This is a genomic window from Oscillatoria sp. HE19RPO (genome assembly GCF_024220515.1).
Lineage (GTDB): Bacteria > Cyanobacteriota > Cyanobacteriia > Cyanobacteriales > Laspinemataceae > Laspinema.
In genome coordinates, this window is record NZ_JAMXOT010000008.1 from 1 (window position 1) to 44,815 (window position 44,815).

The following is a 44,815-nucleotide window of genomic DNA, read 5'->3' on the forward strand; positions in this document are numbered from 1 at the left end:
GGCGTATTGCATACGCCCAAAAGAGGGCGTATGCAATACGCCCCTACAATCTACACACCTTGACAGGGCTAGGCAAAGAGACCTAACCCCCCAGCCCCCTTCCCTCCGAGGGAAGGGGGAGCAAGAGGTATAAATTCCCCTTTTAGGCAAAATTGAGATGCTCCCATAGTAACAACTTCAGTCGTTCTCTTCAGGGAACTCCAAAAAATAAAATCCCCAAAAAACCCGCAGGCTGTTCGCGTAGCGTTCCGCTTAGAAAGCCTGGGGCTACACGGACAAAGCGGTGCCTGCGCGGGCTAATACAGTCTTGTTAGGTGCTTAACCATCGGGATTTGGATGATTTATTTGTTGGAACACCCTCAATGGTTCATAGTAACAACTTCAGTCGTTCTCTTCAATTGTTCATAGTAACAACTTCAGTCGTTCTCTTCAATTGTTCGTAGTAGCGTGAGCAAGAGGTTGAAGATTTAACTCTGCCTGCCATTGCCTCAAAGGCTTTTCCCAACCCTCTTCCCACTTCTGGGCAAAGAGGGGCTTAACCGTTTTACCCATTTGAAATCCCTGGCCGATCGCTGCAAGCAACTGGGGCAACATTTCCGGTGCTTTTAATGTAGTAGATATCAAACTATTCGCGACCAACAGGGTTGCCAGGGGATAGGGAAACTGCGGTAAATGGAATGCTTGTAAACCCAGTTCGCCGATTTCATCGGTATCAAATCCGGTCACAACGTGCCAGAGATCATGGGTTTGACTCAGCCGGAGTTCAACATATTCAGCATCGGATTTGGCGGTCATTCCAGCATGGAGGTTGGGGTCGAATCCCGTTTTCTTTATATGGGCTGCATAGATGTATCCCAGGGAATTGTGGGGCAAGGTGAGTAAGGTATCTATGTCGTGGGCGGGCGGAATGTAACGATCGCGAATCAGGGTAGCGCAAGCTGGATCTTGATTGAGATACTGCGCGACTAAATCGTAGGCAGGGGTTTCTAACAATCCATAAGTCAGTTCCCCGACTGTATCCAGGCTATAGTCTCCAAACAGCATTGAGATAAATGACTTAACGATCAGCAGCTTGGAACCCACGGATTTAACCCCCCGGAGGATTGGATTTTGCGTCTGTTTCTGCCCATGAATGTTCACAGATGCGTTGGTTGTAGCTAAATTGAACGGTTGCATAAGACATCACTCCAAAAAAGTAAGTGGTGATCAATTGTGGACCCGTACACCCCTTAGATTCTCAAGACATAACGGGATTCTCTGGCAGCCCACCGAGTTAAGATATGAGCAAGACTCATATTTCTATAATATGAGTACCCCTCATGTTTTGTCAAGTAAAATATGAGGGGTACTCATTTATTGTTCAAAGCCAAGGAGAATGCTCATGTCTGAACGCCCACTAACTGCCGGTGGAATGCGCCGCAAGCCGCGACAAGCCCGCAGCCAGGTGCGGGTCAATCGCATTCTGGATGTAGCAGAAGAATTGTTTGCCAGCCAGGGTTACACCGCTACGACAACCAATGCGATCGCCGCTCAAGCCCAGGTTTCGATCGGGTCACTCTACCAGTTTTTCCCAGATAAAACCGCCATTCTAAAAGCCTTGGCCCTGCGTTATGCAGAAATGTTGCATCAACAGTTGACTGTCATTGATCAGACTGAGCCCACGACCCTCTCCTTATCGGATTACGTGGATCAGTTAATTGATACCACCGATCGCTTCTTTACCGAGCACCCCAGCTACCATGCCATTTTTATGGAAGTGCAGGGAACAATCGGCGAATTGGAAGAAATCGATGAGGCAACCGATGCTGAGTTAATTCAGGATTTAGCCTCTTCCCTAGCCAAACGGGATGCAAAATTAGAACGAGCGGATTGTGAGGCGATCGCCTTTGTCCTAGTCAAAGCGATCGGCACACTACTATGGCTCTCCCTCAACCAGGAGAAAACATTTCGACAGCGCCTAGTGACAGAAACTAAACGGCTCACTCTCAACTATTTGCAAAGCTACTTAGGGAACTCCAAAAAATAAAATACCCACAAACCTCACACCCTGTTCGCGTAGCATTCCGTAAGGAAAGGGTCTGTCTCCAAGGACAGAGCCTCTCCTGCGCGGGATCAAGAGTAAAACGACTTTTAAACTCCGGATTTGGTATAATACAGTCTTGTTAGGTGCTTAACCATCGGGATTTGGATGATTTATTTGTTGGAACACCCTAGGGAGGATTGACAAAAGGGGGGGTTTACTCAGACTTCGGAATCAAAGACAACTCATTAGTGGGAGCATTCGTTTCGGCGTTAGCTTGTTTTTTGGGGTTTTCCGATTTCTTCAAAATATCTGTAGAGGGGGGGAGGCTTTAAGGAAGTTTGACGGTCCTCTCTACAGATGTTTTGAGATCTGTAACTTCTTCTATCAACCCCTCTATGACTTTGGCCTGTGTCAATCCCATATCTACCCGTTGTGTCTGGGGCAACTGTTCAAGAGGAGAATGAAATAGCCTTGCTATAACTTAACCCGCTGATTAATTTGCTGGCGCATTTCCGGCGTAATAATATCCGGTCCAATCCCTAGCTTATTCAGGGGAACTTTGATAAAACTGATATCATCTTCTCCCGTAAACTTGCGGTCATTATTAGAATCTTGAACCACCTTGAGTAACAGAACTCCTAACGGTTTATCAATTTGCCAGAACACCAGTTGAGTATTATCCGGCGTCACCTGTTTGAGATTTTTCCCGGAAGCATCAGCAATATAGCCAATTACTGCATCCTGGCGATCGCGATTTCCATCTTGATTCGTATCTTCAGGAATCACCTCTAAAAACATAAACTGATTTTTAATCGGTTCCCCGGCTTCATTTTCCTCATTAATCAGGTGAAATGAAGAAATTAAGGTATTTTCGCTGAGGAGTAAATGCGATTCTCCCGTGCGCCGATTATGAAAAATTAAATTATAAATCGTCATCAGACTCATGCGATCGTAGGCAGAATCTCGATACATATCCTTAGAAAATACACTTTTCGAGCTTTTTCCATCACCCTCCAATCCAACCGGAATAATAAAATAGTCAGATTGTTGGGGAAAAACTAACTCCCCATAGGAAATATTCGGTTCGGTATCACTGGCGTTGGCAGTTGTAAGAGTGCTTTGCCGATTCACAGTTCCAGTACAAGCTAAAGATAGGGCGCATAGCAGGGAGGCGATCGCGTAGCGTTTCCAAGGGAGAATCGCTGCGGTTTTGGCGAATTGATGACCTTTCATTTATCCCTCGACATCAAATTAAGGTGTGTTTGGGCGTCGGTATCGGATTAGATTCCGGGGACAAGAAACCGGGTTTCTTTCCGAACTTCCTGTTCATTCCCATGATTTTGGGCCAGAAACCCGGTTTCTCACCTGGATTGTACCGACGTTCTAGGATGATGCTACAACAAGAGCTATGGGTTTTCCGGTTCGCACCAGAAGATGCCTGGGGGGGATGCTTTATCAACCCACGGATTTTGCCATATAAATATCCGGTTTCCCTATCCCATTGGCATCGGGCATGACGCCGACGATTTCAAACCCACACTTTTGATAAAATTCATAGGGATGGCCTCGCAAATTTTGAATATCCCGAATTTTTTCCCACAAATTGGAGTAAAGATTTACCCCGGAAAGACTGGTCATATTCATTTCATCATCACTTCCCAACCAGAGGGTTAATGCACCTCGTTGTCTGACTTGTTCTTCTAAATCCTTCACGAGAGCTCTGCCAATCCCTTGGCGGCGATAATCCGCCGCCACCACAAGGGGATGAACCTCCCAAACATGGCCGTTATATTGGGAAATTCCGCCAACCCATCCTAATACTTCACCTGCCTCATTGATAGCAATTCGGTTAATTCTATCCTCTGCCCAGGAATCTAAAACCTCCTGTCTTGCCGCCTCGATTGTGGGCCATGCTTCCGGCCAGTTTTCACGAAACCCTTTCAGGAGTAATTCACGCAGGGGTTCAAGGAAGGTATCCCGGCAATCCGGTAAGTCAATGATATTAAACATTAGCTCATTTCCGTTGCTCAGTAATTAATTTAGCCAAAATTTTAGCAATATTCCAGGCATCATCATGACCTCGGTGGTGGGTTCCCTCTAAGGGCAAATTGAGCTGTTCTAATGCCCCGGCCATTCCTACTTCTTTTTCTAAGGCATACATAACTGAAAACAAGGTTTTTACGTTAATGTGCCGATTACTAAAGGGATATCGAATCCCTTTTTTCTCGCACTCTACTTGAAATTGCCGTTTATCAAATTCGCCATAACTGGCCCAAATTCTTTGATGGGCAATATATTTATTTCTGAGCATGGAACAAGCTTGGCCCAAGGATACTCCTTGGTTCACTTGGGCTTGAGTTAAGGTGGTGAGTTGGGTGCAGAATTCACTCACTTGGGACTGTTTGGGTTTGACTAAGATGCTCTTTTTTTCTAGTAGTTCCCCAGAGGTGATATCCAGGGGACAGATGCCTATTTCGATGATTTCTCGTTCTTGATTGGGTGGGGGTTCTTTTTCCCAGCAGGTTGCTTCAATGTCAATGACTATAATCTGATCTAGTCTGATTGCCATGTTTTGAATAGTTTTAAGGAAGGGATAGGAGGTGGGTACAGGAGAGGGAAGAAAAACCGGGTTTCTTGACAAGATTTGTGGCAGTTTGTAGCCACTTTGGGATGGAAACCCGGTTTTTGGAGTTGGAATTTTAAAATGGGACCGGGGGGCTAACGACTGAAGTCGGGACGTTGAACTTAAGAAACGACTGAAGTCGGGACGTTGAACATGAAGAAGAGAACGACTGAAGTCGGGACGTTGAACATGAAGAAGAGAACGACTGAAGTCGGGACGTTGAACTTAAGAAACGACTGAAGTCGGGACGTTGAACATGAAGAAGAGAACGACTGAAGTCGGGACGTTGAACAATTAAGAACGACTGGCTGGGTTTTTACTTACCTGGAATTTACGCGGCTCGAAATTTTTCGACTACGCGATCGAGTTGGACGGAATGAGAGGCTTTAAAGAGAATGCGATCGCCACTTTTTACCCAGTCTTTGACTCGCTGGCAGAGGTAATCATGGGCGTTTTGTTGTTCGATATCGATAATTTCTACAAGGGGTAACCCTGTTGCACCTTTGGCCATTGCTGCGGCTTCTGCGGGGTCGGCAAAGATGAATAATCCATCGAGATTTAAGGATTGGGCAACGCTGCCGATGCGCTGATGAAATTCTAGCGATCGCTCTCCCAATTCTTTCATGGTTCCGAGGACGGCTATATGCCGTTTTCCTGGGGTTTTTGCCAGCATTTGGAGTGCAGCAGTCATGGATTCTAACCCGGCATTGTAGGTTTCATCTAAAATGACAATATCATTGGCTAATTCATACCGTCTGGCCCTGCCATCGGGTAATTCCACGGCTAAACCGGATTTGAGCGGTTCCCAACTCACATTGAGGAGTTTGGCGACGGCTAATGCAGCTAAATAGTTTAAAGCATTATGTTCCCCGGGAAGCGGGACGGGAAAAGTCGTGCCTTCGACTTCTAGGACATCTCCCGCTTTTAAGGTTCCCTGCAAGTCTCCCCCGGTTAACCCATAGGTGAGGGTTTTTCCGGACCAGACTTTTGCTGCGGTTTCTATTAATCGGGAATTGTCGTAATTGAGGACGGCGATTCCTTCTGGGGACATTTTTTCTAAGAGTTCACATTTGGCTTTGGCGATCGCCTCTTCGGAACCCAAGCGTTCAATATGCGCTGTACCGACATTAGTAATGACGCCAATGGTCGGGGCGGCAATTTCTGCGAGGAGGGCAATTTCTCCGGTGCCGCGCATGGCCATTTCAATCACAGCATAATGATGGTCTGCGGTCAAATTTAAGAGGGTTTTGGGAACGCCAATTTCGTTATTATAATTCTTCTCAGTTTTGAGAACAGGTCCCTGGGTGTTCAAAACCGCTGAGATTAATTCTTTGGTGGTGGTTTTGCCGACGGATCCGGTGACGCCAATCACGGGGATGTCAAACTGGGTGCGCCACCAATGGGCGATCGCCTGATAAGCGGCTAAGGTATCCGGGACTACCAATAGGGGCCAGTCTGGGTTGGGACTCACATAGTTGCGATCGACAATGGCGGCGATCGCCCCTTTGTCAAATGCGGACCCAATAAACTGATGCCCATCAAACTGTGTCCCTCTTAGGGCCACAAAGACCTCACCAGCCCGTAAACTGCGCGTATCCGTGATCATACCGAGAGCCTGTTTTGCGCCCAGTTCCTCTGATAGGGGGTGAAGGGCTTGGGCATTCAAGAGGGAAAGCAGTTGAGCAAGGGTCACAACACAAGACATGATGGCAGGACTTGAATTTAATAAAAATTAATGATACCATCCCCGAAAGCTGGCACGAACACCAGCGATCGCCTCAATCGGAGCAATCTCAGCCGTGGACATACCATAAAGGTGTTTCCAAGGTCAATCGTGATAAATCTTCATTAAAATTCCGTGAATCCCCCCTGGCATCTTTATCAACTTTTTACGATACTGGATGGTTGAGGAGATCTGCCTAGGCTATTCTAATAGATAGAGGTCCTATGCGTCCGGGAAAGCTCAGACCCGTTCCCAAATCGCAAAAGCTCACCCACTCTTTTAGAAGAGTTTCATGTAACATTATGTGAATCCCAGCGGCCCGAGACTGATCTGAATCGGTTTGATAGCCATTATCCAAGCGGATTAACAATTAATTATCCATTAAGGTCTGACAATCTTCCACCGGGGGAAATTGTGTCCTATTGAAAACGCTCGCTCTGGGAAATTGAATCAAATTAAACATCTGGGCAGGGGGAAAGTCAAGTGAATCATCGAACGGATCCTTACAACCGAAAAACAAGCCAGGAGGAGCAGTTACTATACGATCACCTCCTCGAATTGGTGAAAGCGGAGCCACCGTCCGAACTGATCTCGCGCTTTCAAAGCCTCTTTATTGAAGGCAGGGACTACCCCGAAGCTGAGATTTCAGGGGCGTTAGGTCGGATGCTCACCTATAAGGGCATGGACCAAGACTTTAAGTTTATTCTAAATAGATGTTGCCACATTTTAGTGAATCGCTGGCAAATGCACAGCCAAACGCAAGAGGCGATTCCCGAGTTGGTGGCCCTGTTTGAGCGGCCTGGGGGCTATAATCCTTATGGACGCTCTCGAACGGGCCGACAGTTGCAAGAATTAGTCAAAGACTTCACCGCAACGGATCAGTACCTAACCCTGAGACGGTTATCGAAGGTGGTGCAACATAGTTCGGAAATCAGCCCGCCTAAAGAGCATCGGCCCCTGGGGACCTTTATCGATCGCTATCCCTACCTGTACTCTCATTGCTTGCTGAGTGAAGATAGCAGCTATGAGCATCAGCAAACCGTGCGAAAAATTCAAGCGCAACGGCAACGGCAATTTGAAATTAACTTATCCCAGTATGTCACCTATCAAGTCCGACGATCGCAGGTCCGGCGGATGGGGAATGTGAATGCAGTCCGAAACCTGTCGCCGGTTAACAATCCCACCTTACTGAGCGATCGCGAACTGTATTATTCCCTGAAAGATTATGTCGGGAAAGCAGAAGGGGGCCACACTTACCGGGACTTAGCGCAGAGTTTTATCACCCACACCAGTCAAGCTCCGAACTACCGAGAATTTAAAGCCGATTTATACGACTACCTGATTGGGTCCGTTGACCCGGAATATGGCAAACGCCAATTTAACGACAAATTATGTAAGCATTTAAAAGCCACCTTACCCCAGAGTGATTCCCAGAAACTCAGTGATTTTCTGGTGGTGAGAACTTGCAGCCAACTCCTGAACTTTTTAGTCGTGGAAAGCTCTCAAAAGCCCACTCACTTTATCTTTCTGGATGTGGTTTCTAATATTGGACCTACCCGGACAACGGGGATGCTGCTGAAAATTGTTCTGCTTTGTCGGAAAGTGAAACCCTATTTAGAAAAACGGCTATCCATCTTATTTAACCACTATGAAAATTCTAACAATGATAGCATTATCTGGCTCATCAAAATGTTAGAAAATGTCAATGTAGCCTTAAGTACCAATTTTGGGGCGCTTGACCTATCTTTCATGAGCCAAATTGCCTAAAACCCCGCGATTAAATAGTTTTAATCCTGGAGTTTGAGGCATTCCCCCTCAATTTCATCTCCCCGTCTCGGGCTAGTCTGGACTACGATTGGTAGTGTAGATCGCTGAAGGATAGCCCACCTCTTATGACTCACGGAGGTTCCCACGAGTACGAGGAACAAATCCCCAACTCCCATGATTCCCCCTTACCCTCAGCCGGTTCCTCCAATTTAGATGGAGAACTGGATGAGGCAATTTTGTCGTTTGCAGATATTCAGGCGGACCTGAACTACAAACAAGCCAAAGATGCCCTAAGAGAGTTAGTTGCGAATCTGGACCTGACCCAGGAAGAACGAGCGGGCTTGGATCCAGAGATTGAAGGACTCAGCACCATGCTGGATAAACTAGAACGGACGGTGGTGCAAATCGCCGTGTTTGGCATGGTGGGACGGGGAAAATCGTCGATTTTGAATGCCTTATTGGGGCAGAATGTCTTTGAAACCGGGCCGATTCACGGGGTAACCCGGACCTCTCAGGGGGTGAATTGGCGAGTTGAGCGATCGCCCCTAGATGGCGGAGAGGGCAACATTACCCAACTCACCCTCTCGGGAATTGGACAGTCTCAAATCGAACTGATTGACACCCCGGGAATTGATGAAGTCGATGGTCAAACCCGGGAAGTTTTGGCCCAGCAGGTAGCTTCTCGGGCGGACTTAATTTTATTTGCCGTCGCTGGGGATATGACCCAGGTGGAATATGAAGCCCTTTCCCAGTTGCGGGATGCGGGGAAACCCATGCTGCTGATTTTTAACAAAATTGACCAATATCCCGAAGCCGATCGCGAAGCAGTCTATCGCAAAATCCGCGATGATCGGGTCAAAGAACTGCTGTCTTCTGATGAAATCGTCATGGCAGCAGCAGCCCCTTTAGTGGCCCAAGCAACCCCTCGAAGCGATGGCACAATGGCGGTGCAGATGAAGCGGGGTTTACCGCAAGTCGAGGATTTAAAATTAAAAATTCTAGAAATTTTAGACCGGGAGGGAAAATCCCTGGTGGCGTTGAATACCCTGCTTTATGCCGGGGATGTGAATGAACAATTGGTTGAGCGCAAGATGGAGATTCGGGACAAGAGTGCCAACCGATTGATTTGGAATGCGGTGATGACCAAAGCGGTGGCGATCGCCCTGAATCCGATTACGGCAGTCGATATCCTCAGTGGCGCAGTGATTGATGTTGCCACGATTTTAACCTTATCAAAGCTCTATGGCATTCCCATGACCCAAGCCGGGGCCATCAATCTGCTCAAAAAAATAGCCCTGAGTATGGGCGGAATTAGTGCCAGCGAACTCCTGGCAAATCTGGGGTTATCATCCCTGAAAGGGTTATTAGGATTGGCGGCACCGGCTACGGGGGGGGCCTCGTTAGTACCCTATCTTTCCGTTGCCATTACCCAAGCCGGTGTCGCCGGGTTTTCTTCCTACGCCATTGGTCAGGTGACCAAAACCTACTTGGCTAATGGGGCGTCCTGGGGACCGGATGGGCCAAAAGCCGTGGTCACCCGGATTATTGAGTCCCTCGATGAAACCACCATTATGGGTCGGATTAAGGAGGAACTCCAAGAAAAACTCGTAAAAGTGAGAGAAAGAAAAAAGATAAAAAACTCAAGTGAGTTGGGGTAATCTTTTTTCATCAAGGCTTTACCCTGAAAAAGCCTAGGTTTTCTCACTTAAAGAGAATGACTTAAGTTGGGACTGGTGACCCCTCTGGTTATTTTTCTTGTCGTTGTTTGAAATCATTGCGCCATTCTCGCAATTGTTCGGAAGCCACATCGCGGCCCCCTAAGCCAAAGGCTAGGGCAATAGCGACGGCAACAGCCCCAAAGAGCAACCCAAAGGCCAAGTTGACAATATGAGGAGCAATCCCCATTTGTTGGAGTGCCATCGCACCAGCCAGAGCAATAATCGCAATTCGAGCCGCTTGAGCCAGAAGTTGGGATTGGGACCCTCGGGAACCGGAGATGACATGATAGGCCAGATTGGCCAGGTAAAGGCCAATGCCAAAGACGATCAACCCAATCAGAACCTGACCGGCGATCACCAGTAGGCCCTGCATAATGATGGTGAGGGCTGGCAATTGCAGAACTTCTGTGGCTGCCACGGCCCCAAAGAGCATAATGCCCACCCAGGTGACAATTCCGACAATTTCAGCCGGAGTTCTCGTGGAAGACGAGGAGGGTTGGACAACGGTTTGTTGACCCGATCGCATATCCGGGGAGTCTGCCGGTGGGGGTTGGGGAGGGTTGCCACTGCCGGTCGTCGGCAGACCTAGCCAGGAGAAGATATTGTTGAAGCCGATGCTGCGAAGAATGCGGATGACCAGATCCGAGGTGAACTTGGCGATCGCATAAAACAACGCCAAAATTAGCCCTGCGGTCAAAATCAGGGGAATGGCGAACAGAATTTGTGACAGCATGGCGATCGCCGGAACGGAGATCGCTGCGATTTCCAACGCATTCAACGCCGCGATCGCTGTCGGAATCAGAATCAAGACATAGACAATCGTCCCAATCAGTTGAGACAGGGACATTCCATCTTGAGTCCGAGACAGACCCAACTGAGCACCGAGGCGATCGGTCCCCGTCGCCGCCAGCAGGTTCGTGACAATGCCGCGTACAATCCGCGCCATAAACCAACCGACAGCCCCAATAATCACCGCCATCAGAATCTTAGGCACTGCCGACAGAAAGTCATTGACCAAGTTCTGGACCGGCAGGACATTTAATTCTAAGGCATTCAGAATTAGGGGCAGAAAGAACAGAAAGATAAACCAGTAGAGAGCATTGCCTAGGGTTTCATTGAGTAAAAACCGGCTTTCCCCAGCAGTTTGTGGGTCTGTCGTCTCTCCCGTTTGTTCGGCCAGCCGTTCATCTAAGCGGAACTGCGCTAATCCCCGCGTTAGTAACATTTTGGCGAGGGTTGCCAAGATCCAGGCCACACCCAACAGGACTGCGGCACCCCCAATCTTCGGCAGGTACGTGAAAATCTGTTCTAAGAACCGATTCAGGGGTTGGGAAACCACCTCCAGATTTAGGGCCTGGAGAAAGGCGACCAAGACAAAAATCATGATCAGCCAGTAGACCGCATTCGAGATCCACTTTTCCGTGGGAGGCATCTCCTGGCCCGGTGCTCGTCCCATGACGGCACTGGCAATCCGGTTATCCAGATTTGTGCTGTGGAGGACCTTTCTAATAATTCCGGCCACAATGGTGGCAACGAGCCAGCCACCGATTAAAATCGCCAGGGCTCCTAATAAACTGGGCAGGAACATCCCCAACTGTACCAACAGGGCTTGAAGAAATCCCGTAACCTGCCCGAGGCCAAAGCCAGCAGCAAATCCTGCTGGGTCCTGAGCCAGCAGGGCTTCGGGGCTTAAATTCCCCCAAACCACGGCTGATGTTTCGTGCAAAATTCCATTCATAAGGTGATTTGAGTGTACTTCCGATATGACCGTTCAACAGAGTTGATCATCCAGTAAGCTGAAAAATGCACTTAAACTGGATGATCGAGAGCGAGCAAGATGCTCGCACTCCAAGGAGTTGATGATGTTCTCCTCTCCAATTGAGACAGGCAACAACTTAAATGCGAGTCAGTGCATTTGCCCCTATCCTACAGGGCTATGCATCTGTTGCTGTAGTCTATGTCATCTTTTGCGTTTTTCCCAATTCTCAATGGAGGCGGAGCAAACGCTCTATGCTTCAATTGTTCGTAACTAGAATTTAGATTAGGGACAATTTGTCACAAAATATTAGAACTGTAGTGATTTGTAACAATTCTCAGGCCATCCGAGGTCAGGATTGGCTGTCTTTTCGGCTGATTCACGCCCCTTTCAGACTCTCCTAACTCATTGGTATTTCTTTTCTGAAGGGGAGTTTCTATCAAAACTTGTCATCTATTAGGTCTAATTTCTCATGTCATCTCAAGTCTTTGAACAGTCTATTCAAATTCAGGCCAGCCCTACGGTGGTTGATTACTGTATTACCGATCGCGCTTTAATGCACCAGTGGTTGAATCCCGCCTTGCGTTGCGAACCGATTGGTGAATGGGATACCGCTGTGGGGAGTCGCAGTCGGTTTATTCTGAATATTCCCCTGTTGCAACCCAGCTTAAACTGTGCGATCGCTCAACGGGAACCTGGACTGATTGTGTGGGAGTTTCAGGGATTTTTCAAAGGTGGCGATCGCTGGGATTGTCAACCCGACGGCAACCAGACTCGACTCGTCAATCGCTTTGAATTTGAAATTCCCAATCCTGCCGTTGCCTGGGGCTTTAATTTGTTTGCCGCCACCTGGACCCGCAAAGATATGCAGGCCCAACTCCTTCGCCTCAAACAAATTGCTGAACAACTCGATCCGGATCGGGCCGAAGGTTCAACTCGTTAAAAATTATTGGCAAAGAAAGATTGACAAAATTATGAATTTATGTATGACTCGTTGTGAAGTTTGATTACTCATTCTCCTGCCAACTGATGCGATCGAGAATTTGCCGAATTACTGAGGCATCTTCAGCTTGGGGAACTCGGTCCAAATAGGTTTGTAAGTCCTGACGGGCCTGGGTCCATCGGCCATTTTGATAGTAAAACAAACCGCGATCGCGCAATTCCAACGGCGCATCGGGAAACAACAACAAAATCCGTTCGATCGCCCCTAGACATTTCTCCAAATCCCCGCGATTCAGATAAATCATCTTTAAATTGGTCAGCATCCGGGCCAAAAACTGTTTGCGCGTCACCGCTTTTAAAAACTCCGGACCCATGGACACTTCCAGACCATAAATTTGCCGCAGACGTTGTTCGCAGTCTTCTGTGAACAACACCTCCCCCCCATTAAACGCATCCACAAAAATACCCGCCCCTTCAAACTCTGGGCGAATTAAAAAATGTCCAGGCATCCCGATTCCTACCATTGGAAAATCCAACCGTCTGGCAATTTCTAAGTAAATTAAGGCCAAAGTAATGGGGATACCAGTCCGACGGGCGATCGCATCATTCAGAAAACTATTACAAGGGTCATAATAATCCCGGGTATTGCCGGTAAACCCTAAATCTTCATAGAGATATTCATTGATCGCTTTGACAATTCGCAAAGGATAGCGTTGATCCTTTAACCGTTGTGCAACCTCCTGTGCCATCACATCCAGGATATTGAGATATTCCGCCGGATCCAGGGTGGGATATTCTTCTTGGGCGATATAAAGCGCTGCCTTAGCCAGATCGATTTGGTCGTCGTTTTGGTGAATCTCTTGGGAGAACGATTGCCGCGCTAGGGGAAAGTTCATCTGACTTAAAACCGATTAAATAGAATTGCCCTGGGGTCTCAAGGCGATCGCGCCTATCTCCCCATGAAGATAGCAAAGATTCGACCCCCTGACTATTTGTGGCCTCAATGACTTGATTGAGTGAAGTACCCTAGAAACAAAACAGAAACAAGGCCACTGCACCTGTCGTCCCCCCAAGCGCGTACTATTAAGGTTATGACTATTGTTACTCTACCCCTAGCCTTGAGTTTTGCCTCCCCAGGCCAGCTCCTCGTCGAAATCGGACCCCTAACCATCCGCTGGTATGGGTTCTTAATTGCCACTGCCGTCTTGATTGGCGTGACACTCTCGCAATTTTTAGCCAAGCGCCGCAACGTCAACCCGGACTTGATGGGGGACTTGATTCTGTGGTTAGTGGTGGGCGCGATTCCAATGGCGCGACTGTATTATGTCCTGTTTCAGTGGGAAAACTATGCCGACAATCCGGGCCAAATCGTTGCCATTTGGCGAGGAGGGATTGCCATTCACGGTGCAATTATTGGCGGGGCGATCGCTACCTTGATTTTTGCCCGACTCAAACGAATTCCCTTCTGGCAATTAGCCGATTTAGTCGCACCCTCCTTGATTTTAGGTCAGGCGATCGGACGCTGGGGAAACTTCTTTAATTCCGAAGCCTTCGGCAGACCCACCGATTTACCATGGAAACTCTACATTCCCCCGGAATCTCGTCCCTTTCAATATGTGGGCGAGCAATATTTCCATCCCACTTTTTTATATGAATCCCTGTGGAATCTGGCCTTATTTGCCTTATTGCTGTTTTTATTTTTTCGCGACCTCCAAGGCAAACCCCGTTTAAAAGTCGGCACTTTATTTTTAGTCTATATGGCCGTCTATAGCTGCGGTCGCTTCTGGATTGAAGGGTTGCGACTCGATAGCTTAATGTTCGGTCCCCTACGCATGGCTCAATTTGTCAGTTTAACGGGTATCGTCTTAGGAATAGCGGGATTAGTCTGGCTGTATGGGTTCAAGCGTCCTTTACCTGATGTGGTATCTCGCAGCAATGGCGAACCCTCTTCTTCCTAGAAATTACACCTAAAAAACCAAGCAGGACTTATGCAGATTTTGAGAATTTACTCTAAATGTAGAGGCGATTCGCGAATCGCCTCTACATTTACGGTTTAGTCTTAAAAATTGCGTAAATCCTGCCAAGGACAAGAAACCGGGTTTCTGACCCAGATTTATGGCAAAGTTACGCAGATCTTGTCAAGAAACCCGGTTTCTAATCTTTACGGTAACCCGCCCCTCTCATTGAAACCAAAAAATAAAAAACCCTAGAATTAATTCTAGGGTTTAACCAGGGTGCATCTACCAGTGCTTGATTACCTCATAGAGCCGGTAACATCCGGAATCTTCTCCATATCTTTCCCTGATTTTGTTTTAGTTTGATGTCAAAATACCAGCCAACTGACCCACAACCCACCCACTCTGCACCGCTCAAACCTGCCGTTTATATCGTCGGTGCAGGACCAGGCGATCCCGATTTATTAACGGTCAAAGCCCAAAAAATCCTGGCGATCGCCGATACCATTCTCTACGCTGACTCCCTCGTTCCCAAACAGATTTTAGAAGGGGTTCGTCCCGATGCGGAAGTCATTCCTACCGGCAATAAAACCCTAGAAGATATCTTACCCATCATGATTGAGCGAGTACGCCAAGGTCAGTCCGTAGTGCGCCTGCATTCCGGGGACCCCAGCCTCTACAGCGCCATCTCCGAACAAATGCACGCCTTAGCCGATGCAGATATTCCCTGTGAAATTATCCCCGGAATTAGTGCCTTTCAAGCAGCAGCAGCCAAACTCAACCTGGAACTCACCATCCCAGAACTGGTGCAAACCATCATCCTGACCCGGGTCAGTGGTCGAGCCTCATCCGTCCCGGAATCGGAGGAATTAGCGGCTTTAGCAGCCCATAAAGCCAGTTTGTGCCTGTATCTGAGTGCGCGCCACATTGAAGAGGCTCAAGCCAAACTGATGGAACATTATCCCGCAGAAATGCCCGTCGCCATTTGCTACCGAATTGGGTGGCCCGATGAGAAAATTGTGGTGGTCCCTCTGAAAGAGATGGCCCAAGTTACCCAGAGTGAAAACTTAATTCGGACAACCCTGTATTTAATTAGTCCAGCTTTGGCGGAACCGGAAAGGCAGGCGGGGGAAGAAACCGCGCGATCGCGCCTCTACCATCCAGAACATAGCCACCTGTTTCGACCCCACTCGCGGCAGGGATGACGCCCCGTCGGATACTCTAATATAAATGACCATCACAGGACTTACGCATCAAACCCGGATGCTGTAGGGTTGATTCGCGAATCAACCCGACCTGAAAGGGTTTGATATTAAATCATAGGTAAGTCCTGCATCAGTTCTGTATCAAGAGATAGGTAAAGCCTTGCTAGACGAACAAGCGAAAAAAACAATCCTCCGCAAGATTCCCCACGGACTCTATATTTGCGGGGTCAAAGATGGAGAAAATGTCAACGGATTCACCGCCAGTTGGGTGATGCAGGGGTCCTTTGAGCCACCCTTAGTCATCAACTGTGTTAAACAAGATTCCGGGTCCCATGCCATGATTGAAGCCAGTGGCGTCTTTGCTCTGAGTTTCTTAGAAGCGGGACAAAAAGACTTAGCCCAAAAATTCTTTAAACCCCAGCGCCGGGTGGGGGATAAATTTGAAGATGTGGAGTTTTATTTGGGAGAAACCGGCTGTCCGATTATCTCCGACTCCCTAGGGTATGTGGAATGTAATGTGGTGGGTTCGGTGAAAAAGGGCGATCACACGGTGTTTGTCGGCGAAGTGATTGCCGCAGGAGTCCACCGGGAAGGGGACCCTTTATTGCTGGAAAGCACTGGATGGAATTACGGCGGATAATTTGGGATAGAGACTGTTTCGGGATCCCGATTTGAATCAGAAAGACGCAAGTTAAAAGGTCAATTTATGCCCCTGATTAAAGTTCAAACTTCCGTGTCTACACCGGAGAATGATGCAATTGCGACCCTGCTCAAGGGACTTTCCTCCAGCTTGGCGAAGCATCTGGGAAAACCTGAATCTTATGTGATGACGGCGTTTAATGCGGATGTCCCGATGACATTTGCCGGGACTTTTGACCCAGTATGCTATATCGAGGTTAAGAGTGTGGGGACGATCCGTCCGGAACAAACCCAGTCGATGAGCAAAGATTTTTGCAATAAGATTCACCAGGCGATCGGGGTTCCGCAAAATCGGATCTATATCGAATTTACCGATGCCGAGGGTTCCATGTGGGGCTGGAATGGCTCCACGTTTTAAATTTTAGCCGGATTCATGAGGGTCTACTGTTAGCAATTGTAGGGTGGGCACTGCCCACCTTTCCCTACGGTGGGCAGTCAAGCAATTGTAGGGTGGGCACTGCCCACCTTTCCCTACGGTGGGCAGTGCCCACCCTACGTTTACTTTCCCTACGGTGGGCAGTGCCCACCCTACGTTTACTCGGTTCCCCATTCAATCAATCGGACTAAAAGCCGGGTTTGTGACCCTCATTTGTTGCCCATGAGGAGAAATTGGGTCCAGAAACCCGGTTTGTCTGACTGTGACTGTAGCGCCCCATTGAGGGTGGCTTTTTTTGAGGGGTAAAGGGAGATGGAGAGGCTCTCTCCCTCGGAAATCCGTTTCCGACTCTATACTGGAGGGGGTCGAAAATGTTGTAAAACTTTACAACTGGAGCGCCTGTGATACTATCGGGTTGGTGTGCGAGGTTAGATGCCTGTCAAGCGGCTCTGACTAATGGTGGTGGAGGAGACATCAAGGAGTGCAAAATAATCCCATGAAAGCTCGGCAATTGAATCATCATAACCCAAAAACTCAACCGGAACCCTTGCGAATTGGGGTGATCGGCGTGGGCAGTATGGGACAGCATCATACCCGCGTCCTCAGCTTGCTTAAAGATATTGAATTAGTCGGTGTAGCTGATGTTAATGTAGAGCGTGGACTCGATATTGCTAGTAAATATCGGATTCGCTTTTTTGAAGATTATCAAGATTTGCTGCCTCATGTGGATGCGGTTTGTATTGCGGTTCCCACGCGCCTGCATCATGCGGTGGGAATGACCTGCCTGCGATCGGGGGTTCATGTTTTAATTGAAAAACCAATTGCTGCCAGCATCGCTGAAGCGGAATCCCTGGTAAATGAGGCAGCAGAATCGGGATGTATCTTGCAAGTGGGTCATATTGAACGGTTTAATCCCGCATTCCAGGAATTGAGCAAGGTTCTTAAAACCGAACAAGTTCTGGCGATCGAAGCCCACCGCATGAGTCCCTACAGCGATCGGGCAAACGATGTCTCCGTCGTCTTGGATTTAATGATCCATGACATCGACCTCATTTTAGAACTAGCTGCCGCCCCTGTTGTGCGATTAACTGCTAGTGGCAGTCGCACCAATCAAGACACCTCAGAAGCTAATTCTTATTTAGATTATGTCACGGCAACCTTGGGATTTGCCAATGGCGTGATTGCCACCGTCACCGCAAGTAAAGTCACTCACCGAAAATTACGACGCATCGTCACCCATTGCAAAAACTCCCTAACTGAAGCTGATTTTCTCAACAATGAAATTTTAATCCACCGGAAAACCACAGCGAATTATATGACCGAATATGGTCAAGTGCTATACCGCCAAGATGGCTTAATCGAAAAAGTTTATACCAGTAATATTGAACCCTTACACGCCGAATTAGAACATTTCATCCAATGTGTTCGCGGCGGCAATCAACCCTCAGTTGGTGGAGAACAAGCCCTGAAAGCTCTGAGATTAGCTAGTTTAATCGAACAAATGGCCCTCGATGGTCAAGTCTGGAATGTCGATAATTTAGAGTTCGTCAAACCCACCGGAGTCAGTTTTGGGTGATGGAAACACATTTAAAGAAATTATTTAGGGGCAATTTATCTACTGCCCCGCATCCAGTTGGGAAGGTTCAAACTCATCTAATTTATTTAGACTTGCTCTGCGATGGGGGGTAAGTCATGATTCTCTAACCAGACATGGCTATAAATCATATCCCAATGTTATCAAAACGACCGCTTCTAGTTGGATGATTGTTTCAGCATTAAGCTGCCCCAACTTCCGAATTAGCCGAGTTTTATCTAATACGCGCATTTGAAAACATAAGGCCACTGAATCCTCGGCTAATCCGCCATCTCCTTGGGCGATCGCCAGACAAATTGGCAAGGCGGCACGACGTTGGTTTGTTGTAAGGGGAATGGCTAGGGTTGTTGTGGAAAACTGAGAAACAATATCATTTTGGAATATAATTACTGGGCGAATCCCCGCTTGTTCAGAACCTTGAGTAGGATTGAGATTTGCTAACCAAACTTCTCCCCGTTTAATTGGGTTCGTCATGCTTAATCTTCCTGACCCAGAAGTTCTACATAATCATCCATTCCTGCTTCTGCCAGAGTGCGGTCTTCTTCCGCAAACTCAGTTGCCAGGGAAGCAAGCTGGGTGGCGTTGAGGTTGACACGATGGCGTTGATCTCGAAATTTGAGGAAGGCAATAAAATCAGCAACGGCACGAAGTTGCTCGTCACTCAGGCGATCGAGGTCTTGCTTAATTGTTTCGCTCGTGATTGTCATCAGATTGAGGTCAAAGGTTTACAAAGGATTGGTTGATGATATAACGGTTCCCATAGTTATGAGGTACATTTTGGAGTGGGTAAAGCCTACGGCATCAATGAGTTTGGACTGACGGTTCTCATTTGCAACAACAATCGAGAGAGTTGCTTCACAGTTTGGATTGACCCGACCCGGCATCATCCTGGTTTTCTCAGACTCCTTGCACCAAACCGATCAACAGCCCGATGTCCGATGCGAACGATCCAAGGTTGGGCTTCTGGAATCCGTTTAAATAAGCGATCGCTGACATCCAAGATTTCATCAGCTACTTCAAAAGCGCCGGTTTCAATATCGATCGCCACGATTTTGCCCTGATTCCCCGCTTCAACCTGTTGGCGGATTTGAGTTTCATACCAGTGATCACCCCTTCGGGCAAATTCTTCTTTACTATACCGAGGCTGACGGACTGTCATAATTTCAACGTCTCCTTTGCGGTTTCCCCATCCTAATTATAGCGTTTTCCACTGTTATGATATCCTTTATTAAGGAGTGCGGTAAGCAAAGCTATGCCGTAGGCTTTGCATCGCTTACCGCACTCCTTAATAATTAATAGCATCTGTACTCCTGAGTTCGGGAACTGCTATAGCAGTTTTAAACCCCTAATAATAAATATAGGGGCGAGAAAATGACTCGCCCCTATATTTAAGGTTAATTCTGCAAGACTGTGTAAGTCTTAATTCACTTACAACTGCTTGACTTCTGAGACCAACTTGGTAATCACATCTTTTGCACTACCAAACAGCATCATGGTCTTATCTTTGTAGAACAAATCATTGTCAATTCCGGCAAATCCGGTACTCATACCCCGTTTGATGACAATGGTATGACTCGCTTTATCGACTTCCAAAATGGGCATTCCATAGATGGGACTGGCGGCATTGTCTCGGGCGGCAGGATTGACTACATCGTTTGCGCCAATGACTAAGGCGACATCAGTGCGATCGAATTCGGCATTGATATCTTCCATGTCATACAACTGTTCGTAAGGCACATTGGCCTCTGCTAGTAAGACATTCATGTGTCCAGGCATCCGACCCGCTACGGGGTGAATGGCATATTTGACTTCTACACCCAATCGGTCTAATTGGTCGGCCAATTCTCGGACGGCGTGTTGCGCTTGGGCGACGGCCATGCCATATCCGGGAACGATGACGACGGAACGGGCATATCCTAACATCATCGCACTTTCTTCGGAGTCGATGGAGCGCACGGTTTTATCTCCCGTGTCACCGCCGGCAGCGGCTGCACCGCCACCTTCCCCAGTTCCGAAGGCGGCAAATAGGACGTTAGTGAGCGATCGGTTCATCGCTTTACACATAATCACGGTCAGGATGATCCCCGAGGCACCGACTAAGGCACCGGCGACGATCAGCATATTATTCATGACCACGAAACCGGCAGCAGATGCCGCTAAACCGGAAAAGGAGTTTAACAGGGAAATCACCACGGGCATATCCCCACCGCCAATGGGAATTACGAACATCACACCCAGGACTAAGGAAACGCCGGTTAAGGCCAAAAATACTGGGGTATTTAAGGGATTGAAGGCTAAATATACACTGCCAACGAGGAAACCGCCGAAGAGGAGGGCGTTGACAGGTTGTTGCAAGGGAAAGGTAATGGGTCTGCCGGTGACGAGTCCTTGCAGTTTAGCAAAGGCCATGAGAGAACCCGTAAAGGTAATCCCCCCAATTAAGATGCCGAGTAAGGCGGTGATGGTGGTATCCAGGGGCGGTTGCTGGAATTTTTGATAGTAGCGCCAGAATTCACCGACGGCAATGAGGGCCGAGGCAGCACCCCCAAATCCGTTGAAGAGACCGACCATCTGTGGCATGGCGGTCATTTCCACTTTCTGGGCGGAGACAACCCCGATCGCGGAGCCGATCGCAATCCCGATTAAAATCATCTCGTAATTGAGCACTTGGCGATCGAGCAAGGTGGCAACGATCGCCAGTAACATCGCCACCGATGCTAATAAATTTCCGTTCCGGGCTGTAGCTGGAGAACTCAACTGTTTCAGACCGACGAAAAATAAGGATGATGCTACTAAATAGCTTAACTGTATGCCAGTTGGGATGAAGTCGCTCACGCTTTTACCTCTTTTTTCTTGAACATTTGCAACATCCGATCGGTCACGAGAAATCCACCGACTACGTTAATAGTCGAAAACACGACGGCAATTAATCCTAAAATCACCGTCACACTCCAATCCCGGTCTCCGGCGACGATGATCGCACCTAATAGGGCAATCCCGGAAATTGCATTCGCCCCGGACATTAAGGGGGTATGCAGGGTGGGTGGTACTTTGTTGATGACTTCAAATCCAGCAAATGAAGCTAGAACGAACACAAATAAAGCAGAAATGATGGCTTCGGGCATCTTGATTCAATACTCCGGTTGATGGATGATTGGGGAAATATTAGGGGTATTTGGATTAAGGAGTGCGAGCATCTTGCTCGCTAAGATTAACATTAGCGAGCAAGATGCTCGCACTCCTTAATCCAAATTCGGTTGTCAAAGACCTAACTTTACTCTTCAGCCTGCGAAGGCAGGCTTCGTCCGTATAGCCCCACCCTTGAGGGTGCGGGGTTTTATAGACTTGAAGAAGAATGTCAGGATAAATTGTTGACCTTCATCCTTGATGTTCCTCTGCAAAAATTACACCTTTCCCCCGACGACTTCTAGGGCTTCCCGCACTCGGGAGTTGCGAATTTCATGACCGTGGGCAACGCAGGTACTGCCGATAATTTCGTCAGAAAAATCTAGGTTTAAGGCGTTGTCTTTGATCATGTACTGAATGAATGTGGCGATATTTTTTGAATACATTTGGGAAGCATGGACGGGCATGGAAGCGGGTAAGTTAATCGGACCGACAATGGTGACACCATTGCGAACGATATCTTTTCCGGCTTCGGTATAGGCGCAGTTGCCTCCTTGTTCAGCAGCTAAGTCCACGATCGCCGACCCGGGTTTCATCCGGGCAAACATTTCTTCGGTAATCAGTCTTGGCGCTTTTCTGCCGGGAACTTGTGCCGTGGTAATCACAATATCCGCAGCAGCTACCGTATCGGAGAGCACTTCCTGGGTGCGCCGCTTGGATTCTTCGGAAATTTCTCGGGCATATCCCCCTTCTGCCACGGTTTCTTCATCAAGTTTGACCTCGACGAATTTGGCCCCAAGGCTTTGCACTTCTTCTTTCACCGCAGGGCGAATGTCAAAGGCTTCCACCACGGCACCCAGACGACGGGCGGTGGCGATCGCCTGTAATCCGGCCACCCCTGCACCCATCACCAACACTTTCGCCGGTCGAATGGTGCCTGCCGCAGTAGTTAACATGGGGAAGAATTTCGGGGCGGTGGCAGCCGCCAGCAGGACCGCTTTATAGCCAGCGATCGCCGCTTGGGAGGAGAGAGCATCCATGCTTTGGGCTTTCGTCGTCCGGGGGATCATTTCCATACTGAAAGCGGTGATTCCCCGTTGGGCGAGGCGATCGACGATGACTGGATTTCCCAGGGGATTCAGAAAGCTAACCAGGGCACTGCCTTCGCGCAGTTTGTGAATTTCCTCTTCCCTAGGGGCAGCCACTTTCAGCAATAAGTCTGCTTCTCCCCACAGTTGAGCGCTATCGGCCACAATCTTAGCGCCAGCGGCTTCATAAGCGTCATCGTAAAAAAACGATTGCTCTCCCGCGCCCGCTTCCACGAAAATTTCTAGTCCGGCTTTGACTAACCGCGCCACCATATCTGGGATTAAGGCAACGCGACGTTCTCCCACTTCGATTTCTTTTGCTACAGCTATTTTCATCGTTTCTCCTTAGGGGTGAGACCCATTAAATTTGTGCGGGGGACTGAACAAGACAGGGGGGGTAGCCTCTCTTGGGGGGTGACTGAGGGCTACCTGGGCTTTTTGAGTTCAATTCTCTCAAGGGTGTGAAGTTTACTAATTTTTTGGGGGGTGGCTGATCCCGGAGGGATGGTGCTTTTTATGAGCAATGGTAGAGACATCCGTGGTACTTTCTACAGGTTAGGGAGTGCGCTTCAAGTTGAGAAACCATGACAACTGTCAACTGATTGCTGAGAAACCGGGGTTGAGCTTTTGGCGTTTTGCATCGTATTCGATCCCCACACACTTGGCCATTTTTTATCGGTTCTGAGTAAATTTATCAGGAAAAACGGAAGCGTTCCCCGTCTCAAGGAGCGGCAGGGGTGCGATCGCCATCGACCGCCCTGCTTCGAGATGAGTTTAGATGGGTCATCCCTGCTCTGTCAACCGGGGGAATCCGTAACCTTTGCCCTCGATATTAGCGTTTTTTTTTGGTGCTTGTTCGGCTGAATTCCCCTTTATCTCGGAGTTTTAATATAAATTCAGAGAACTTTATCTTTGTTTGCTGACAAATCTGTAGAAAAACTTATGTTTGGGAGAAAGGATCCGATTAGTTGATGGGGATCGCTCGGTTTACGGTGCGATCGGTCTTCAGAACCTTCAGTTCTCCGGTCCCCTCCCCTTGGCAAGGGGAGGGTTAGGGTGGGGTTCACGCGCAAGTGGCGATCGCCACTTGCGCCTCACTCTTAACGGTTTAAGCACCTGTATGGAGGCTGGAGAAACCTCTTTCTTCGCCAATCGCGCCCCTACACGAAACTCCACCCACTCCTTCCTCAACTGACGCGCGGTAAGCGGAGCTATCCCGTAGGGAATCGCGCGTCAAGAGGACCCCACCCTAACCCTCCCCTTGCCAAGGGGAGGGGACCGGAGTGACTCTTGTAAGCCCTGAAGGGTGTGGCCCCCCCATTACCATTTCAAGAAAGCAGCTTCGGGACCTTGCTCATAACGCAACTTGGCATCTTTCTCAAACCAAGCAATGATCTCCTCATGGGTGAGGGACTCCATTGGCACTCCTGAATCTGTAGCGATATGTCGGAGTAACTTCAACGAAGAAATCGTCAGGCGAGTTAAAAACTTTTCATGGGACGCCAGGAGAGCGCCATCCACGGCGTAGGACTCTTCTGGGGTTAAAAATTGGGCAGAGGGTTCAGCAGAAGCCATAATTTTTTTTATTTAGACAGCATAATATGGATGCCGCAGTTTGCGACAACAGCAGCAATTTTAACCCTTCAGGTTACAGGTTGAGGGTTCTGGAAGCGCTTAAAGGGCCGATCGCGCCTTGGACGATTGCAGGGTAATCAAATAGCCGCAACGGTGTTCTCCGTCAATCATCCAGTAAGTCCTTTCCACGGTGCAATCGGGGAGGATTGCCTCAAACATTTCCAGTTCATGTCCACAGACGCTGGGAAACGACTCCGCCACGGTGGAAATGGCGCAGTTATGTTCCGTCAGCAAAAAGCAGTCGCCACTGTTGGACCCCTCCGCTTCCACCCGATGGACTTCCGCCATATAGCCTTCCGCTTGGCGGAGTTTGACTAATCCCGCCACCCGTTCGGATAAGGGCTGATTTCCTAGGCGATCGCGGTAATGAATGGCTTTACGTTCCCACTGCTTCCGCAAAATTGAAGTCATCTGGTCCTCCCCCATCGTTTCTGCCAGGGTCCCTAGGAGGGACACGGCAAAATCATCATATTGATTGGGGAAGAAATCTTTCCCCTTGTGGGTGAGTTCATATTGATGCTGGGGTCGTCCCATCCCCGCCTGCACTGCCTTATGGCGAATCAATTCCTCCGCTTCCAGGTCCTTGAGATGGCGGCGAATCGCTTGGGGGGAGATATCTAAAACTTCGGCTAACTCTTGAGCCGTGGCGAGACCCTGCTTTAATAAGTATTGCAGGATATCTTCTTTAGTGGAAGGTTGCTGAGTAGTCGTCATCATCTTGCCTGTAGTCAAACGCCAAAACGCTCGAAAAAATCTATTGCCGACTTTGACAACACACTTGTTGCTAAAGTATTCTAAAATAGAATTAAGCAACCGGCGTGTTGTTTTAACCCTATTATATATAGACGGAGGGCAAGGATGCCCAACCAGGCAAAGAGAAAGAATCCAAAGGACGGGAGATCAGGGACTGGTGATTGGGAACGATAACAGCAAACTGCCCCCCAGTAAAGAGGGCGCAGTCCCTGGCTGAGAGTTCACCGATTGACTCATTCAAGGGGCGATCGCCTGAATCTGACCTCAACCTTCCCCTAAACCGGGGATCCTTCCCCGCAAATTTGCTCGTTATATCAACCTGGATAATGACTTTAGAACAGCCTACACAACAAGCCACCGACAAAAACCTAGAAGCGATGCGGCACTTTTCTGAGCAGTACGCCAAACGCACTGGGACCTACTTCTGCTCCGATTTGGGCGTTACTGCCGTCGTCATCGAAGGATTGGCGAAAAACAAGGATGAATTGGGTGCACCCCTATGTCCCTGTCGCCACTACGAAGACAAAGAAGCCGAAGTCAAAGCCACCTTCTGGAATTGTCCCTGCATTCCCATGCGCGAGCGCAAAGAATGCCACTGTATGTTATTTCTGACCGATGATAATCCATTCGCTGGCAAAGAACAGAACATTTCGTTTGATGAAATTCGCGAAATGACCAATCAATCTTAACCCTTTGCGAACACTTTAAATGTTCTAAGGCGATCGGCACAGCAAAGATTAGAAACCGGGTTTCTTTACAAAATTTATCGCTCAATTGCAGCAAATCTAGAGAAGAAACCCGGTTTCTTGTTCCCCCGCTCTAACCCTAAGCCGACGTTCTAGGAGCCAATTCAACCCTCCAGTTGACTCAGTTCCACCCCCTGCCTTGAATCCGATTGTAGAGAGAACACCGAACTAAAATCATGACTGCTACTACTGCAAAAACCCTTGTTAATCAACCCTATAAATATGGATTCATCACCGACGTTGAATCCGACACTTTACCCCCCGGCATTAATGAAGATGTCGTGCGGTTAATTTCGGCCAAAAAAGAAGAACCGGAGTTCATGTTAGAATTCCGCCTCAGAGCCTTTCGGCAATGGCAAAAAATGGCCGACCCCACTTGGGCGCACGTTAACTATCCCCAAATTAATTATCAAGATATCATCTACTATTCCGCTCCCAAGAAAAAGCAAAAACTGAATAGCATGGATGAGGTTGACCCTGCCATTCTCGAAACATTCGAGAAACTGGGAATTCCCCTCTCAGAACAAAAGCGCTTGAGTAACGTTGCCGTAGATGCCGTCTTCGATAGCGTTTCCATCGCCACCACCTTTAGAGCAAAATTGGCCGAAGAAGGCGTGATTTTCTGCTCCATTTCTGAAGCCGTCAAGGACTATCCCGAACTGGTAAAGCAATATCTGGGCAGTGTCGTTCCCGTCGCCGATAATTACTTTGCCGCCCTCAACTCTGCGGTGTTTAGCGATGGCTCCTTTGTGTATATCCCCAAAGGCGTCAAATGTCCGATGGAACTCTCCACCTATTTCCGGATTAACAACGGTGAATCGGGGCAGTTTGAGCGCACCTTGATTATTGCCGAAGAAGGTAGCCATGTCTCCTATTTGGAAGGCTGCACAGCCCCCATGTTCGACACGAATCAGCTTCATGCTGCCGTGGTGGAACTCGTGACATTAGATAATGCCGAAATTAAATATTCCACGGTCCAAAACTGGTACGCTGGAGATGAGAATGGCAAGGGCGGAATTTATAATTTCGTCACCAAGCGCGGACTCTGCAAAGGCAAAAATTCTAAGATTTCTTGGACTCAAGTCGAAACGGGTTCAGCAATTACTTGGAAATATCCCAGTTGTATGTTAGTGGGGGATAATTCTGTAGGAGAATTTTACTCCGTCGCCCTCACCAATAACAAACAACAAGCCGATACCGGCACCAAGATGATCCATATTGGCAAAAACACCCGCAGCACGATTATTTCTAAGGGAATTTCGGCAGGTAATTCTTCCAATAGCTATCGCGGATTGGTGAAGGTTTCACCGAAAGCCCAAGGCGCACGCAACTATTCCCAATGTGATTCTATGCTGATTGGGGACAACGCTCAGGCGAATACTTTCCCCTATATTCAGGTGGAAAATGATACAGCCAAAGTAGAACATGAAGCCTCTACTTCTAAGATTGGAGAAGATCAACTGTTCTATTTTGCCCAACGGGGAATCTCGCCGGAAGATGCGGTTTCTATGATGATTAGCGGATTCTGCAAGGATGTGTTTAATCAGTTGCCGATGGAATTTGCGGTAGAAGCCGATCGCTTGTTGAGCTTGAAGTTAGAAGGCTCAGTGGGTTAAGGGTTCGGGACTGTTTCCCAGTAGCGCAGGGATTGAGGGGAGGCGATCGCCCCTGATGGCTCGCCTCTTCTGACCCTCGGATTTAGGTTGTTCAATGGAAGGAATTGATTGAAGAGAAATGATTAAAGAAGGTAGTCCAGTAATTCTGTCCGTTCGCGATTTAACCGCGAATGTGAATGATACCCCCATTCTCAAAGGCTTTAATTTAGAAATCAAGGCGGGAGAAATCCATGCCATTATGGGACCGAATGGTTCCGGAAAAAGTACCTTTTCCAAGGTGCTATCGGGTCATCCCGCCTACGAAGTCACCGGGGGAGAGGTGATTTTTATGGGTCAAAATCTCCTAGAGTTGGAACCGGAACAACGCTCCTTAGCCGGAGTATTCTTGGCATTCCAATATCCCTTGGAAATTCCCGGGGTAAGTAATTTAGACTTTTTAAGGGTTGCCTACAATTCTCGCCAAAAATATTTAGGGTTAGAGGAAGTCGATGCCTTTGATTTTGAAGACATCATTGAAGAAAAGCTGGACGTGGTGAAGATGAATCCAGCCTTCCTCAACCGCAGTGTGAATGAAGGATTTTCCGGCGGGGAAAAGAAGCGCAACGAAATCCTGCAAATGGCACTGTTAGAGCCAAAATTAGCCATCTTGGATGAGACAGATTCCGGCTTAGATATTGATGCTTTGAAAATTGTGGCAAATGGGGTAAATCAGTTATCTTCTGCAGATAATGCAGTGTTAGCCATTACCCACTATCAGCGCTTGCTGAATTATATTGTGCCGGATTATGTTCATGTCATGGAAGGGGGTCGAATTTTGACCACCGGCACCAAAGATTTGGCGTTGGAATTGGAAGAACGGGGCTATGATTGGGTGGTAGAAGCCGATCGGGTGAAGGCAGGTGTGTAATGGTTATAGAGGTTTCTAAAAAACCCCAGGTGTCTTATTTAGATGAATTGTTGAAACAGGCAGTCGCCTCTCCTGCGCCGGTGGTGAATCCAGAGTATGGAATTGCACCCCCAACGGCAGCGTTATTGCAGCAGGTGCGGGATAATGCAGCAACCTGGGTGCGAGAATTGGCAATGCCGACTCGCAAAGATGAAGAATGGCGAGTTACAGATTTGTCTGGGTTGCAGGCATTGACATTCCAGGCAGCACCTCCGGAGGCAATTCCGACGACTGGAGTCGCGCCTTTTGAGTTACCCGAAATGCTAGACAGCCGCTTAGTGTTTGTCAATGGCTGTTATTCGGCTGAACTTTCCAATGTTTCTGGGTTACCGGAAGGAATATTTGTCGGCAATCTAGGACAATTGCCAGAATCGTTGCAGACTGATTTGCCAAAATACTTGGGAAATGTTGACGGCAATAAAGAGGTGTTTACTTCTTTAAATACTGCTGGATTAATGGATGCGGCAGTGGTGTGGATTGCCAAAGATGTGGCAGTTGATAAACCAATTCATCTGTTATTTATGGCAGTTCCTGGGGATCAACCCCGGTTAGTTCAACCCCGCTGTTTGGTGGTGGCACAACGGGGAAGTCGCTGCACCCTGATTGAAGAATATGTGGTTGCCGATGACGATTCCTGCGGCAATTTTAAGGGGAATGCGCCTTATTTTACCAATGCTGTCACGGAAATCTGGGTAGCCGAAAATGCTCAGGTGACTCATGCTAAAATCCAGCGTGAGAGTACGAACTCATTCCATATTGGCAAGACTGCGATCGCCCAAGCGAAAGATAGCAATTATTCCTGTACCGCAGTTTCCACCGGCGGTTTACTTTCCCGGCATCATCTGGAAGTGTACCAACAGGGGGAAGGAACCTATACCACCCTCAACGGATTGGCGATCGCCGCTGGGAAACAAGTCAGCGATACTCACAGTGCGATCGTGCTCAACCATCCCAATGGCACCACCAAACAACTGCACAAATGTATCATTGATGATGCAGCACAAGGCGTGTTTAATGGCAAAGTCTTTGTACCGAAACCGGCACAACTCACTGATGCCAGCCAGTTGAATCGCACGTTATTACTCTCGCCGAAAGCAAGAGTGGATACCAAACCCCAACTGGAAATCACCGCTGATAACGTCAAATGTTCTCACGGTGCCACCATCAGCCAACTGGAAGAAGATGAACTCTTCTACTTGCGGAGTCGCGGATTAGACCCTGTGATGAGTCGCAACCTGCTGATTGATGGATTTGCTGGAGAAATTCTGCAAGAATTACCCTCCGGTGCCTTGCAAACGAAAATTTCTCGATGTGTTGCTTGCAAAAGTATCTAATTTCTCCATAACCCGGCAGTTTTGATGACGGGCGAAGCGGTGAAATCAGTATCGAGGAATTTATCGATGTAGAGACGTGAACTATTGCGTCTCTACCACCTCCAGTCTCAAAATTATAAAAAATTATGATAACAAATTTTTCTGTGAAATGAGCTTTAAATAACCCGCAGGCTCAAGCCTGGGGCTATACGGACGAAGCCTGCCTCCGCAGGCTAAGAGAGAAACTCAAATTGTGAAATGAGATTTCAATAACCCGCAGGCTAAAGCCTGGGGCTATACAGACGAAGCCTGCCTCCGCAGGCTAAGAGAGAAACTCAAATAATGTTCTGTTAATTTTCTCTAACTGATTTTTTTCACATTTCCAACCCATTCATCCTTTATTCACTCATGACCATGATAGTTACCCGAGAAAAAACATTAGCTCAAAAAGTTCGCCCGGATTTCCCGATTTTAAATCAAGAAATTCATGGCAAACCGTTAGTTTATTTAGATAACGCCGCCACTTCCCAAAAGCCGGTGCAGGTTTTGGATGCCTTGCGCCATTACTATGATTTTGACAATGCCAACGTCCATCGAGGAGTTCATACCCTGAGTGGACGTGCTACCGATGCCTACGAAGGGGCCCGAGAAAAAATTGCCAAATTTGTCAATGCGGCATCGGAACAGGAAATTATCTATACCCGCAATGCCAGCGAGGGAATTAATCTCGTTGCCAATACTTGGGGAGTGAGCAATATTCGGGCAGGAGATGAAATTATCCTCACCGTGATGGAGCATCACAGCAATTTAGTTCCTTGGCAAATTTTAGCCCAAAAAACAGGAGCGGTTCTCAAATTTGTCGAACTCACGGACAGCCAAGAGTTTGATATGGACCAATATAAAACCCTGCTTTCGGAGAAAACGAAGTTAGTAGCAGTGGTTCATATTTCTAATACCTTGGGTTGTATTAATCCGGTGAAAGAAATTGCTGCGCTTGCCCATGAACAGGGGGCAAAAGTTTTAATTGATGCTTGCCAAAGTATGCCGCATCTGCCGATTGATGTCCAGGAGATGGATTGTGATTGGTTAGTGGCATCGGGACATAAAATGTGTGCGCCGACAGGGATTGGCTTCCTGTATGGCAAACTGGCAGTGTTGCGATCGATGCCGCCCTTTTTAGGGGGAGGGGAGATGATTGCCGATGTATTTTTGGACCATTCCACCTATGCGGATGTGCCTCATAAATTTGAAGCGGGAACGCCTGCGATCGGGGAAGCGGTAGCGTTGGGTGCGGCAGTAGACTATCTCAGCAGCATTGGCATGGATAAAATCTATGACTATGAGAAACAGTTGACTGCCTATTTGTTTGAGCAACTCAACCCCATTTCTGATGTCAAAATTTACGGACCTCAACCTAAAGCAGATGGTTCAGGACGAGCGGCATTAGCTTCCTTTACCTGCGGAACAGTCCATCCCCACGACCTTTCCACGATTTTAGATCAGGCAGGGGTAGCGATTCGTGCCGGACATCATTGCACTCAACCCTTGCACCGCGTCATAGGCGCACAATCCACCGCCCGAGCGAGTTTGTATTTCTACAATACCACAGAAGAAGTTGATGCGTTTATTGTGGCATTAAAAGAGGCGATCGACTTTTTTGGCGGCATATTTGGGTAAGTTAATTGAAAGGGTGGGCCATTGCTCACCTTCAGCAGTTCCGCATATTTGAAAAACCAAACCTCTATGTAGGGGCGATTCGCGAATCGCCCCTACATAGAGGGAATGGGTAAGCCCTGACCCTTTAACTTGGGGGAGTCATCATGACGCAAGAATTAGCCGATTTAAGAACCCGTATCTTAGAGGGACGCTATCAAGATGCTTTGACACTGCTAGATGAACTAGATGGCATGAGCAAAAAAGCCATTCTCAGAGCCATTAAATCTTTTGCGATTAGAATGCTATTGCATTTAATTAAAAATCAACTAGAACAGCGCCTCACGAATTCTTGGGCGGCTTCCATTCGGGGTTCAATTTTAGAAATCCAAGACCTCAATTTAAAAGAAAATCAAACCTCTTACTATATAAAATCCGATGAATGGAATAGCCTCTTAACAGAAGCGATCGAGGTAGCCATTCGGGATGCCAGTGTGGAAGTGCTAGAAGGGGCATATTCACCATTTCAACTCTCAAACCGGGTGAATCGGCCCGAAGTGATGGCTATAGCCCAAGATTTGTTAAGCCTAATTTATACCCATTCAGCCTTAGAACTACCTGAAAAAGTGGATGAGAAACTCAGCCATTTACCGGGAGGAGAAACCTGGAAAGAAGGTCGGCAATGAGAAAACAATCATCTACTGACTGCCATTAGGGGAAGACCAGATCATGTTCTGTCTCTGCCTAAACTCTCACCCGCAGGACTTACCCCTATTTTAAATTTTGAAACCGACGCGAAAATGTAGGGGCGATTCGCGAATCGCCCCTACATTTTTGGGGTAATGCGTAAATAAAAACCCGCACCCTGTTCTTGAGGCGTTCCAGAACGAAAGGGTCTGGCTTTACGGATTGAGCGTGGCCGGGATGCGAAGGGCTATAGCCTGCCTTAACCCGCTAATAGAAAAACCCGACTTTTGACCCCAGGATTTAGTATCAACAAGAAAAACATCTGCCCTTCCCTGCGCCTCAAGAACTCCTCACTGCTGCCTCAAGTGCCGAATTGCTGCGCTAGTATTGCGTTGATAGGCAATTTCCAAACATCGGGCGACGATATCAGCTAGGTTCACCTCTGGGAAGTATTGACTTTGGGATTTGACCTCATACTCATCGCCTTGAAGCTGGTAAATCAACAGTTGTTGTTGACGAAATAACCAGACCTCTGGGACTCGATAGGGGAGATAATCCTGTACATTTGAATAACTGGTCACATCAATTTCTAACACCAAATCGGGCGGGGGGTCGTTGCGCCAATCAATCCGTTCTTTGCCCGAAACCGCTTGCCAATGGTCAATGTAAAAACAATAGTCCGGCTCGATGCCGCTTTCTTCTGGCAGTTGCATTGTGACTGGCGTAAAGGCATCATATTCCTGTTCCTGGTTATCCAGCAACGTGGTGATGATGGCAGCAATCAAATGAGCATCACGTCCGTGTTTTGGCAAGGGAGACATCAGCCACACTTCTCCAGAACGATATTTAATTCGGGGAATGGAACCGTCCCCACGGCGATCGCATAAAGCTTGATACTCCTGCCAGGTTCCCGGTAGCCGAATCACACTGCCCGCTGGCAATTTAATTTCTTCAGGAGAAATCACCGCATACATGGCTAGTTTCCTCGATACAATGGGCAGATTTTACCCCTCCTATTTTAAATCTTTCAGATGTTCAATTCAACCTATAGCGTTTCTCATGTCCATAAGGTACAGCGATGGCGGCCCCTTTCTCGTTGGCGACCCCAAAAGGGAGATGGGCTTTAGAACATACCCCATGAGTCTGGGAACCGCTATAAAAGAGGCCCTAGTGCGTCGGTATCTTCCAGAGAAGACAACCAGGTTGCTTAACAAAAATGTTGGTGATTAGCAATAGTAATGGTTAAGGAACCTGGTTTGTTGTCCTAGCTTATCTAATCCTGTCCCAAGCCCTAGCCCAAGCCAAAAGGTCGATTAAGAATTAATGATAGGACTGGCGCAGATTTTGAGAATTCACGATAAATGCAGAGGCATCTAAGGGAAACGCAGCTACATTTATGGTTTACTGTTAAAGATTAGATAAGTCCTGAATATGGAATGGGAGCAAATTACTGATTTAACTGATGAGTGTCTGTGGATTCTTCAGTTTCTTGGGGCCTCCTGCCAACAATGTTCCTGAATTGAGACAATTTGCACAATGTGAAACCCTCATTCATGGATACTAATTATTCCCCAAATCTTAGCCACTCACTTAGCCAAGAAATTATGCATCTTTAAGATCTTCCCCAGATGCTCAAGCTGTGATATAAACTAAATATTCTATTGACATAAGATCTTTCATAGAACATCTGGCATACTGTTTGCCAATAACTATTTAGATGTCTGAAAACCTTTTGTAGCAAGGCTTTCAAAATTTAAGTGAGGTCCAAACTAACAGTTCATTCTCAATAAGCACCAAAAAATAAGGGTTTGTATTTTCTTGTTGAGAATGGATAAATAGCAGGTAGAGAAATGGCTAGAACCCCTACTAAACGAGGCTTGCAACCAAAGTATTCCGACCTGATTGTTCACGGGTGTCATATAAAATTGCGAGCCAGATGTGATGCTTCGACGGTACGCTTAAAACACCCAATCCTTACAAAGAATGATCTTCCTAGACTGGATTTAGTCTCAAAATTCTTACAAAATCCTTAAGGATCACTATATCTGTGTCATTTAAGCGGCGATACAGAATGTAGGATATAGAACAAACCCAAATAAATCGGCCCAATCCCGAATCGAAATCAAGCCTGTGTGCAGATTTACAGCCCATGCCAAACAATAGAGACGGAGCCAACGAAATAGCCCTATCTGCTGTTGCCGAACTTGCTGCTCTACCCGAGTTACAACTTATGAGCCAGGGAAGGTCGGAGATTTGCGTTGCCATCCTCGACGGCCCCGTTGACCGCGCCCACCCTTGTTTCCAAGGAGCAGACCTCACGGTTTTACCGACCCTGGTACCCCACGCCGCCCGCAGCGACGGGAGTATGTCCGGTCACGGCACTCACGTTGCCAGCATTATTTTTGGGCAATCCGAGGGAGGCGTTCCGGGCATCGCGCCCCGATGTCGGGGTTTGATTGTCCCCGTGTTTGCTGATGACCGCTGTAGTGCTACCCAACTCGACCTCGCCCGGGGAATTGAGCAAGCTGCCAACGCGGGGGCCCAGATTATCAACCTCAGTGGTGGTCAGTTGACTGACTTTGGCGAAGCTGAAGGCTGGCTGGAAAACGCAGTTCGCATCTGCCAAGAGCGAAATATCCTGCTGGTGGCCGCCGCAGGCAATGACGGATGTGAGTGTCTGCACGTCCCTGCTGCCCTCCCTTCCGTCCTCGCTGTTGGTGCGATGGATGCCAGAGGCCACCCCTTAGACTTCAGCAATTGGGGCTCTAAGTATCAAACCCAAGGTATCCTCGCCCCCGGAGAGCAAATCCTCGGGGCAAAACCGGGGGGCGGTACGGAACGGCTCAATGGCACTAGCTTTGCCGCCCCCATTGTTTCCGGGGTTGCTGCTTTGCTCTTGAGCCTGCAACTTGAGCGGGGCGAAACCCCTGACCCCGCCCGGGTGCGTCAAATTTTGTTGCAAAGTGCCCTGCCTTGCAATGTAGACCTACCCACGGATACCCAGCGATGTCTAGCCGGAAAACTGAATATCCCTGGAGCCATCACCTTACTTACTGGAGGAAATATGTCTGAAGAACTACAGGCGGCAACTGCCACAGGTGTAGAACCATCGGGCGGCTGCGGCTGCGGTGGTGGCCTGGTGGCAGATGCCCCGGCACCAGCCGAGGAGGGCCTATTACAACCCGCCACCATCCCGGAAGCTGCTGTCATCCCCAGCAACAGGGTTCAATCGTTCACCTCTACCCCAACTCAACTGAACACTATGACTTCTGCTAATAGTTCCAACGCCGTCACCCCCAGCCAAGCACCGAGCGACCTCGCATCCAGTCAATTGGTTTATGCTTTGGGAACTTTGGGCTATGACTTCGGTTCCGAAGCCCGCCGCGATACCTTTAAGCAACTGATGCCTGCCTTTGAGCTCGGTGGGGGCGTGATGGTCCCGGCCAACCCCTACGATGCCCGCCAGATGGTGGATTACCTGGCCAGCGATATCTCCGAGGCTCGGTCATTGATTTGGACGCTCAATATTGAGTTGACTCCGGTTTATGCGATCGAACCTAAAGGACCCTTTGCCCGGGAAACCTACCTGGCTCTGCAAGAACTCTTGGCGGGTCAAATCCAACCGGAAAATGATGACGACTACATTGAGCGGGTGAGTATTCCTGGTGTTCTCTCGGGACGCACGGTGAAGCTGTTCTCTGGGCAGGTTGTGCCGGTTATCGAAACCCAAAGCACTCGCGGGGTTTACGGGTGGAAGGTGAACAGCCTGGTTAATGCCGCTTTTGCAGAAGTACAAGCGGTGACGGAAGGAGCCGATCGCGATGCGATGAGCCGCACCTTGGATAGCTTCCTCAACCGGATTTACTATGACCTGCGCAACCTGGGTACTACCTCCCAAGACCGTGCCCTCAACTTCTCTGTCACCAATGCCTTCCAGGCGGCCTCGACCTTTAGCCAAGCGGTAGCTCAAGGGATGGAACTCGACAGCATCACTGTTGAGAAAAGCCCGTTCTGCCGGATGGATAGCGACTGCTGGGATGTGAAGTTGAAGTTCTTTGACCCGGAAAACAGCCGTCGGGCCAAGAAAATCTTCCGCTTTACCATCGATGTCAGCGATTTGATTCCGGTGACGTTGGGCGAGGTGAAGAGCTGGTCTTCGCCTTATTAATCTTCCAAGTTTGGGGTGGAGGAGAAAAATTGACTTTTCCGCCACCTCTCCCACCTTAAGCGCTCCTAGGGAACTCCAAAAAATGAAATATCCAAACAACCTGCACCCTAAAGGGTGGGGCTATACAAACGAAGCCCGCCTGCGCGGGCTAAATAGAGTTTTGTTAGGTGCGATCGCATCAAATTTGGAGGATTTATTGCTTGGAATACCCCTAGTCCCCATCTACAAACCCTACTGAGGCAACACAATGGCATTTCCAAAACAAGCCGCCCCCGTCAAGCGACCCCATTTCACCCAACCTGCTTTAGCTGTGGATTTAGAGGATGGGGAGATCGAGGATTTGGTCCAGATTCGGATGGACCTGCTGCATGGTGCTAACTACAATGACCCAGCGGTTTATGCCGATCGCAGCTACAACCAAGTCATGCACTCTGGCTTTGGTGGCTTTGCTCCGATGGGTCGGTTTTTCTAAGGGAACTCCAAAACATAAAATATCCAAAACGTTCGTAGTGACTCCGTTACTGAGTCATCTTTTAAAGAAACCCCGTCAAGGGGTTACTACAAACGTTTGAATGATTTATATTTTGCAATCCCCTAACCCCAAAGCCTTCACGATTTTTACCTTTGTTATAGGAATACGGAGACGATTATGGCGAAAAAAAACACCTCCAATAACACAGATCCTCAGCCGGAAACTTCACCCACTCCTGCGGAACCCGGGCTGCCCCCAGCACCCCAAAAATCCTACATCCCGACAACGATGACGGGGCTACAGGACTACTCCTACTGGTGGGAGTATGCCCGGGAACACGCCAAGAGCGCTAAACCCAATAGCAAGACATTTCGCCGAGGGCGGATTTGGGCCTAAGTCTGTAAAAACCCGCAGGCTGAAGCCTGGGGCTATACGGACGAAGCGGTGCCTGCGCGGGCTAAGTAAAAACCCGCAGGCTGAAGCCTGGGGCTATACGGACGAAGCCCGCCTGCGCGGGCTAAGAAAGAAAACCAACTTTTACCCACCGGATTTGTTCTCACCCCGTCACCTTACAAGAGTATGTTTTTACTTCCGGTCCCCTCCCCTTGGCAAGGGGAGGGTTAGGGTGGGGTCCTCTTGACGCGCGATTCCCTACGGGAGAGCTCCGCTAACCGTGCTTCAAGAGGAATGAGTGGGTGGAGATTTCTCGTACAGGCGCGATCGCCTCTCATGATTGCGTGGAATGGCGATCGCTCAAGAAGAACCCCACCCTAACCCGGACCTTGCTAAGGGGAGGGGACCGGAGGTGCAGTTCACTGTAGGAGTTCTCGTACAGGCGCGATCGCCTCTCATGAGTGCTTGGAATGGCGGTAAGCGGAAGCTCTCCCGTAGGGAATCGCTCAAAAAGAACCCCACCCTAACCCGGACCTTGCCAAGGGGAGGGGACCGGAGGTGGAGTTCACTGTAGGAGTTCTCGTACAGGCGCGATCGCCTCTCATGAGTGCTTGGAATGGCGGTAAGCGGAAGCTCTCCCGTAGGGAATCGCTCAAGAAGAACCCCACCCTAACCCGGACCTTGCTAAGGGGAGGGGACCGGAAGTAAAAAACCTACTCTTGTAAGCACCCCGTCACGCCCTCTCCCTTGCTCCTCGCTCATCAATGTTCGATGGAACTCTCGAATCGCCTCTACATTTAGGGGTCTTTCACAAATGGGTAAGTTCTGTCTCCGGTTTCTCCGCATCTTTATATAGTGATAATTCCCACAAAATGACATTCCAAATTAAACCCCACTACCACATCGAAATCTGTCCCCCCAAACAGGTCTATCTCCTGGGGGAACAAGAAAATCATGCCCTTACGGGACAGCTTTACTGTCAGATTATTCCATTCCTCGATGGGCAGTACAGCCGGGACCAAATTGTAGAAAAACTCGATCGCGAGGTTCCTGCTGACTACATCGACTTTGTATTAAATCGCCTTACGGAAACCGGCTACCTCACGGAAGTCGCCCCGGAACTGCCCCCGGAAGTCGCCGCCTTCTGGAGTGAGTTAGGTATTGCTCCCCAAGTAGCTGCCCAAGCTCTGAAACAACCCGTCACCCTCAAAACCGTCGGAAACCGCATTACTGAGGGTATGGTTGACATTCTCGGGGCTGCTCTGGGCGAGTTAGGTATTCCATACCAATCCGGTGATACGCTCAACTCCGCCCTCACCATCGTTCTCACTGACGACTACCTCAACCCAGACCTAGCCCCCCTCAACCGCCATCAGGTGCAAATCGGCCAACCCTGGATTTTAGTCAAACCCCTAGGGAGTGTCCTCTGGCTGGGCCCAGTCTTCAAACCGGGAGAAACGGGCTGCTGGCACTGCCTCGCCCAGCGACTGGAAGGCAACCGGGAAGTAGAAGCCTCGGTGCAGCGGGAAAAATACGCGGCTGCTCAAACCAACGGCAACATCCCTCACTCCGTCAATAGTTACCTCCCCACAGCCCGCGCCGCCTTGCCTTCGACCTTGCAGACGGCCCTTCAGTTTGCGGCTACTGAAATCGCCAAATCCCTTGTTATTGCCCAGTCCCCCACGCCTTCCCCAACCCTAGAGGGCAAATTAATCACCTTCAACCAGCGCACCCTGGACTTCAAAACCCACAGCCTCATCCGCCGCCCCCAATGCCCCACCTGTGGCGACCCGGAAATCCTCCAACGTCGAGGGTTTGAGCCTGTGGTTCTCGAATCTCGCCAGAAACACTTCACCCGCGATGGCGGTCACCGCGCCCTCACTCCGGCCCAAACGGTACAGCAACATGAGCATTTAATCAGTCCGATTACGGGAGTGGTGACGGAATTGGTGCGCGTCACCGACCCGGCGAACCCTTTGGTGCATACCTACCGGGCAGGTCACGCCTTTGGGGGTGCGACTTCCCTGCGGGGACTCCGGAGCACCCTGAAACATAAGAGTTCGGGCAAGGGCAAAACCGACAGCCAATCCCGCGCTAGTGGTTTCTGTGAGGCGGTGGAGCGTTATTCGGGCATTTACCAGGGCGACGAACCGCGCAAGCAGGCGACGTTCGCGGAGTTGGGGGAGGTTGCCATCAATCCTGAGGATTGTCTCTGTATTAGTGACAGCCAATTTGCCCGCCGTGAGGAGATTAATCAAAATCGCCAAGCGGCCCATGACTGGATTCCCCAACGCTTTGACCCTGACCAAAGCATTGACTGGACTCCGGTTTGGTCGCTAACGGAACAGTGTCACAAATACTTACCCACGGCTTTTTGTTACTACAACTATCCGATTCCGAAAGGTCAACGCTTTTGTAAGGCTGACTCCAACGGCAACGCGGCGGGTAACACCCTGGAGGAGGCGATTTTACAAGGGTTTCTGGAACTGGTGGAACGGGACAGTGTGGCGCTGTGGTGGTATAACCGCTTGCGTCGTCCGGCGGTGGATTTGAGCAGTTTTGATGAGCCTTACTTTTTGGAGTTGCAACAGTTTTATGGGGAGAATGACCGGGATTTGTGGGTGTTGGATTTGACGGCAGATTTGGGGATTTCTGCTTTTGCTGGAGTGTCGCGGCGCAAGGTGGGCAATTCGGAACGGTTGATTCTCGGTTTTGGGGCGCACCTCGACCCGACCATTGCCATTCTCCGCGCCCTGACGGAGGTGAATCAGTTGGGCTTAGAACTGGACAAAGTACCGGATGAACAACTGGATGGCGATGCCAAACTTTGGCTCTTGGAAGCGACTTTAGAGAATCAGCCCTATTTGGCTCCTGATGCTGCTCAACCTCTGAAAACGATGCAGGACTATCCAAAACGCTGGGGGAATGACATTCGCGAGGATGTGATTACCTGTGTGGAAATTGTGCGGGCGGCGGGGTTAGAAACGTTGGTGCTGGATCAAACTCGCCCGGATATTGGTTTGAATGTGGTCAAGGTGATTGTGCCGGGAATGCGTCATTTTTGGTCGCGGTTTGGGCCGGGGCGGCTTTATGATGTGCCGGTTCAGTTGGGTTGGCGGGAAACTCCGACTCTGGAAACTGAAATGAACCCGATGGCGATGCCGTTTTAAGTAGAAATAACCGCATTTATCATGATGGAGATTCTGAAGTGAATCAATCTTAATGTTTTCATTTTTATTTAATAATGTTTCAGTCGGGGCTGAAAGCTAACTGATGACGGTTATAGGACGTTCCAAGAACATGAGTGCGCGATGTTGTAATCGCGCCAATTTTCTAACTGTTTAATTTGTCTAAAACCTGAAGTCTATCAAAGATAAATAAATCGAAAAGCCTATTGACAATAGTGAGATTTATGCTAATATTTTCAACAAAGGTAATACCTAGTTGCATTCGTTAATTTTAATTTTTGTTTGCCCCCTCAATCTCCCCATTTTGGGGACTGACAAATAGTCCAAATTCCTCCACGATTGGGGATATTCGGTAAATCAAAAGTCAAGACGAAGAGTTTTGTTTGACTGAATTTTGTGCTACCCCAAAAGAGAATTTTCGTGCTGCGCCCATCACTACAGTGGCAGCACTATCCAGGCTTCTTATCACCTAAGAAGGGACTGACCACCCCAAGTGGTCAAACTGTAAACCTAATCAATGAGTGAAAAACTCCAATGAACAAGAAAAACATCACCCCCAACCCCCAACAGCCCATTGACCGCGTTCCTACGGGTCAACTGCCCAGTGCTTTGGCTGAATTGAGTGAAGAGGCGATCGGCGAGCAAGCCCTTGCTGCTGCATTTCCGATGATTCCGATGTGTTCATATTCCGGGGACGACGAGTAGTCGCGGGGTAATTCTACCACAGACCTTTTCGATCCTCAAACTTCTCGTGAGGTCAGCCAGGGCGCTTGGTTCGCCGCGATGAATTGACGGGCAACTGCCGATACCTCGGGGCTTGTCCTAACCTGGCACGCGGTTGGGGTGGAGGGAGCATCACTCCCTCTGCCCCTCTTCCCCCGACCCAGAGTTTTATTGGACTGAATGGGGTGCTACCCCAAACGAGAATTTTCGTGCCGCGCCCACCGCTACGGGGCTGCACAAACAGGCTTCTTGACAACAAGAAGGGACTGACCGCCCTAATGGGTCAAACTGTAAACCTAACAAATGAGTGAAAAACTCCAATGAACAAGAAAAACATCTCCCCCAACCCCCAACAGCCCATTGACCGCGTTCCTACGGGTCAACTGCCCAGTGCTTTGGCTGAATTGAGTGAAGAGGCGATCGGCGAGCAAGCCCTTGCTGCTGCATTTCCGATGGTTCCTTTTTGTTCCTATGACGGGGACGACGAGTAGTCGCCTGGTAATTCTACCACAGACCAAATCGACACTTCCTCAAACTTCTTGTGAGGACAGCCAGGGCGCTTGGTTTGCCGCGATGAATTGACGGGCAACTGCCGATACCTCGGGGCTTGTCCTAACCTGGCACGCGGTAGGGGGTGGAGGGAGCATCACTCCCTCTGCCCCTCTTCCCCCGACCCATAGTTTTGTTGGACTGAATGGGGTGCTACCCCAAACCCGAATTTTCGTGCCGCGCCCACCGCTACGGGGCAGCACAAACAGGCTTCTTGACACCAAGAAGGGACTGACCGCCCCAAGTGGTCAAACTGTAAACCTAATCAATGAGTGAAAAACTCCAATGAACAAGAAAAACATCACCCCCAACCCCCAACAGCCCATTGACCGCGTTCCTACGGGTCAACTGCCCACGGCTCTGGCTGAATTGAGTGAAGAAAGCCTCGGCTCCCAAGCCCAGGCCTTGGGCGGCTTCTTGGTGGATCGCTGTTCTTACGATGGGGACGACGAGTAGTCGCGGGGTAATTCTACCACAACCGTTTTCGATCCTCAAACTTCTCGTAAGGTCAGCCAGGGCGCTTGGTTCGCCTTGATGAATTGACGGGCAACTGCCGATACCTCAACGGCTTTCCGATACCTGGCACGCCGTAGGGGTGGAGGGAGCATCACTCCCTCTGCCCCTCTCCCCCCGACCCCGAGAAGAAGACTGACGTTCAGCTTTCATCCCCGCCAGTAGCCTTGAACCCCAATGACACTTTTTCGCGGGCTTGCTTTTGGGTTTGTAGCGGTTGCAAAATCCCCGATATTTTCGAGCGCAATCCTCCAAAGTTGCCCCCAACTGCAAGAAAGCCGGATGCCACTGGGTCAAGCCATCATCGGTGAGTTTTTCATAACTGCCGTAGTTGCTGAACTCGTAGAAAAAGGTCGTTCGCGTAGCGTTCCGTAGGAATCGCATTTTCGCCGCTTTGGGATTGCCGTGGATGTAGCGCAGGGTATTCAATGCTCGGTCTTTGTCACTAGCCGGAAACCCTTCGGCAAAATAGCGCTTTTCCCAAAAGTGTCCCGTGCGGTTGAGCATTCGGTTAAAGCACATCGCCGTGTACCAATTGAGAAAATGCATGATTTTCGGCAAATCTTGCGGCTGTTTCGGTTCGATGAGGTAATGGACGTGATTGCTCATAATGCACAGCGCATAGAGTTTAAAGTTGTATTTCTCCAAAGCCTTTTTAATCGCATAGAGGAATACTTCTCGACAGTGTTGCCGTTGCAGTTTGAATTCTCGATTGTTGCATCGGGTTGTCACATGGTAAGCGTATCCGGGATTAAAAGTTCTGGGTTTTCTCGGCATTGTGTTGAATAAATATGAATTAACAGAGGGATTTCAATGACTCGAATTATTAGTGATGATAGGTCATCTTGTGTAACAGAAAAGTTGTATTTTATCCACCAACAAATTCATATATTTGGCTGTGATAATTTATACGGGTTTCATCTATTTGAACAACTTATTTATGAATTAGAAAATAAAATTGATCCAAGAAGCATACTTATCGAAATATCTTGCAAGATTAAGCAGGATCGTTTATATCCAGCTCGTTTTTGCATGGGGTGTGATTTTGGAGATCCAACTCAGCTCAAGCTGATTTATGATTTCCTTGAGCGAATCTCAGCAAAAACAGATCTGAAATTAGATTATGCATTGTGTAATCGCTTTTTCAATGAAGACTTTGACTATGAAAAATCAGATGGTTTTATGATCGGAGTTGATCTGAGGCAAGAACCGAGTGAATCCTCTATTGATTTAGCTCTGACAACAACTTGTCCAGAACAGCAAGAAGCTGCAATTTCGTTACTTAATGATAGAAGCTTAGTAAAAGATGCCAAAAATTTACTATTTGGTAATCCTTTGCATATCAATTTTGATTTGAATTTGAATGGCGTTAGCAATATAGAGGTTTATCCCTTGATCAATCAAAATCAATGGCAACCAAAAAAGGTGCAGGCTCGATTACAATCTGTCTTATCACCACCTCTGTTGGAGAAAATATTTTCTATTGATAGTTGCAGTACAATTGCTGTTGGACTGTCACAAGCAAACTCAGCCCGAAAAATCTATTATTATTTGGATGATTTAGGTGATTTTTTGAATCATTTCAAGGTCACTGAGGTGATTAAAGAAGTCCATGCTTATTATCAACAACCACCAACTCGCAGAATGTGTATTGCTTTGTTAGAGGATGAAATTCAACAAAACACCCTTCAGAATCTGAATTTGTATTACTATATCTGACACCCACCGAAGGGGGGAGAATCTACCCCCCTCCCAGACCCAAACCAGAATTTTTGTGCTTCGCCCACCGCTACCGGGCAGCACAAACAGGCTTCTTGACAACAAGAAGGGACTGACCACCCCAAGCGGTCAAACTGTAAACCTAACAAAAGAGGTAAAACTCCAATGAACAAAAAAAACATCTCCCCCAACCCCCAGCAGCCAGTTGACCGCGTTCCTACGGGTCAACTGCCCAGTGCTTTGGCTGAACTGAGTGAAGAGGCGATCGGCAAGCAAGCCCAGGCCCTCATGGACAGGGATACCTTGGGGACAGAGGTATGGGATAGTGAGACCTTGTTGCTGTGGGGGTGTTCCTACGATGGGGACGACGAGTAGTCGCGGGGTAATTCTCGATCTTCAAACTTCTCATGAGGACAGCCAGGGCGCTTGGTTCGCTGCGATGAATTGACGGGCAACCTTCGATACATCGGGGCTGGACCTACTCCCCTTCTTTACTCATCAGTCAGCGATCGCTGTTGGGTGGAAAATCGCCGAATTCGGCTTTGAATTTCATCGGCGATCGCGCCCACTTCTGTCAGGTCACTGGGTAGGAGATGGGCAGACAGGATTTTTAGCAGGCTCTCAACATCTACCGAATAGTTTAATAGGAGGAGAAGAATGTCGTTTTCGTAAATACTGGCTCGGCTAAATTGCCCCTGTCGATAAAGAGACGGTAGGGCATAGCATTTCAGCAGCACAAGTCCTTCCACTGTGGCACACCGAATAATGCGACTTCCAAATTGTCTATCTATCGAAAATTGTTCTAAAACTTCCTTGAATAGCTTGTTTTGGGTTAAAAAAATGTCGATCTGCAATGGGTCAAATAGACCCTGTATAAAATCCTTATCTTCATCATTGATAACAACTTCTGGTAAAGCATCGAGATCGGATCGAGCCAGAATCAGGTCGATGTCTTGAGTATTGCGGCTTTCTACATAACTCAGTAGAGCCACTCCGCCAACCAATAAGGGAACTCCAAAAAATAAAATCCCCAAAAAACCCGCAGGCTGTTCTATGAGCGTTCCGCTAGGAAAGCCTGGGGCTACACGGACAAAGCCCGCCTGCGCGGCGTCATACAGTCTTGTTAGGTGCTTAACCATCGGGATT

Annotated in this window: 43 protein-coding genes; 25 read left to right on the forward strand and 18 right to left on the reverse strand. The window is 48.6% G+C overall.

Translation table 11 applies throughout. The features are described 5' to 3' along the window. Positions 1 to 429: 429 nt before the first annotated feature. Positions 430 to 1,176 carry a Coq4 family protein gene (locus NG833_RS00655; protein ID WP_254563402.1) on the reverse strand — a complete coding sequence of 249 codons (747 nt, stop codon included), beginning with the start codon at positions 1,174 to 1,176 and terminating at the stop codon, positions 430 to 432. A gap of 205 nt (positions 1,177 to 1,381) precedes the next feature. On the opposite strand from NG833_RS00655, the gene NG833_RS00660 reads away from it, so the two are divergent. Beyond that, the gene (locus tag NG833_RS00660) at positions 1,382 to 2,026 is read left to right on the forward strand and encodes a TetR/AcrR family transcriptional regulator (RefSeq protein WP_254563403.1); all 645 of its coding nucleotides are present in this window, start codon (positions 1,382 to 1,384) and stop codon (positions 2,024 to 2,026) included. Between the two features lie 471 nt (positions 2,027 to 2,497). Here NG833_RS00660 and NG833_RS00665 read toward each other — a convergent pair whose 3' ends face one another. The 4 genes from NG833_RS00665 to murF all read right to left on the reverse strand — a co-directional run bounded on the left by NG833_RS00665 (position 2,498) and on the right by murF (position 6,351). After that, positions 2,498 to 3,256: a hypothetical protein gene (locus tag NG833_RS00665; RefSeq protein WP_254563404.1), complete on the reverse strand. Its 759-nt coding sequence runs from the start codon at positions 3,254 to 3,256 to the stop codon at positions 2,498 to 2,500. Positions 3,257 to 3,478: 222 nt separating this feature from the next. After that, positions 3,479 to 4,033 (reverse strand): N-acetyltransferase, encoded by a 555-nt coding sequence (locus NG833_RS00670; protein WP_254563405.1) that lies wholly within the window; start codon positions 4,031 to 4,033, stop codon positions 3,479 to 3,481. A gap of 4 nt (positions 4,034 to 4,037) precedes the next feature. Beyond that, on the reverse strand, positions 4,038 to 4,592 hold the full coding sequence (locus NG833_RS00675) for a 3'-5' exonuclease (protein WP_254563406.1): 555 nt from the start codon (positions 4,590 to 4,592) through the stop codon (positions 4,038 to 4,040). A 385-nt stretch (positions 4,593 to 4,977) separates the two neighbouring features. Next, a complete protein-coding gene (gene murF / locus NG833_RS00680) occupies positions 4,978 to 6,351 on the reverse strand; it encodes a UDP-N-acetylmuramoyl-tripeptide--D-alanyl-D-alanine ligase (protein WP_254563407.1) in 1,374 nt (457 codons plus the stop codon). 501 nt (positions 6,352 to 6,852) lie between these two features. Between murF and NG833_RS00685 the strand changes: the two genes are divergently transcribed. Both NG833_RS00685 and NG833_RS00690 read left to right on the forward strand, forming a co-directional pair. Further along, positions 6,853 to 8,136: a hypothetical protein gene (locus tag NG833_RS00685; protein WP_254563408.1), complete on the forward strand. Its 1,284-nt coding sequence runs from the start codon at positions 6,853 to 6,855 to the stop codon at positions 8,134 to 8,136. A gap of 125 nt (positions 8,137 to 8,261) precedes the next feature. Then, positions 8,262 to 9,794 carry a GTP-binding protein gene (locus tag NG833_RS00690; RefSeq protein WP_254563409.1) on the forward strand — a complete coding sequence of 511 codons (1,533 nt, stop codon included), beginning with the start codon at positions 8,262 to 8,264 and terminating at the stop codon, positions 9,792 to 9,794. An 88-nt stretch (positions 9,795 to 9,882) separates the two neighbouring features. On the opposite strand, the gene NG833_RS00695 is transcribed toward NG833_RS00690, so the two are convergent. Beyond that, positions 9,883 to 11,592, reverse strand: coding sequence for a mechanosensitive ion channel (locus NG833_RS00695; protein WP_254563410.1), 1,710 nt, complete (start codon positions 11,590 to 11,592; stop codon positions 9,883 to 9,885). A gap of 490 nt (positions 11,593 to 12,082) precedes the next feature. On the opposite strand from NG833_RS00695, the gene NG833_RS00700 reads away from it, so the two are divergent. Beyond that, positions 12,083 to 12,553 (forward strand): SRPBCC family protein, encoded by a 471-nt coding sequence (locus tag NG833_RS00700; protein ID WP_254563411.1) that lies wholly within the window; start codon positions 12,083 to 12,085, stop codon positions 12,551 to 12,553. A gap of 64 nt (positions 12,554 to 12,617) precedes the next feature. Here the strand turns inward: NG833_RS00700 and NG833_RS00705 are convergent, their stop codons facing one another. After that, entirely contained in the window at positions 12,618 to 13,448 is an 831-nt protein-coding gene (locus NG833_RS00705; RefSeq protein ID WP_254563412.1) for a SirB1 family protein, read from the reverse strand. A 195-nt stretch (positions 13,449 to 13,643) separates the two neighbouring features. Between NG833_RS00705 and lgt the strand changes: the two genes are divergently transcribed. The 5 genes from lgt (at position 13,644) to NG833_RS00730 (ending at position 18,363) form a co-directional block, all read left to right on the forward strand. After that, a complete protein-coding gene (gene lgt / locus NG833_RS00710; protein WP_254563413.1) occupies positions 13,644 to 14,510 on the forward strand; it encodes a prolipoprotein diacylglyceryl transferase in 867 nt (288 codons plus the stop codon). A gap of 362 nt (positions 14,511 to 14,872) precedes the next feature. Further along, positions 14,873 to 15,712, forward strand: coding sequence for a precorrin-4 C(11)-methyltransferase (gene cobM, locus NG833_RS00715; protein WP_254563414.1), 840 nt, complete (start codon positions 14,873 to 14,875; stop codon positions 15,710 to 15,712). 160 nt (positions 15,713 to 15,872) lie between these two features. Then, on the forward strand, positions 15,873 to 16,352 hold the full coding sequence (locus NG833_RS00720) for a flavin reductase family protein (protein WP_254563415.1): 480 nt from the start codon (positions 15,873 to 15,875) through the stop codon (positions 16,350 to 16,352). Between the two features lie 66 nt (positions 16,353 to 16,418). Next, positions 16,419 to 16,769, forward strand: coding sequence for a phenylpyruvate tautomerase MIF-related protein (locus NG833_RS00725; RefSeq protein WP_254563416.1), 351 nt, complete (start codon positions 16,419 to 16,421; stop codon positions 16,767 to 16,769). 514 nt (positions 16,770 to 17,283) lie between these two features. Further along, positions 17,284 to 18,363 carry a Gfo/Idh/MocA family protein gene (locus tag NG833_RS00730; protein ID WP_254563417.1) on the forward strand — a complete coding sequence of 360 codons (1,080 nt, stop codon included), beginning with the start codon at positions 17,284 to 17,286 and terminating at the stop codon, positions 18,361 to 18,363. Positions 18,364 to 18,501: 138 nt separating this feature from the next. On the opposite strand, the gene NG833_RS00735 is transcribed toward NG833_RS00730, so the two are convergent. From NG833_RS00735 to NG833_RS00760, 6 genes are all read right to left on the reverse strand, one after another. Next, a complete protein-coding gene (locus NG833_RS00735) occupies positions 18,502 to 18,855 on the reverse strand; it encodes a type II toxin-antitoxin system PemK/MazF family toxin (protein WP_254563418.1) in 354 nt (117 codons plus the stop codon). Between the two features lie 2 nt (positions 18,856 to 18,857). Continuing rightward, on the reverse strand, positions 18,858 to 19,088 hold the full coding sequence (locus NG833_RS00740; protein WP_254563419.1) for a hypothetical protein: 231 nt from the start codon (positions 19,086 to 19,088) through the stop codon (positions 18,858 to 18,860). A gap of 176 nt (positions 19,089 to 19,264) precedes the next feature. After that, positions 19,265 to 19,540 (reverse strand): hypothetical protein, encoded by a 276-nt coding sequence (locus tag NG833_RS00745; RefSeq protein WP_254563420.1) that lies wholly within the window; start codon positions 19,538 to 19,540, stop codon positions 19,265 to 19,267. Between the two features lie 269 nt (positions 19,541 to 19,809). Next, positions 19,810 to 21,216, reverse strand: a complete 1,407-nt coding sequence (locus NG833_RS00750; protein WP_254563421.1) for an NAD(P)(+) transhydrogenase (Re/Si-specific) subunit beta — start codon at positions 21,214 to 21,216, stop codon at positions 19,810 to 19,812. Then, entirely contained in the window at positions 21,213 to 21,506 is a 294-nt protein-coding gene (locus NG833_RS00755; protein WP_015151532.1) for an NAD(P) transhydrogenase subunit alpha, read from the reverse strand. Before NG833_RS00755 ends, NG833_RS00750 begins: the two co-directional genes overlap by 4 nt. 279 nt (positions 21,507 to 21,785) lie before the next feature. Beyond that, positions 21,786 to 22,931: a Re/Si-specific NAD(P)(+) transhydrogenase subunit alpha gene (locus tag NG833_RS00760; protein WP_254563422.1), complete on the reverse strand. Its 1,146-nt coding sequence runs from the start codon at positions 22,929 to 22,931 to the stop codon at positions 21,786 to 21,788. Between the two features lie 610 nt (positions 22,932 to 23,541). On the opposite strand from NG833_RS00760, the gene NG833_RS00765 reads away from it, so the two are divergent. Next, positions 23,542 to 23,790, forward strand: coding sequence for a hypothetical protein (locus tag NG833_RS00765; protein ID WP_254563423.1), 249 nt, complete (start codon positions 23,542 to 23,544; stop codon positions 23,788 to 23,790). A gap of 125 nt (positions 23,791 to 23,915) precedes the next feature. Here the strand turns inward: NG833_RS00765 and NG833_RS00770 are convergent, their stop codons facing one another. Next, positions 23,916 to 24,170 (reverse strand): hypothetical protein, encoded by a 255-nt coding sequence (locus tag NG833_RS00770; protein WP_254563424.1) that lies wholly within the window; start codon positions 24,168 to 24,170, stop codon positions 23,916 to 23,918. A gap of 99 nt (positions 24,171 to 24,269) precedes the next feature. After that, a complete protein-coding gene (gene sufR / locus NG833_RS00775; RefSeq protein ID WP_254563425.1) occupies positions 24,270 to 24,947 on the reverse strand; it encodes an iron-sulfur cluster biosynthesis transcriptional regulator SufR in 678 nt (225 codons plus the stop codon). A gap of 362 nt (positions 24,948 to 25,309) precedes the next feature. On the opposite strand from sufR, the gene NG833_RS00780 reads away from it, so the two are divergent. From NG833_RS00780 to NG833_RS00805, 6 genes are all read left to right on the forward strand, one after another. Further along, positions 25,310 to 25,672: a ferredoxin-thioredoxin reductase catalytic domain-containing protein gene (locus NG833_RS00780; RefSeq protein WP_254563426.1), complete on the forward strand. Its 363-nt coding sequence runs from the start codon at positions 25,310 to 25,312 to the stop codon at positions 25,670 to 25,672. Positions 25,673 to 25,905: 233 nt separating this feature from the next. Next, complete coding sequence (sufB, locus tag NG833_RS00785; RefSeq protein WP_254563427.1) at positions 25,906 to 27,345, forward strand: Fe-S cluster assembly protein SufB; 1,440 nt, start codon at positions 25,906 to 25,908, stop codon at positions 27,343 to 27,345. Between the two features lie 118 nt (positions 27,346 to 27,463). Further along, complete coding sequence (gene sufC / locus NG833_RS00790) at positions 27,464 to 28,252, forward strand: Fe-S cluster assembly ATPase SufC (protein ID WP_254563428.1); 789 nt, start codon at positions 27,464 to 27,466, stop codon at positions 28,250 to 28,252. Beyond that, a complete protein-coding gene (gene sufD, locus NG833_RS00795; protein ID WP_254563429.1) occupies positions 28,252 to 29,625 on the forward strand; it encodes a Fe-S cluster assembly protein SufD in 1,374 nt (457 codons plus the stop codon). The genes sufC and sufD overlap by 1 nt, the downstream gene beginning before the upstream one ends. Positions 29,626 to 30,018: 393 nt before the next feature. Beyond that, positions 30,019 to 31,281 (forward strand): SufS family cysteine desulfurase, encoded by a 1,263-nt coding sequence (locus NG833_RS00800; RefSeq protein WP_254563441.1) that lies wholly within the window; start codon positions 30,019 to 30,021, stop codon positions 31,279 to 31,281. Between the two features lie 143 nt (positions 31,282 to 31,424). Beyond that, positions 31,425 to 31,943: a DUF29 family protein gene (locus NG833_RS00805; protein WP_254563430.1), complete on the forward strand. Its 519-nt coding sequence runs from the start codon at positions 31,425 to 31,427 to the stop codon at positions 31,941 to 31,943. Between the two features lie 351 nt (positions 31,944 to 32,294). Here NG833_RS00805 and NG833_RS00810 read toward each other — a convergent pair whose 3' ends face one another. Next, on the reverse strand, positions 32,295 to 32,918 hold the full coding sequence (locus NG833_RS00810) for a Uma2 family endonuclease (protein WP_254563431.1): 624 nt from the start codon (positions 32,916 to 32,918) through the stop codon (positions 32,295 to 32,297). A gap of 1,175 nt (positions 32,919 to 34,093) precedes the next feature. Between NG833_RS00810 and NG833_RS00815 the strand changes: the two genes are divergently transcribed. The 7 genes from NG833_RS00815 (at position 34,094) to NG833_RS00845 (ending at position 41,893) form a co-directional block, all read left to right on the forward strand. Continuing rightward, positions 34,094 to 36,112 carry a PatA/PatG family cyanobactin maturation protease gene (locus NG833_RS00815; protein WP_375293868.1) on the forward strand — a complete coding sequence of 673 codons (2,019 nt, stop codon included), beginning with the start codon at positions 34,094 to 34,096 and terminating at the stop codon, positions 36,110 to 36,112. A 247-nt stretch (positions 36,113 to 36,359) separates the two neighbouring features. Continuing rightward, positions 36,360 to 36,584, forward strand: a complete 225-nt coding sequence (locus NG833_RS00820) for a cyanobactin biosynthesis system PatB/AcyB/McaB family protein (RefSeq protein ID WP_254563432.1) — start codon at positions 36,360 to 36,362, stop codon at positions 36,582 to 36,584. A gap of 177 nt (positions 36,585 to 36,761) precedes the next feature. Next, the gene (locus NG833_RS00825) at positions 36,762 to 36,980 is read left to right on the forward strand and encodes a cyanobactin biosynthesis PatC/TenC/TruC family protein (RefSeq protein ID WP_254563433.1); all 219 of its coding nucleotides are present in this window, start codon (positions 36,762 to 36,764) and stop codon (positions 36,978 to 36,980) included. Positions 36,981 to 37,849: 869 nt separating this feature from the next. Further along, complete coding sequence (locus tag NG833_RS00830) at positions 37,850 to 40,147, forward strand: TOMM precursor leader peptide-binding protein (RefSeq protein ID WP_254563434.1); 2,298 nt, start codon at positions 37,850 to 37,852, stop codon at positions 40,145 to 40,147. A gap of 552 nt (positions 40,148 to 40,699) precedes the next feature. Beyond that, entirely contained in the window at positions 40,700 to 40,870 is a 171-nt protein-coding gene (locus NG833_RS00835; RefSeq protein WP_254563435.1) for a DUF5837 family cyanobactin class RiPP, read from the forward strand. A 338-nt stretch (positions 40,871 to 41,208) separates the two neighbouring features. Beyond that, a complete protein-coding gene (locus NG833_RS00840) occupies positions 41,209 to 41,379 on the forward strand; it encodes a DUF5837 family cyanobactin class RiPP (RefSeq protein ID WP_254563436.1) in 171 nt (56 codons plus the stop codon). A gap of 343 nt (positions 41,380 to 41,722) precedes the next feature. After that, a complete protein-coding gene (locus NG833_RS00845; RefSeq protein ID WP_254563437.1) occupies positions 41,723 to 41,893 on the forward strand; it encodes a DUF5837 family cyanobactin class RiPP in 171 nt (56 codons plus the stop codon). A gap of 105 nt (positions 41,894 to 41,998) precedes the next feature. Here NG833_RS00845 and NG833_RS00850 read toward each other — a convergent pair whose 3' ends face one another. After that, positions 41,999 to 42,727: a transposase gene (locus tag NG833_RS00850; protein WP_254563438.1), complete on the reverse strand. Its 729-nt coding sequence runs from the start codon at positions 42,725 to 42,727 to the stop codon at positions 41,999 to 42,001. Positions 42,728 to 42,763: 36 nt separating this feature from the next. On the opposite strand from NG833_RS00850, the gene NG833_RS00855 reads away from it, so the two are divergent. Both NG833_RS00855 and NG833_RS00860 read left to right on the forward strand, forming a co-directional pair. Continuing rightward, positions 42,764 to 43,669: a LynF/TruF/PatF family peptide O-prenyltransferase gene (locus NG833_RS00855; protein WP_254563439.1), complete on the forward strand. Its 906-nt coding sequence runs from the start codon at positions 42,764 to 42,766 to the stop codon at positions 43,667 to 43,669. Between the two features lie 165 nt (positions 43,670 to 43,834). Further along, entirely contained in the window at positions 43,835 to 44,044 is a 210-nt protein-coding gene (locus NG833_RS00860; protein WP_254563440.1) for a DUF5837 family cyanobactin class RiPP, read from the forward strand. Positions 44,045 to 44,160: 116 nt separating this feature from the next. On the opposite strand, the gene NG833_RS00865 is transcribed toward NG833_RS00860, so the two are convergent. Further along, positions 44,161 to 44,808 (reverse strand): hypothetical protein, encoded by a 648-nt coding sequence (locus NG833_RS00865; RefSeq protein ID WP_254563443.1) that lies wholly within the window; start codon positions 44,806 to 44,808, stop codon positions 44,161 to 44,163. Between the last annotated feature and the right edge of the window lie 7 nt (positions 44,809 to 44,815).

Coding starts and splice junctions, on each gene's coding strand:
- NG833_RS00760 (WP_254563422.1), bottom strand. CDS start 22,931: ATGAAAATAGCTGTAGCAAAAGAAATCGAAGTGGGAGAACGTCGCGTT.
- NG833_RS00695 (WP_254563410.1), bottom strand. CDS start 11,592: ATGAATGGAATTTTGCACGAAACATCAGCCGTGGTTTGGGGGAATTTA.
- NG833_RS00860 (WP_254563440.1), top strand. CDS start 43,835: ATGAACAAAAAAAACATCTCCCCCAACCCCCAGCAGCCAGTTGACCGC.
- NG833_RS00700 (WP_254563411.1), top strand. CDS start 12,083: ATGTCATCTCAAGTCTTTGAACAGTCTATTCAAATTCAGGCCAGCCCT.
- NG833_RS00865 (WP_254563443.1), bottom strand. CDS start 44,808: ATGGTTAAGCACCTAACAAGACTGTATGACGCCGCGCAGGCGGGCTTT.
- NG833_RS00830 (WP_254563434.1), top strand. CDS start 37,850: ATGACATTCCAAATTAAACCCCACTACCACATCGAAATCTGTCCCCCC.
- NG833_RS00855 (WP_254563439.1), top strand. CDS start 42,764: ATGACTCGAATTATTAGTGATGATAGGTCATCTTGTGTAACAGAAAAG.
- NG833_RS00810 (WP_254563431.1), bottom strand. CDS start 32,918: ATGTATGCGGTGATTTCTCCTGAAGAAATTAAATTGCCAGCGGGCAGT.
- NG833_RS00740 (WP_254563419.1), bottom strand. CDS start 19,088: ATGACAATCACGAGCGAAACAATTAAGCAAGACCTCGATCGCCTGAGT.
- NG833_RS00725 (WP_254563416.1), top strand. CDS start 16,419: ATGCCCCTGATTAAAGTTCAAACTTCCGTGTCTACACCGGAGAATGAT.
- NG833_RS00735 (WP_254563418.1), bottom strand. CDS start 18,855: ATGACGAACCCAATTAAACGGGGAGAAGTTTGGTTAGCAAATCTCAAT.
- NG833_RS00780 (WP_254563426.1), top strand. CDS start 25,310: ATGACTTTAGAACAGCCTACACAACAAGCCACCGACAAAAACCTAGAA.
- NG833_RS00665 (WP_254563404.1), bottom strand. CDS start 3,256: ATGAAAGGTCATCAATTCGCCAAAACCGCAGCGATTCTCCCTTGGAAA.
- sufB (WP_254563427.1), top strand. CDS start 25,906: ATGACTGCTACTACTGCAAAAACCCTTGTTAATCAACCCTATAAATAT.
- lgt (WP_254563413.1), top strand. CDS start 13,644: ATGACTATTGTTACTCTACCCCTAGCCTTGAGTTTTGCCTCCCCAGGC.
- murF (WP_254563407.1), bottom strand. CDS start 6,351: ATGTCTTGTGTTGTGACCCTTGCTCAACTGCTTTCCCTCTTGAATGCC.
- sufC (WP_254563428.1), top strand. CDS start 27,464: ATGATTAAAGAAGGTAGTCCAGTAATTCTGTCCGTTCGCGATTTAACC.
- NG833_RS00755 (WP_015151532.1), bottom strand. CDS start 21,506: ATGCCCGAAGCCATCATTTCTGCTTTATTTGTGTTCGTTCTAGCTTCA.
- NG833_RS00835 (WP_254563435.1), top strand. CDS start 40,700: ATGAACAAGAAAAACATCACCCCCAACCCCCAACAGCCCATTGACCGC.
- NG833_RS00815 (WP_375293868.1), top strand. CDS start 34,094: ATGCCAAACAATAGAGACGGAGCCAACGAAATAGCCCTATCTGCTGTT.
- sufD (WP_254563429.1), top strand. CDS start 28,252: ATGGTTATAGAGGTTTCTAAAAAACCCCAGGTGTCTTATTTAGATGAA.
- sufR (WP_254563425.1), bottom strand. CDS start 24,947: ATGATGACGACTACTCAGCAACCTTCCACTAAAGAAGATATCCTGCAA.
- NG833_RS00690 (WP_254563409.1), top strand. CDS start 8,262: ATGACTCACGGAGGTTCCCACGAGTACGAGGAACAAATCCCCAACTCC.
- NG833_RS00800 (WP_254563441.1), top strand. CDS start 30,019: ATGATAGTTACCCGAGAAAAAACATTAGCTCAAAAAGTTCGCCCGGAT.
- NG833_RS00850 (WP_254563438.1), bottom strand. CDS start 42,727: ATGCCGAGAAAACCCAGAACTTTTAATCCCGGATACGCTTACCATGTG.
- NG833_RS00820 (WP_254563432.1), top strand. CDS start 36,360: ATGGCATTTCCAAAACAAGCCGCCCCCGTCAAGCGACCCCATTTCACC.
- NG833_RS00825 (WP_254563433.1), top strand. CDS start 36,762: ATGGCGAAAAAAAACACCTCCAATAACACAGATCCTCAGCCGGAAACT.
- NG833_RS00745 (WP_254563420.1), bottom strand. CDS start 19,540: ATGACAGTCCGTCAGCCTCGGTATAGTAAAGAAGAATTTGCCCGAAGG.
- NG833_RS00730 (WP_254563417.1), top strand. CDS start 17,284: ATGAAAGCTCGGCAATTGAATCATCATAACCCAAAAACTCAACCGGAA.
- NG833_RS00840 (WP_254563436.1), top strand. CDS start 41,209: ATGAACAAGAAAAACATCTCCCCCAACCCCCAACAGCCCATTGACCGC.
- NG833_RS00655 (WP_254563402.1), bottom strand. CDS start 1,176: ATGCAACCGTTCAATTTAGCTACAACCAACGCATCTGTGAACATTCAT.
- NG833_RS00805 (WP_254563430.1), top strand. CDS start 31,425: ATGACGCAAGAATTAGCCGATTTAAGAACCCGTATCTTAGAGGGACGC.
- NG833_RS00770 (WP_254563424.1), bottom strand. CDS start 24,170: ATGGCTTCTGCTGAACCCTCTGCCCAATTTTTAACCCCAGAAGAGTCC.
- NG833_RS00660 (WP_254563403.1), top strand. CDS start 1,382: ATGTCTGAACGCCCACTAACTGCCGGTGGAATGCGCCGCAAGCCGCGA.
- NG833_RS00845 (WP_254563437.1), top strand. CDS start 41,723: ATGAACAAGAAAAACATCACCCCCAACCCCCAACAGCCCATTGACCGC.
- NG833_RS00670 (WP_254563405.1), bottom strand. CDS start 4,033: ATGTTTAATATCATTGACTTACCGGATTGCCGGGATACCTTCCTTGAA.
- NG833_RS00675 (WP_254563406.1), bottom strand. CDS start 4,592: ATGGCAATCAGACTAGATCAGATTATAGTCATTGACATTGAAGCAACC.
- cobM (WP_254563414.1), top strand. CDS start 14,873: ATGTCAAAATACCAGCCAACTGACCCACAACCCACCCACTCTGCACCG.
- NG833_RS00705 (WP_254563412.1), bottom strand. CDS start 13,448: ATGAACTTTCCCCTAGCGCGGCAATCGTTCTCCCAAGAGATTCACCAA.